The 55,877-nt window shown below is 69.1% G+C and carries 49 protein-coding genes; 22 read left to right on the top strand and 27 right to left on the bottom strand.

From position 1 onward, the window contains the following. The first annotated feature begins 96 nt into the window (after window positions 1-96). The 7 genes from MBTS_RS00665 to MBTS_RS00635 all read left to right on the top strand — a co-directional run bounded on the left by MBTS_RS00665 (window position 97) and on the right by MBTS_RS00635 (window position 6,985). Entirely contained in the window at window positions 97-531 is a 435-nt protein-coding gene (locus MBTS_RS00665; RefSeq protein ID WP_026175893.1) for a cupredoxin domain-containing protein, read from the top strand. A 14-nt stretch (window positions 532-545) separates the two neighbouring features. Further along, window positions 546-788 (top strand): hypothetical protein, encoded by a 243-nt coding sequence (locus MBTS_RS00660; protein ID WP_192214883.1) that lies wholly within the window; start codon window positions 546-548, stop codon window positions 786-788. Then, window positions 785-1,540 carry an ABC transporter ATP-binding protein gene (locus MBTS_RS00655; RefSeq protein WP_018043583.1) on the top strand — a complete coding sequence of 252 codons (756 nt, stop codon included), beginning with the start codon at window positions 785-787 and terminating at the stop codon, window positions 1,538-1,540. Before MBTS_RS00660 ends, MBTS_RS00655 begins: the two co-directional genes overlap by 4 nt. 202 nt (window positions 1,541-1,742) lie before the next feature. Next, window positions 1,743-2,627, top strand: a complete 885-nt coding sequence (locus MBTS_RS00650; protein ID WP_056149509.1) for an ABC transporter permease — start codon at window positions 1,743-1,745, stop codon at window positions 2,625-2,627. Next, complete coding sequence (locus MBTS_RS00645) at window positions 2,624-3,250, top strand: hypothetical protein (RefSeq protein WP_056149507.1); 627 nt, start codon at window positions 2,624-2,626, stop codon at window positions 3,248-3,250. The genes MBTS_RS00650 and MBTS_RS00645 overlap by 4 nt, the downstream gene beginning before the upstream one ends. A 548-nt stretch (window positions 3,251-3,798) precedes the next feature. Continuing rightward, window positions 3,799-6,249, top strand: a complete 2,451-nt coding sequence (locus MBTS_RS00640; protein WP_018043580.1) for a TonB-dependent receptor — start codon at window positions 3,799-3,801, stop codon at window positions 6,247-6,249. A gap of 313 nt (window positions 6,250-6,562) precedes the next feature. Further along, a complete protein-coding gene (locus MBTS_RS00635) occupies window positions 6,563-6,985 on the top strand; it encodes a hypothetical protein (RefSeq protein ID WP_238253894.1) in 423 nt (140 codons plus the stop codon). A 115-nt stretch (window positions 6,986-7,100) separates the two neighbouring features. Here the strand turns inward: MBTS_RS00635 and MBTS_RS00630 are convergent, their stop codons facing one another. The 3 genes from MBTS_RS00630 to MBTS_RS00620 form a co-directional block, all read right to left on the bottom strand. Then, window positions 7,101-8,645 (bottom strand): undecaprenyl-phosphate glucose phosphotransferase, encoded by a 1,545-nt coding sequence (locus tag MBTS_RS00630; RefSeq protein WP_056149755.1) that lies wholly within the window; start codon window positions 8,643-8,645, stop codon window positions 7,101-7,103. Window positions 8,646-8,755: 110 nt separating this feature from the next. Further along, entirely contained in the window at window positions 8,756-10,021 is a 1,266-nt protein-coding gene (locus MBTS_RS00625) for a glycosyltransferase family 4 protein (RefSeq protein ID WP_056149503.1), read from the bottom strand. A 431-nt stretch (window positions 10,022-10,452) separates the two neighbouring features. Next, window positions 10,453-11,025 (bottom strand): polysaccharide biosynthesis/export family protein, encoded by a 573-nt coding sequence (locus tag MBTS_RS00620; protein WP_018043576.1) that lies wholly within the window; start codon window positions 11,023-11,025, stop codon window positions 10,453-10,455. Between the two features lie 182 nt (window positions 11,026-11,207). Between MBTS_RS00620 and MBTS_RS00615 the strand changes: the two genes are divergently transcribed. After that, window positions 11,208-13,487 carry a GumC family protein gene (locus MBTS_RS00615; protein ID WP_056149501.1) on the top strand — a complete coding sequence of 760 codons (2,280 nt, stop codon included), beginning with the start codon at window positions 11,208-11,210 and terminating at the stop codon, window positions 13,485-13,487. A gap of 31 nt (window positions 13,488-13,518) precedes the next feature. Here MBTS_RS00615 and MBTS_RS00610 read toward each other — a convergent pair whose 3' ends face one another. Then, window positions 13,519-14,784, bottom strand: a complete 1,266-nt coding sequence (locus MBTS_RS00610; protein WP_056149499.1) for a GNAT family N-acetyltransferase — start codon at window positions 14,782-14,784, stop codon at window positions 13,519-13,521. Between the two features lie 187 nt (window positions 14,785-14,971). Between MBTS_RS00610 and MBTS_RS00605 the strand changes: the two genes are divergently transcribed. Next, a complete protein-coding gene (locus MBTS_RS00605) occupies window positions 14,972-16,036 on the top strand; it encodes a polysaccharide deacetylase family protein (protein ID WP_147830093.1) in 1,065 nt (354 codons plus the stop codon). Between the two features lie 31 nt (window positions 16,037-16,067). Here MBTS_RS00605 and MBTS_RS00600 read toward each other — a convergent pair whose 3' ends face one another. Both MBTS_RS00600 and MBTS_RS00595 read right to left on the bottom strand, forming a co-directional pair. After that, window positions 16,068-16,484, bottom strand: coding sequence for a hypothetical protein (locus tag MBTS_RS00600; RefSeq protein WP_018043572.1), 417 nt, complete (start codon window positions 16,482-16,484; stop codon window positions 16,068-16,070). Between the two features lie 117 nt (window positions 16,485-16,601). Then, the gene (locus MBTS_RS00595; protein WP_018043571.1) at window positions 16,602-16,820 is read right to left on the bottom strand and encodes a DUF2842 domain-containing protein; all 219 of its coding nucleotides are present in this window, start codon (window positions 16,818-16,820) and stop codon (window positions 16,602-16,604) included. A gap of 223 nt (window positions 16,821-17,043) precedes the next feature. Here MBTS_RS00595 and MBTS_RS00590 point away from each other — a divergent pair, with 223 nt between their 5' ends. The 3 genes from MBTS_RS00590 (at window position 17,044) to trhA (ending at window position 19,514) form a co-directional block, all read left to right on the top strand. Continuing rightward, window positions 17,044-18,171: a COX15/CtaA family protein gene (locus tag MBTS_RS00590; protein WP_147830091.1), complete on the top strand. Its 1,128-nt coding sequence runs from the start codon at window positions 17,044-17,046 to the stop codon at window positions 18,169-18,171. Between the two features lie 337 nt (window positions 18,172-18,508). Beyond that, window positions 18,509-18,697, top strand: coding sequence for a hypothetical protein (locus MBTS_RS00585; RefSeq protein WP_018043569.1), 189 nt, complete (start codon window positions 18,509-18,511; stop codon window positions 18,695-18,697). Window positions 18,698-18,833: 136 nt separating this feature from the next. Further along, window positions 18,834-19,514: a PAQR family membrane homeostasis protein TrhA gene (trhA, locus tag MBTS_RS00580; protein WP_018043568.1), complete on the top strand. Its 681-nt coding sequence runs from the start codon at window positions 18,834-18,836 to the stop codon at window positions 19,512-19,514. Between the two features lie 143 nt (window positions 19,515-19,657). Here the strand turns inward: trhA and MBTS_RS00575 are convergent, their stop codons facing one another. Further along, on the bottom strand, window positions 19,658-20,485 hold the full coding sequence (locus tag MBTS_RS00575; RefSeq protein ID WP_373321282.1) for a glycoside hydrolase family 25 protein: 828 nt from the start codon (window positions 20,483-20,485) through the stop codon (window positions 19,658-19,660). A 246-nt stretch (window positions 20,486-20,731) separates the two neighbouring features. Here MBTS_RS00575 and MBTS_RS00570 point away from each other — a divergent pair, with 246 nt between their 5' ends. The 3 genes from MBTS_RS00570 (at window position 20,732) to MBTS_RS00560 (ending at window position 22,574) form a co-directional block, all read left to right on the top strand. Then, on the top strand, window positions 20,732-21,175 hold the full coding sequence (locus MBTS_RS00570; RefSeq protein WP_187273335.1) for a DUF488 domain-containing protein: 444 nt from the start codon (window positions 20,732-20,734) through the stop codon (window positions 21,173-21,175). A 128-nt stretch (window positions 21,176-21,303) separates the two neighbouring features. Further along, window positions 21,304-22,035: a LuxR family transcriptional regulator gene (locus MBTS_RS00565; protein WP_056149487.1), complete on the top strand. Its 732-nt coding sequence runs from the start codon at window positions 21,304-21,306 to the stop codon at window positions 22,033-22,035. A gap of 62 nt (window positions 22,036-22,097) precedes the next feature. Then, window positions 22,098-22,574 carry a VOC family protein gene (locus MBTS_RS00560; protein WP_192214882.1) on the top strand — a complete coding sequence of 159 codons (477 nt, stop codon included), beginning with the start codon at window positions 22,098-22,100 and terminating at the stop codon, window positions 22,572-22,574. A 27-nt stretch (window positions 22,575-22,601) separates the two neighbouring features. On the opposite strand, the gene MBTS_RS00555 is transcribed toward MBTS_RS00560, so the two are convergent. Together MBTS_RS00555 and MBTS_RS00550 are read right to left on the bottom strand one after the other, a co-directional pair. Beyond that, on the bottom strand, window positions 22,602-23,543 hold the full coding sequence (locus MBTS_RS00555) for a DMT family transporter (protein ID WP_192214881.1): 942 nt from the start codon (window positions 23,541-23,543) through the stop codon (window positions 22,602-22,604). Window positions 23,544-23,661: 118 nt separating this feature from the next. Next, window positions 23,662-24,606: a DNA-3-methyladenine glycosylase family protein gene (locus MBTS_RS00550; protein WP_192214880.1), complete on the bottom strand. Its 945-nt coding sequence runs from the start codon at window positions 24,604-24,606 to the stop codon at window positions 23,662-23,664. Between the two features lie 224 nt (window positions 24,607-24,830). Between MBTS_RS00550 and MBTS_RS00545 the strand changes: the two genes are divergently transcribed. Both MBTS_RS00545 and MBTS_RS00540 read left to right on the top strand, forming a co-directional pair. After that, window positions 24,831-25,895 carry an efflux RND transporter periplasmic adaptor subunit gene (locus tag MBTS_RS00545; protein WP_147830087.1) on the top strand — a complete coding sequence of 355 codons (1,065 nt, stop codon included), beginning with the start codon at window positions 24,831-24,833 and terminating at the stop codon, window positions 25,893-25,895. 1 nt (window position 25,896) lies between these two features. Continuing rightward, the gene (locus MBTS_RS00540) at window positions 25,897-29,052 is read left to right on the top strand and encodes an efflux RND transporter permease subunit (protein ID WP_192214879.1); all 3,156 of its coding nucleotides are present in this window, start codon (window positions 25,897-25,899) and stop codon (window positions 29,050-29,052) included. Between the two features lie 369 nt (window positions 29,053-29,421). Here MBTS_RS00540 and MBTS_RS00535 read toward each other — a convergent pair whose 3' ends face one another. The 7 genes from MBTS_RS00535 to MBTS_RS00505 all read right to left on the bottom strand — a co-directional run bounded on the left by MBTS_RS00535 (window position 29,422) and on the right by MBTS_RS00505 (window position 37,686). After that, the gene (locus MBTS_RS00535; RefSeq protein ID WP_056149476.1) at window positions 29,422-30,117 is read right to left on the bottom strand and encodes a response regulator; all 696 of its coding nucleotides are present in this window, start codon (window positions 30,115-30,117) and stop codon (window positions 29,422-29,424) included. Then, window positions 30,114-32,834, bottom strand: a complete 2,721-nt coding sequence (locus MBTS_RS00530; protein ID WP_192214878.1) for a sensor histidine kinase — start codon at window positions 32,832-32,834, stop codon at window positions 30,114-30,116. Before MBTS_RS00530 ends, MBTS_RS00535 begins: the two co-directional genes overlap by 4 nt. Window positions 32,835-32,858: 24 nt before the next feature. Beyond that, entirely contained in the window at window positions 32,859-33,464 is a 606-nt protein-coding gene (locus tag MBTS_RS00525; RefSeq protein WP_056252280.1) for a K(+)-transporting ATPase subunit C, read from the bottom strand. A gap of 31 nt (window positions 33,465-33,495) precedes the next feature. Then, window positions 33,496-35,589, bottom strand: coding sequence for a potassium-transporting ATPase subunit KdpB (gene kdpB / locus MBTS_RS00520; protein ID WP_147830083.1), 2,094 nt, complete (start codon window positions 35,587-35,589; stop codon window positions 33,496-33,498). A gap of 61 nt (window positions 35,590-35,650) precedes the next feature. After that, window positions 35,651-35,866 (bottom strand): hypothetical protein, encoded by a 216-nt coding sequence (locus tag MBTS_RS00515; RefSeq protein ID WP_056160181.1) that lies wholly within the window; start codon window positions 35,864-35,866, stop codon window positions 35,651-35,653. 1 nt (window position 35,867) lies between these two features. After that, complete coding sequence (gene kdpA, locus MBTS_RS00510) at window positions 35,868-37,583, bottom strand: potassium-transporting ATPase subunit KdpA (protein WP_056149467.1); 1,716 nt, start codon at window positions 37,581-37,583, stop codon at window positions 35,868-35,870. A 13-nt stretch (window positions 37,584-37,596) separates the two neighbouring features. Next, the gene (locus MBTS_RS00505) at window positions 37,597-37,686 is read right to left on the bottom strand and encodes a K(+)-transporting ATPase subunit F (RefSeq protein ID WP_036267122.1); all 90 of its coding nucleotides are present in this window, start codon (window positions 37,684-37,686) and stop codon (window positions 37,597-37,599) included. A 772-nt stretch (window positions 37,687-38,458) separates the two neighbouring features. Here MBTS_RS00505 and MBTS_RS00500 point away from each other — a divergent pair. After that, on the top strand, window positions 38,459-39,250 hold the full coding sequence (locus MBTS_RS00500) for an SGNH/GDSL hydrolase family protein (protein ID WP_192214877.1): 792 nt from the start codon (window positions 38,459-38,461) through the stop codon (window positions 39,248-39,250). A 34-nt stretch (window positions 39,251-39,284) separates the two neighbouring features. Here the strand turns inward: MBTS_RS00500 and MBTS_RS00495 are convergent, their stop codons facing one another. From MBTS_RS00495 to MBTS_RS00450, 10 genes are all read right to left on the bottom strand, one after another. Then, window positions 39,285-40,088: an MBL fold metallo-hydrolase gene (locus MBTS_RS00495; protein WP_192214876.1), complete on the bottom strand. Its 804-nt coding sequence runs from the start codon at window positions 40,086-40,088 to the stop codon at window positions 39,285-39,287. A 43-nt stretch (window positions 40,089-40,131) separates the two neighbouring features. Next, window positions 40,132-40,929, bottom strand: a complete 798-nt coding sequence (locus tag MBTS_RS00490; RefSeq protein WP_018043557.1) for a TatD family hydrolase — start codon at window positions 40,927-40,929, stop codon at window positions 40,132-40,134. 41 nt (window positions 40,930-40,970) lie between these two features. After that, complete coding sequence (gene metG, locus MBTS_RS00485) at window positions 40,971-42,575, bottom strand: methionine--tRNA ligase (protein WP_210322585.1); 1,605 nt, start codon at window positions 42,573-42,575, stop codon at window positions 40,971-40,973. Window positions 42,576-42,628: 53 nt separating this feature from the next. Further along, a complete protein-coding gene (locus MBTS_RS00480) occupies window positions 42,629-43,693 on the bottom strand; it encodes a DNA polymerase III subunit delta' (RefSeq protein ID WP_192214875.1) in 1,065 nt (354 codons plus the stop codon). Then, window positions 43,683-44,387: a dTMP kinase gene (tmk, locus tag MBTS_RS00475; protein WP_056149455.1), complete on the bottom strand. Its 705-nt coding sequence runs from the start codon at window positions 44,385-44,387 to the stop codon at window positions 43,683-43,685. The genes MBTS_RS00480 and tmk overlap by 11 nt, the downstream gene beginning before the upstream one ends. Next, a complete protein-coding gene (locus MBTS_RS00470; RefSeq protein WP_187273334.1) occupies window positions 44,384-45,643 on the bottom strand; it encodes a D-alanyl-D-alanine carboxypeptidase family protein in 1,260 nt (419 codons plus the stop codon). The genes tmk and MBTS_RS00470 overlap by 4 nt, the downstream gene beginning before the upstream one ends. 174 nt (window positions 45,644-45,817) lie before the next feature. Beyond that, a complete protein-coding gene (locus MBTS_RS00465; protein WP_192214874.1) occupies window positions 45,818-47,257 on the bottom strand; it encodes a septal ring lytic transglycosylase RlpA family protein in 1,440 nt (479 codons plus the stop codon). A 395-nt stretch (window positions 47,258-47,652) separates the two neighbouring features. Then, window positions 47,653-47,958 (bottom strand): ribbon-helix-helix domain-containing protein, encoded by a 306-nt coding sequence (locus MBTS_RS00460; protein ID WP_056149449.1) that lies wholly within the window; start codon window positions 47,956-47,958, stop codon window positions 47,653-47,655. Then, entirely contained in the window at window positions 47,942-48,580 is a 639-nt protein-coding gene (locus MBTS_RS00455) for a ParA family protein (protein WP_056149447.1), read from the bottom strand. Before MBTS_RS00455 ends, MBTS_RS00460 begins: the two co-directional genes overlap by 17 nt. 264 nt (window positions 48,581-48,844) lie before the next feature. Beyond that, window positions 48,845-49,057, bottom strand: a complete 213-nt coding sequence (locus tag MBTS_RS00450; protein WP_147833245.1) for a hypothetical protein — start codon at window positions 49,055-49,057, stop codon at window positions 48,845-48,847. Between MBTS_RS00450 and MBTS_RS00445 the strand changes: the two genes are divergently transcribed. Then, window positions 49,056-49,634 (top strand): PAS domain-containing protein, encoded by a 579-nt coding sequence (locus MBTS_RS00445; protein WP_056149445.1) that lies wholly within the window; start codon window positions 49,056-49,058, stop codon window positions 49,632-49,634. The two genes, MBTS_RS00450 and MBTS_RS00445, sit on opposite strands and share 2 nt — an antisense overlap. A gap of 15 nt (window positions 49,635-49,649) precedes the next feature. Here MBTS_RS00445 and cobF read toward each other — a convergent pair whose 3' ends face one another. Beyond that, window positions 49,650-50,408, bottom strand: a complete 759-nt coding sequence (gene cobF, locus MBTS_RS00440; protein ID WP_056149443.1) for a precorrin-6A synthase (deacetylating) — start codon at window positions 50,406-50,408, stop codon at window positions 49,650-49,652. A gap of 42 nt (window positions 50,409-50,450) precedes the next feature. Between cobF and MBTS_RS00435 the strand changes: the two genes are divergently transcribed. The 3 genes from MBTS_RS00435 to MBTS_RS00425 all read left to right on the top strand — a co-directional run. Beyond that, window positions 50,451-50,912, top strand: coding sequence for a hypothetical protein (locus MBTS_RS00435; RefSeq protein ID WP_147833244.1), 462 nt, complete (start codon window positions 50,451-50,453; stop codon window positions 50,910-50,912). Between the two features lie 86 nt (window positions 50,913-50,998). After that, window positions 50,999-52,687 (top strand): efflux RND transporter periplasmic adaptor subunit, encoded by a 1,689-nt coding sequence (locus MBTS_RS00430; RefSeq protein WP_147833243.1) that lies wholly within the window; start codon window positions 50,999-51,001, stop codon window positions 52,685-52,687. Between the two features lie 12 nt (window positions 52,688-52,699). Further along, a partial coding sequence (locus MBTS_RS00425; RefSeq protein WP_244973473.1) for an efflux RND transporter permease subunit occupies window positions 52,700-55,877 on the top strand: 3,178 nt, incomplete at its 3' end.

Genomic DNA, 55,877 nt, shown 5'->3' with positions numbered 1-55,877 from the left:
CCCCCACCTCCAACTCCTCCCCACAAGGGGGAGGAGGGACGTGCGGATATGCCGAAGGACGGACCGCCTCAAGGCGGCCAACGGGAGGACGATCACATGACGAGGACGATGCGGACGATCACCCTCGCCCTGGCGGCCCTGCTCGCCACGGGGCCAGCCTCGGCCCTCGATCTCACCAAGAAGCGCTCCAACCTGCCGGATCTGGTCCTCGGCAACGAGGAGGGCAACGATTTCGTGGTCGAGAACCGGGAGATCGAGCTCGAATCCGGCAAGGCCTATCGCCTGCGCATCGTCGCCAAGGGTCGGCAGGAATATAAGTTCTACGCCACCGAGTTCTTCCGCAACATCTGGTTCAACCAGATCGTGATCCAGCATCTCGAGATCCACGGCAGCGGCCCGCCGGACCACCTCGAATTCGACGATCCGGGCGAGATCGCCATCGAGTTCGTCACGATCAAGCCCGGCGAATACCCCTGGTCGATCCATGGACTCGAATCCAAGGGCATGACCGGCAAATTCATCGTCAAGTAAGGCAGGGCCTCCGCATGCGTCTCCTCATCCCCACATTCGCCTTCCTCCTCATCGCCGGCCCGGTGCTCGCCGACGACAAGGCCGCCTGTGCCGAGGGCATCGCCACGATCAAGGACGCCCTCGCCAAGGGGCCGTCCGAGACCGCCGCGCCGAAGCTCAAGAAGGCCCTGCGCGTGGCCGAGCGCGAGCAGGGCGAGGGCGAGTTCGACGAATGCCTCGACGCGGTCGGTGACGCCAAGCGGGCGATGAAGCCGTGAGCGACGGGGCAGGGGAGAGTGCGGCCCTCGACGTGGCCGGCGTGAGCCATCGCTTCGGCGCGCGCGCGGCCCTGTCCGACGTCTCGATCCGGGTGGAGCGGGGCAGGTTCATGGCCCTGCTCGGCCCCAACGGCGCCGGCAAGACCACCTTGTTCTCGGTGATCACCCGGCTCTACGCCAGCCAGGACGGGCGGGTCTCGATCTTCGGTCACGGCCTCGACCGCGAGCCGTCCCGAGCGCTCGCCCGCCTCGGCGTCGTCTTCCAGGCCCGCACCCTCGACACCGACCTCACCGTCGAGCAGAATCTCCTCTACCATGCCAGCCTGCACGGCATCGCGCGCCGGGCCGCGAAGGCCCGCATCGCGGCGCTGCTCGCCCGCGTGGGCCTGAGCGACCGGCGCGACGACAAGGTGCGCACCCTCTCCGGCGGCCAGTCGCGGCGCATCGAAATCGCCCGCTCCCTGGTGCATGAGCCGAAACTCCTGCTCCTCGACGAGCCCACCGTGGGGCTCGATCTCGAATCCCGTGCCGATATCGTCGCCATCGTCCGCGCCCTGGTGCGGGAGGAGGGGCTGTCGGTCCTCTGGGCGACCCACATCTTCGAGGAGATCGACGGGGCCGACGACGCGGTCGTCCTTCACAAGGGCCGCATCGTCGCGCGTGGAACTGCGGACTCCATCGCGCAAGGCGACGAGACCCTGGAAGCCGCCTTCCGGCGCCTCGTCGCCGAACCGCCGAGGCAGGCCGCATGAGTGCAATGCCCAAAGGCCTCCGATCCCACTCACGACCTCATCCTGAGGTGCTGCGCAGCAGCCTCGAAGGAGGGTTCCAGGGATCATGGAGCGAACTGGAAGCCTCCTTCGAGGCCTTCGCTGCGCTCCGGCACCTCAGGATGAGGGTGGGGATGGGACGTGCCGATAGGCCTGTACCCCGGCTATCGATGGGTTCCTTCTCATGACAAAGACCATCGCCTCGACGGTTGCCGGCCCGACAGAAAAACCCGTGCCCCATCTCGGCCGCCTCGACGCGCTCGGCTACCTGATCTGCCTCGGCGGCATCGTCCGTCGCGAGTTGCTGCGGTTCTTCAACCAGAAGGAGCGGTTCTTCTCCGCGCTCGTGCGGCCACTGGTCTGGCTGTTCATCTTCGCGGCGGGCTTCCGCAACACGCTCGGGGTCTCGATCGAGCCGCCCTACCAGACCTATGTCCTCTACGAGGTCTACGTGGTGCCGGGGCTGGCCGTGATGATCCAGCTCTTCAACGGCATGCAATCCTCGCTCTCGATGGTCTACGACCGCGAGGTCGGCTCGATGAAGGTGCTGCTCACGAGCCCCTATCCGCGCTGGCTGCTGCTGCTGGCCAAGCTGATCGCCGGCGTCACCGTCTCGGTGGTCCAGGCCTATGCCTTCCTCGCCATCGCCTGGTTCTGGGAACTCGACATCCCGGCCATCGGCTACGTGGCGGCGCTCCCGGCCTTCATCGCCGCGGGGCTGATGCTCGGCGCCATCGGCCTGCTCCTGTCCTCGATGGTCAAGCAGCTCGAGAATTTCGCCAGCGTGATGAACTTCGTGATCTTCCCGATGTTCTTTGCTTCATCGGCCCTCTACCCGCTCTGGCGCATCCGCGAGTCGAGCGAGACGCTCTACCTGATCTGCATGGCCAACCCGTTCAGCCATGCCGTCCAGCTCGTGCGCTTCGCCCTCTACGGGCAGTTCGAACCGATCGCCTGCGCCGTCGTCGTGGGCACCACCATCGCCTTCTTCACCCTCGCCGTCATCGCCTACGATCCCGGTCGCGGCATCATGGCCCGGCGCGGCGGACCGGCCGGAGACAATTCATGATTCTTTCGCGGACATTCGTACTGGCCCTGGCGGCCGGCGGTCTCCTCTGTGGGCCGGCCCTCGCCCAGCCCAAAGCGGACCCGGACTGGCCCTGCGTCCAGCGCAAGGTCTCGACCCTGAGCCCCGGCACCGTCTGGACGGGGCCGGATCTGGAGGCCGCCGGCCCTTGGGGCGACGATTACGAGGCGGCCTCGCTCGCCCAGAAGATCGCGTCGCGCCGCACCGAACTCGGCGAGGTCGATCCACTCCTCGACGAGTTCGTCGCCAAGGCCGGCGACGACAAGGCCAAGCGCCTCACCCGCGTCTTCGCCGGCGTGTTCGAGGTGGTGAACAACGAGCGCAACCGGGTGATCGGGGGGATCACGCGCTACGCGCAGGGGCAGCGGCGGATGGCCGAGCGCATCCGCCAGGAGGCCGACCAGATCAGTTCGGTGAAGGACGGCCCCAGCGCCAACGACGCCCGCGAGATGCCCAAGGAAGCCTCGGAACTGGAGACGAAATTCGCCTGGGACCGGCGCATCTTCCAGGAACGCAGCCAGTCCCTGACCTATGTCTGCGAAGTGCCGACCCTGTTGGAGCAGCGTCTCGGCGAGGTCGCCCGCAAGATCCAGGCGCGCCTCTGACCCGACGTCACCATCGGGCTTTCGCCAAGCCAAGTGTCCTCAGGCCCGCCGGACCCTCCGGCGGGCCTTTTGTATCCTGTATCAGTGCCCCTGACCCATAGGTCAGGGTCACTGAGGTCCGGCGGACGAATGCCGCCGCGCAGTCGCGCGGGCATACCTCGATGAGTCGGGCTCATCGAGGTCTGGTATTGCTCGCCGTGGATACTCGCCTCGGCCGCGGAAGGATTGGACGCCGTCGATTCGCTCGACCTTCGTGACGGTCCGCCACGTACGAAGAGGCTCATCCCATCCCCAAGACACGGAAAACATTCCGGCAGCACTTGTTGCCTAATCGTCCCGCTTGTCGTTCCTATTGATCCTGAAGTCTTTGTATTCTCTGGCAAATCGTGTTGCCCGCAGATCACGCGCGGACGCCATCTCTGTGTGTCCTTATTAGAATCGTCGAATCCCCCCGCGACCGCATTGTCGAAGCCCGATACGCCCCGCAACATTCGGTAACGAGCCGGGACAAACCGGCCACGCCATTTTGAATCGAAGGGTCTCGGGACATGAAGAAGCGGACGCTGCGGAGCAGCCTCCTCGTTTCGGTAGCGCTGCTGCCGGGCGTCGCCTATGCGCAGACGACGGTCGTCGGCGGCCAGCAGGCCGTGACGCTGCAGGAACTGGACGTGGTCGCCACCACGCCGACGCCCACCCTGCGCAACGCCCAGGGCGTCCTGCTCGGCCAGGACCGTGACAAGCTTCCCCAGAACACCAGCGTCCTGACCTCGGCGGACGTGAACCGGGTCGGCACCCCGAGCGTGCTGCGCGCCCTCGACGAGCGGATCGGCTCGATCAGCATCAACAACGCGCAGGGCAACCCCTTCCAGCCGACCATCACCTATCGCGGCTTCGAAGCCTCGCCGCTGGGCGGAAGCCCCCAGGGTGTTGCCGTCTACGTCAACGGCAACCGCTTCAACACCTCCTTCGGCGACACGGTGCAGTGGGATCTCATCCCCGACATCGCCGTCGACCGCATCGAGCTCGAAGGCTCGAACCCGGCCTACGGCCTCAACGCCCTCGGCGGCGCGCTCAGCGTTCAGCTCAAGAACGGCTTCACCTATCAGGGCACCGAGCTGAACCTCTCGGGCGGTTCGTTCGGGCGCTTCGGCGGTTCGTTCCAGCACGGGCAGCGCTCGGACAATGTCGGCCTCTACGTCGCCGGCACGGCCCTCTCCGAGAACGGATGGCGCCAGCACTCGCCCTCGCGCCTGCGCCAGTTCTACGGCGATCTCGGCGTGCAGGCGGAGAAGGGTGAGTTCCACCTCAACTTCATGGGCGCGATCAACAGCCTGACCGGCAACGGAACCCTGCCCGTCGATCTGCTGGACTTCAAGCGCAACGAGGTCTTCACCTATCCCGACAAGACGCTGAATGCGTTCGGACGCATCGGGCTCTCCGGCACCTACGACATCACCCCCACCGTGACGATCCAGGGCAACGCCTATTACGGCCGGTTCGAGCAGAACACCGCCAATGGCGACGCCGCCGAGGTGGAGCGCTGCGAGGCGAACGAGCGGTTCCTCTGCTCGGAAGGCGCCAACGAAGAGCAGTTCTTCCTGCGCGACCGGCTGAACCGTCGCGTCCAGGCGAGCAGCGTCAGGACGGCCAACTTCGCCCGGCTTCCGGCCTTCGCGGAGCGGTTCGACGAGGGCGGCCCCTACGCCTTCCTCAACTCGACCCGGACCAACACCGAGAATTTCGGCGTCTCGGTCCAGACCAACGTGCGCGAGACGCTGTTCGGGCTGCCGAACCGCTTCGTCCTCGGCGGCTCCTACGATGGCGGCCGCACGGCCTTCACCGCCGACAACGCCGTGGGCGGCCTGACCTTCGACCGCGGCTTCTTCGGCCCCGGCATCGTCGTGCGTAGCGACGACAACTCGATCACGCCGGTGAGCGTGAAGTCGAGCAACGATTACGGCGGCATCTACCTGCAGAACAACACCGACCTGACCGATCGCCTGACCCTGACGCTGCAGGGCCGGTTCAACATGGCCAAGATCGTGCTGGAGGATCAGCTCGGCACGGCCTTGAACGGCAACCACTACTTCCAGCGTTTCAACCCGGGCGTCGGCGCGACCTACAAGCTCGTGCCCGATCTCCTCACCGTCTATGGCGGCTATGTCGAGGCGAACCGTGCGCCCACCCCGGCCGAACTCTCCTGCGCCGATCCGCTCGCCCCGTGCTCGCTCACCAACTTCTTCGTCGGCGATCCGCCGCTGAAGCAGGTCATCTCCCGCACGGTGGAAGCGGGTTTCCGCGGCAAGCTGCCCTCGCCGATCGAGCTCGGGGTGCTCAGCTGGAAGGCCGGCGTGTTCCGGGCCCGCAACGAGGATGACATCACCTTCGTGCCCTCCGACATCACCATCGGCCGCGCCTACTTCCAGAACGTCGGCTCCACCCGCCGCCAGGGCGTCGAGGCGAGCCTCGCCATCACCACCCCGGTCTGGAACGCCTTCATCGACTACGCCTTCGTCGACGCGACCTTCCAGTCGCCGCTGACCCTAGCCTCCGGCGGCAACCCGTTCGCCACGCCGAACCCGGCCCAGCCGGACAACTCGGAAGCCAACCAGATCTTCGTGCGACGCGGCGACAAGCTCCCCGGCGTCGCGCCGCATCAGGTCAAGGTCGGCGTGCAGTACAACGTCACGCCGGAATGGCGGGTCGGCGTCCTCGGCCGTGTCGCCACCGGCAAGTTCCTCGTGGGCGACGAATCGAACCTCAACAAGACCACCGGCAACTACGCGGTCATCGGGTTCAACACGAGCTACCGGGTGAACGAGAACATCGAGCTCTACGGCTACGTGGAGAACGCGCTGAACGCGAAATACGCGACCTTCGGCACCTTCTCGCCGGTCGGCGAGGTTCCGATCCTGGCCCTGCCCAATGCCAGCTCCAACCGGAGCCTGGCCCCCGGCGCGCCGATCGCGGCTTATGGCGGAATGCGCATCTTCTGGTAGCCGCCCCTCGATACCAGACCTCGCTGAGCCCGGCTCATCGAGGTCTGCCCGCGCTGACTGCGCGGCGGCATTCGTCCGCCGGACCTCCCTGACCCTGACTTATGGGTCACCGAGACGTGGTAGAGCCCCTACGATGGGCCACCGCTCCGGAGACGGGGCGGTGGCCTTTTCTGTCGGTCGCCATATTCGGTCGCCATGTGCGGCGGAGTGCCCCGTCAGGGGATGATCCGCCACAGGTTCGACGATGTCGCAGCAACATGCCGGGTGGGTCGAGCGTTGGCGTGCCATGTTCGACATCATCGGAAAGCATCGCATGACCAAGGCCCTTCGCGAGACCAGGACGTCCTCGGACAAGGCGCATTCGCCGACCACGGCCTCGCCGCTGATCCGCGTCCTCGTGCCCGCCCTCGTCTTCACCGCCATTGCCGGTCCGGCTTTCGCCTCTGCGTGTTCCGACCAGATCGCCACGATCGAGCGGCGCCTCAACAGTTCCGGCGCCGTGTCGGTCACCGGCACCGCTTCGGCCGACGGCAAGGTCGCGTCCAATCCGTCGATGGGCCTCGACGCCCCTCCCGGCGGCAAGCCCACCGATCCCTCGACCACCCCGAATGCCAAGAGTGTCGACCACGCCCGTCACCTGATCGAACAGGCGCGCAAGCAGGAAGCGGCCGGAGATGCCAAGGGCTGCGAGAACACGATGACCGAGGCCAAGAAGGCTGCCGGTTCCCTGCCGTAACGCAGCACACCTGTCGCGCCGGCCTCCGGCGCAAGAACGGCAAAGGCCGCCCTTCGCGATGCGAGGGGCGGCCTTTTTGCGTCGCCGGGTGCATGCATCCCGGGAGGATATCGGATCAGTAGGCGTTCTTGGTGGTGACGAGTGAGAGCGGAGTCGCCAGCATGATCTGCACGTCGAACAGGATCGACCAGTTCTCGATGTAGTAGAGGTCGTGTTCGACGCGGCGCTGGATCTTCTCGTCGGTATCGGTCTCGCCGCGCCAGCCATTGATCTGGGCCCAGCCGGTGATGCCGGGCTTGACCTTGTGGCGGGCGAAATATCCGTCGACCACCTGATCGTAGAGGGTCGTGCTGGTCTTGGCCTGGACCGCGTGGGGCCGCGGCCCGACCAGGGACAATTCCCCCTTCAGGACGTTGAACAGCTGTGGAAGCTCGTCCAGCGACGTCCTGCGGATGAACCGGCCGAGGGGCGTGACGCGCGGGTCGCCGCGGGTGACCTGCTTCGCGGCTGTGAAATCGGACTGGTCGGCATACATCGACCGGAACTTGTAGACCTCGATCGTCTCGTTGTTGAAGCCGAGGCGCTTCTGCCGGAACAGGATCGGACCGGGCGAGGTGAGGCGAACCGCGATGGCCAGGCCGAGCATGACCGGCGCCAGCACGATCAGCATGGCCATGCCGACGACGCGATCGAAGATGGCCTTGGTGACGATGTCCCAATCGGCCATCGGCTTGTCGAACACGTCGAGGACGGGGACTGAGCCGAGATAGGAATAGGCCCTCGGGCGCAGCTTGAGCTTCGTCGCCTTGGCGGAGAGGCGGATGTCGATGGGCAGCACCCAGAGCTTGGCCAACATTTGGAGCAGGCGATCCTCGGCCGCGATCGGCAGCGTGAAGACCACGAGGTCGAGGCGCGTGGAGCGCGCGTAATCGACGAGATCGCTCACCGTGCCGAGCTTCGGGTAGCCGGCGATCACCGAGGAGGACCGGTTGTCCCCGCGATCGTCGAACACGCCGACGATGCGGATGCCCGCATCGGATTCCGCTTCCAGTGCGCGGATGAGCTCTTCCGCCAATGGCCCGCCCCCGACGATGGCCGTGCGGCGGTCGAACTGTCCGCGCAGCATGCGGGCGGTGACGAAACGGAGCAGGACGAGGCGTTCGGCGAGGAGCAGGGCCAGCCCCAGGGCGTAGAACAGCGCGAGCCAGATGCGGGAATAATGGTCGGCGACCTTGGCGAAGACCATGACCGTGGCAACGACGAGGAACGTCAGCGACCAGGCGGCGGTGAGGCGCAGGGCGGGTTTGAAGAAGGTCCGAAAGGCGGCGATCCGGTAACTGCCGAAGATCTGGAACAACGCCACCGCGAGCCCGGCCACGGACAGGATCGCCGCAGGATAGCTCCATCCCAGTGCGACGACGCCGCGGAGTTGCACGAAGTGGGTGGCGAAGCCGAGGATGGCGATGAGCGCCATGTCCGCCAGCCGCACGCTGCCCGACAGCACGACGGGAGACAGGACCCCGCCATGGTCGCGGGGCGCCCCGATTTCGGCGGGAGGAATCGCGGATTCGGCGGAGCCGTCATGAGCCGTATCGACCGCATTCGGCTGGCTGGGATTCCCCGCCGCCTTCAGAAGGTCGCGAACGTCGAAGGCGCTCATCGTCTGCTTTCGTTCGAACTTTTCGTCGGTGAGATGGGGGGACGATGCCAAGCCGGCATCACGGAACATTTAACGAAGGCCCGGCCGCCGGAAGCATGGCAAAGAGCAAGTTAGCGCGACTTCGGCAGTTCCTTCATCGGCGGCAGCGCCGTTGCTAGGGTAAACGTTCCTCGAAGCCGCAGGGCGGCGGCGTAGCCGGATAGCACATCCGCCCCCATCCGTTTCATCGAGAACCGTGTCCGCACGGATTCGCTGAGTGCCTGGGCTCGCGCGAGACCCCGGGCGGGGTCTTCGTCGAGCAGGCGGAGGATGGCATCCTTGAGGGCGACGGGGTCCTTGGGTGCCACGAGATCGTCCGCCGCCGCCCCGAAGATCTCCGGGATGCCGCCCACATTGGTCGAGACGAGGGGCTGGCATGCCGCTGCGGCTTCCAGCACCACGTAGGGCAGGGACTCGGCGAGCGACGGAACCACCATGATCCGTCCCTTCGCCAATGCGGTACGGATCGGCTGGGGCGGCTCGAAGGCCACGGAAGCGGACAGGCCGAGCCGCCGCGCCCGCTCGGCCAAGAGGTCGGCGTCCGGGCCCGATCCCACCATGAGGAGGCGGCAGGGGCGCCCCTCGGCCCGTAGCGCAGCCAGGGCGTCGAGCAGGACCGCGATCCCCTTCGCCTCGCGCAACTCGCCCACATAGACCAGGTCGTAGGCGTCCGCCCGGTGCGGCACCGGCGCGAACTCCGCCTCGTCGATGCCGTTATGGACGATCCGTAGGGTGCGGGGCGTGCCCCCCACGAAGCGCCGGTGCCGCCCGGCCACGTATTCGCTCTCGAACAGGAACACGTCGGTGCGCGCCGCGAGCAGGCGCTCGACCCCCATGTAGAGCCGGTGGCGCAGGGAACCGGGCTTGTAATTGTAGCTGCCGCCATGCGGCGTGTAGGCCCGGATCGGCGAGGGCGAACCCGGGGGCAGGCGGGCGATGCGGGCATAGGCCCCCCCCTTGGCGCCGTGGCCGTGCAGGATCGTGGCGCGGACCTCCCGCGCCCGTGCGGCGACCGCGCGTACCGCGGCGAGGTCCGATCCGTGCGGGTTGCGCCGCATGGGGAGCCGGACGATGCCGAGTGCGAGATGGGGCAGGAGTTCGTCGAGCGCCCGCGCCGCGTTCTCCCCGCCCGTGGAGGCATCGCAGACGAGGCCGATCTCGTGGCCGGCGGCGGCCTGGATCCTGACGAGGTCGCAGACGTGGCGGAACAGCCCTCCCACCGGCGCGCGGAAGACGTGAAGGATGCGGTAGACGCTCCCGCCCTCGCCTGGGGAGGGGCGAATGGACGGGATGGAGGCGGACGCACTCACGACGGACAAGCTCCACGCGACGACCATTCGAACCGGGCGACGGTATGACCTTAGCGAAGACTGGTTTCCAGAGATGCTACCACCGTCGAGGACCGTACGCCGCAGGATCGGTTCAAGTGGTCGGGAGATCGAAAACCTCTCGTTCGGTCAGGCGGCCCCTGACGGAATCTCGACGATGCGGATTTCCGCGCAAGGGTGAATCCTGGCTTTCCGCCTTGCGGGGAAATCCGCCGGTGGCAGGCTGCTCCCCGAATGACCGGCCCCCGCCAGCGGCAAGGGAACGGACGCCCTGCTGGGCGGGGCCGGATGTTCGACACGGTGGTCGTCATCAGCAATGCCGCCAGTGCCGCGAGCCTGAGTTATCTCGACATCGTCCGACCGGGCGAGACACGACGAAGGCCCGGATCCTATGGATCCGGGCCTTCGTCGATCGACGACGCATCGAAGACGAGACGTCCTCAGAAGAAGCGTTCCTTGATGACGATCGTGTCGCCGGGCCTCACCAGGTAGGTCATCGGGACGATGCCCGAGACGAGGCCGTTCGGTCCCTCGCGGGTGAGGACGGCATAGTCGCGGGCCGCCCGCGGCCCGAAGCCCGCCGCGATCGCCACCGCCGTCTCCACGGCCATGCCGTTCACGTAAGGGTACTGCCCCGAGGTGGTGACCTCGCCGAGGATGTAGAACGGCCGATAGGCATCCACCTCCACCGTCACATGCGGCTCGCGCACGAAGCCCGCCGCCAGCTTGGCCTCGATGGTCCGGGCGGCCTGGGCCGTCGATTGCCCTCCCACCTTCACGAGCCCGATGAGCGGCATGGCGATGCCGCCCGTCCCGTCGATGGCGTAGATGTTGGAGAGATTGTCCTGGCCGAAAACGATGACGCGCAGCCGGTCGCCGGTGGCGAGCGTATAGCGTCCGCCGATCGATCCGGTGGCGGTGGCGTCGAGCTGCGCGGTCCGGAAGTCGGGACGCAGGCATCCGCCCAGTGCCAGAGTGGAGGAGAGAGCGAGGAGAAGGGAGCGCCGGTTCATCATCCAAGCCGCTAAGAGCAAGTTTCTGCCTCTATTGGTAGGTTCATATGGTTAACAAAAGCTGATGCGCCGCCCGGAATGCGCTGCGTTGCAGTCGATCTTAACCGACGATCAATCTTAACGAGTTCTACTCTTCCGTGAGGCGTCCGATACGCCGTCCTGCCTTGCGTAAAGATCGTCTCATGCCCCGCTCGCAGCAGACCGTTTCCTCGATCGAACCGATCCCACAGCGGGACGAGGGGCTCGGCCTGTCCCAGCTGTTCGGGGTGCTGGCGCGGTCCTGGCGCTGGATCGTCCTTCCCACCCTGGCGGCGGGGATCGGGGCCATCGTCTTCGTGCAGGTGGTTCCGCCCCGCTATACCGGCGAGGCCAAGATCCTGCTGGAGAGCCGCGACGCGAGCTTCGCGCGGACCGCCCAGGAACGCGGCGAACAGCCCCTGGCCATCGACGAACAGGCGGTGGCGAGCCAGGTCCAGGTGGTGATGTCCCGGGACATCGCCCGGGAGGCGATCCGCCGCCTGAAGCTCGTGGGCAATGCCGAATTCGATCCCGAGGTCGACGGCATCGGTCCGGTCCAGCGCGTCCTGATGATGATCGGGCTCGGCAGGAACCCGATGGAGCGGGCGCCCGAGGACCGGGTGCTGGAGACCTATTTCGACCGCCTCCTGGTCTACCCGGCCGGCAAGTCCCGCATCCTGACGGTCGAGTTCCGCTCGCGCGATCCGGACCTCGCGGCCAAGGCCGCCAACACCATCGCGGAACTCTACATCGCCTCCCTGGAATCGGCGAAGGTGGACACCGCCCGCTACGCCTCGACCTGGCTCGGCGGCAACATCGACACCCTGCGCACCCGCGTGTCCGAGGCCGAGGCGAAGGTCGAGGCCTTCCGCGCGCGCAACGGCCTGATCAGCGGGGGCGGCGGCGCCACAAGCCAACCTCTGGGCACCCAGCAGCTCAGCGAATTGTCGACCCAGCTGTCCCAGGCCCGCACGGTCAAGGCCGATCTCACGAGCCGGGCCAAGCTCATCCGCGAGATGATCAAGGACGGCCGCGCCTTCGAGATCCCGGATGTGGCCAACAACGAGGTCATCCGCCGCACGGTGGAGCAGCGCATCACCCTGCGCGGGCAGCTCGCCCTCGAATCGCGGACGCTGATGCCGGCCCATCCCCGCATCAAGGAACTGACCGCGCAGATCGGCGACCTCGACGCGCAGATCAAGTCCACCGCCGACCGGGTGGTGCGGACGATGGAGAACGACGCCCGTATCGCCGAGGCCCGGGTCGAGAGCCTGAACGCCGCCGTCGACGCGCAGCGCGAGGTCGTCTCGAAGGGCAATTCCAGCGAGGTCCAGCTCCGCGCCCTCGAACGCGAGGCCAAGGCCCAGCGCGACCAGCTCGAATCCTACCTCTCGCGCTATCGCGAGGCCTCGGCCCGCGATGCCGAGAGCGCGGCCCCCGCCGATGCCCGCGTGGTCTCCCGCGCCGTGGTGCCCCAGATCCCGTCCTTCCCGAAGAAGCTGCCCATCGTGGCCCTCGCCCTCGTGATGGCGATGCTGCTGTCCAGCGGCGGGGTGGCGGCGCGCCATCTCCTCCGCGATCCCGACGAGACCCGCCGCCGGACCGGGCCGGACGATCGGGCTCCCGAGCCCGCCCCCTTCGCCTTTCCGGAAGCGTCCACGGCCCTGTCGCGCACCGGCACCGCCGCCGCCCTCTACGAGGCGCCGTTGATCGCCCGCGTCGTCGTCCCCCTCGCCGCCGCCGCTCCCGCCTCCGTCCCGGAAGCCACGCCGCTTCCGGTGCGGGAGGATACGGAAGAAGCCGCCGGGGAAGCGGGCCGGACGGCCGTTCCCAGCTACGATCTCCAGGCCCTCACCCGTCGCCTGCGCGAGCGCATGGGCCGCAACGGCGGAAGCCTCCTCGTGGCGGAGACCGATACGGACGCCGACCGGCAGCTCGCCGGGATCCTGGCGGAGGCACTGGCCGCGAGCGGGCGCGTCCTCCTCGTGGACGTCAATGGCCCGGCCTCTCCCTCGGACGATGCCGGCCTCACCGACCTCGTGGCGGGCGAGGCGGCCTTCCTCGACGTGATCCGGTCGGTGCCGTCGGTGCGCAGGCTCCATGCCATCCCGCGCGGCTTCGTCGATTGCGACATCCTCACGGACGAGCCGGAGGCCCTCGCCATCGCCCTCGATGCCCTGGCCCAGAGCTACGATTGGGTCGTCTATCGCCTGGGCGAGGCCCAGTCCGAGGGGGCTCGCGACCTGCTGACGGCCATGGCGGGCCGGATGAACGCCATCGTCATCGCCTCCGACACGTCGCCCGAGGATCCCGAGCTCGTCGCGCTCTACGGCCTGGCCGACCGGGAGGGATCCGGCTCCGTCCTCGTCGCCGGAGAGCACCCCGCGAACGAGCACGCCGCTGCTGGAAAGCCGGGGGCCGGCGCAAGACTTTCGGCGGCCTGAGGACTTTCGGCGGCCGGCGCGAGCCGTCGCGTCAGGTTTGCGCCTCGCCGGCGCTCCGGCCATGGCGGGCCGAGCGTCGGATCGCCTTCTGAACCGCCTTCGCCCAGCGCGCCAGTCGCTCGCTCCGCTTGATCCGGCGCTTGAGGCGGGTAGCGGCCATGGCCGGAACCGCGAAGAGATGGCCGCGCAGGGTGACGGCGATGGTGACCTCGCCCAGCTGAATCGTCTCGTCGCAGATGTTGGCCTTGTAGCGGGCCTCCCCGACGCCGAGATCGAAGCTGCGGCGGCCGCGCTCGGTCTGATCGCGGATGAGGTGCTGCAGCAGGATGTCGCCGGGGCTCGACCGCCCGATGACGGGATCCTGATCGAAGGAGGTCATCATGCCGCTGTAGCGCGCATCGCTGACCGCACCGGCGAAGGTCGCGAAGACCCGCCCATCGTTGCACGCCACCAGGGCGGAGACCTCGATCGCGGCGCCCCGGACCTCGTCCGGATCGTCCTGCCGGCAGGCGCCCGTGGCGATGAAGCGGCGGATCCCCTCGTCGGCATAGGGATTGGCGATGCCCATGGCGGCGAAGCGCGAGGCCTTCTGCGTGAAGAAGGCGGCGAGGTAGGCTCTCACCTCCTCGGCATTCGCGGCCACCCGATACTCCACGGGGCCGAAGGCCTCGATCAGCTTCCTCTCCTTCGAGCGCATCTTCTTGCGCGCATCGGCACTGAAGACGCGCTTGGCGGTGGTCTCGGGGTCGGGGCCGAGGATCAGGCCGTAGGCGTCGCTCACGGCCGGCGCGGCGTGGAGGCTCAACGGATTGGCGGCGCCGTCCCAGAAGCGCGGCTGATGCCCGAGCAGATAGACGTCGATGCCGGCCTCGTGCCCGATCTGGCGCAGCAGGCCGACGAGATCCTCCGCGCGCATGGCCGCCGCCTCGCGGGAGGCGAACATCGGCATGTGGTAGTTCGCGTGCTTGCAGCCGATCACCCGCGCCACGCGGACGCCGCGCTCGCGTGCCACCTGCAGCGGCAGGATCACGCGGGGCCGTCCGCCGGGATCGCGCAGGACGATGACCCGCAGGGAGGCGTCCTGCTCCGCCGGCGTGCAGCCGAGCTTGGCCGAGACGAAGGCCGAGACCCAGTCGAAGCGCTGATAGGGGGTCGACAGTGCGGCCGGATCGCTCTCGACGCTCCGCCACAAGGCCTCGACGCTGGCCAGGTCGCGAAACACCTCCGGAACCAGTTGCCCGCGGACGCGCTCCTGAATCATGCCCGCTCCGGTGAGATCGTGAACAAGAACCGCCATCACCGCTCCCTGGCACGGCTCCGCGAGTGCGGCGCACGAGCATGCATCGTCCAGTACCTAGACCTCCGGCTCCTTAAGCGCCGGTGACGATGGAAAACGGCAAGGCATCATCTCGCGATGTGGGTAACGAAACCTTGCGGGTTGGTGGTCGAATCTCCGCCCGTTCCGCTCTTCTCCGGTGACGCCCATGCCCTCGCCCGAGTTCCGTCACCGCCTGTTCGATGCGGGCTTTCGCGCCATCGCCGCCTCGGGAGCCGACCGCTGGCTGAGGCGGGTCGCGCAGGGGCGCGGCCTGATCCTGACCTTCCACCATGTCGATCCGGCCCCCGTGAGGGCCTACGCCCCCAACGGCATTCTCTCGATCACGCCGGACTTCCTCGACGAAGTCTTGGTCACGTTGGCCGCGGAGGGGTTCGACGTGATCGGCCTCGATTCCGTGCCCGAGCGGCTCGTCCGGCCCGGCGGGGACAGGCCCTTCGCCGTCCTGACCTTCGACGATGGCTACCGGGACAACGCCCGCCACGCCGTTCCCATCCTGAGCCGGCATCGCGTTCCCTGGACGCTGTTCGTCGCGAGCGACTTCGCCGAGGGGCGGGGCCGCCTGTGGTGGATCGAACTCGAACGCGCGATCGGTCGCCTCGACCGGGTGAGGGTGGTTCGGGACGAGGCCCCGCCCCTCGATCTGCCCGCCGCCACGGCTGGGGAGAAGATGGCGGCCTTCGCCGTGATCTACCAATACCTGCGCGCCGGATCGGAGGAGCGCCTGCTCGCCACCATCTCCGACCTCTGCGGCGAGGCCGGCATCGGGATCGGGCGGGTGGCGGAGGAACTCTGCCTGTCCTGGGGGGAGTTGCGCGGCCTGGCGGCCGATCCCGCCTTGTCGATCGGAGCCCATACGATCGGCCATCCCATGCTGGCGAAACACGGGGAGGCGCGGGTCCGCCATGAGATCGGGGAGGGCAGGGCGCGGGTCGAACGGGAGATCGGCCGGGCGGTGCGGCACCTGTCCTATCCGGTCGGCGATCCGACCTCGGCCGGGGGGCGCGAATTCGACATCGCCCGCGAGGCCGGGTTCGACACGGCCGTGACGACCCGACCCGGCCATCTCTTCCCCGGTCATGCCGTCCATCTCCATGCCCTGCCGCGGGTCTCGGTGAATGGGCTGCATCAATCGAAGGCGGCGCTCTGCGCACTGCTGTCGGGGGTTCCGTTCCTCGCCTGGAATCGCGGGCGACGGCTCGATGTCGCGTGAGCCCGGTCGGGTCAGTCCCGCGCGCGGCCTGTCAATGTCGCCGGCGGCGGCGGTAGGACGAGCGGCCCTCGCTTCCACCCACGGTGAAGCTGGCGCTCTGGCGGCCGTGGCGGGTGTAGCGCCCGCGCCTGCCGCGCTGGCCCCTGCTTGCCTCCTGCGCGGGCTCGTCGGCCATGGGCAGGGATTCTGTGCTGACCGGCGGCACGGCGGCGAGCGCCGTCGCCACGGAGGAGGCCGATCCACCATCGCTGCCCCCGCCCCCGCCGCCGACATTCTTGGCGGCCGGTCCGAACATCGCGAGGCACTGGTTGTAGGCGAGGTCGTTCTTGAGACGCTCGCATTCCGCCATCGAGCGGGGCGCATTCTGCGCCGAGGCTGGCGTGCCGAGAGCCGGAAGAGCGGCGCAGCCGAAGCCTGCGAGCAGGAAGGACGCGAGGAATCGGTTCATGAGGATCGGATCATGGAGCGGCGGATCTCGGCCTGGGTCTGAGGGAACATCAAAGCGTGCCCAAGCCTGTGACGGCCGAGTGCGGCGAAATCCCGGCGTCGGGGGAAACCCCGGTTCTCAGCTGCCGCCGTCGACGTCCTTTCGCTCCATCCAGCGGATCAGCGGCATCAACGGGAAGATCCAGGCGATGCCGAGGAAGGCGTAGAGGATCGCCTGCACGGCCGGGGGCGTCTGGGAGATGCGGCTGTCGGCCAAGGCCATGGCGAGGGGCGCGTAGAGCGCCACGAAGGCGAGCATGCCGATCGTGCCGAGCAGCGTGCGGGTGCGGCGGCGCATGGGCGCTCTCCTGTATAGGGGCCTTTGGCGAGGGGCCTTCTCCCCAGCGTCAGGTCCGCCGGGGTTAGGCCGACCGCCCCGGCAAGGCAATTGCCGCTCGCGCCGCATCCAAACCCTCTGCGGCCCTGGGCGACGTTGCCCCGGTGGCCCCGCATGCGTAACGCAGGGCGCAAGGCACGGGAAACCCGCGCCGATCCCGACACCACGCGAGCTCCCCACCGCGATGCCTTCACGCGAAACCACCCCGACTGCGCCGGTCCGTTCCACGAACCCGGTGCGCATCTGGCTCTACACGCTGGCGATCCTCGTCGTGGCCATGGTCGCCGTCGGCGGTGCCACCCGCCTGACGGGATCGGGATTGTCGATCACCGAATGGCGGCCGGTGACGGGCGTGGTCCCCCCGGTCTCCGAACAGGCCTGGGCCGCCGAGTTCGACAAGTACAAGGACACGCCGCAATACCGCATCCTCAACCAGGGCATGGGGTTGTCGGACTTCAAGGTCATCTACGCCTGGGAATGGGGCCACCGCCTGCTCGGGCGCATCCTCGGGCTCGCTTTCTTCGTGCCGCTCCTGGTGTTCTGGTGGCGCGGTCTCGTCGACCGGCGCCTGGGATACGGGCTCCTCGCCCTGGGCGTCCTCGGCGGTCTTCAGGGCACCATCGGCTGGATCATGGTCGCTTCCGGCCTCCAGCCGGGGATGACGGCGGTGGCGCCCCTCAAGCTCGCCCTCCACCTGACCACGGCGAGCCTGATCCTGGCCGGCCTCGTCTGGCTGGCGGCTGGGTTGAGGTCCGGCCCATCCGAGCCGGCACCCGGTCGCCTGCGGATCATGGCGGCCCTGCTGCCGGTCCTCGTCCTGCTCCAGATCGGTCTCGGCGGCCTCGTCGCCGGATCGAAGGCCGGGCTCGTGCACAATACCTGGCCAGACATGGACGGCGTCCTCGTGCCGGGGGCGTCGGACCTGTTCGCGGTCAGCCCGTGGATCGAGAACTTCGTCGACAACGTCACCCTGGTGCAGTTCAACCACCGCCTCATGGCCTATCTCCTTCTGGCCGTGGCGCTGTTCCACGCCGTCGACGCGCGCAGGCGGCTTCCCGCCAGCGGCACGGCCCGTCGCGCAATGGGCATCGCCGGCCTGACCCTGGCGCAGGCGGGGTTGGGCATCGTGACCCTTCTGCTGGCGGTACCCCTCTGGGCGGGCCTCGCCCATCAGGTCTTCGCCATGGCGGTCCTGATGATGGCGACGGTGCATGCCCGGCTCAGCCGGGGAGCGACCCCACGGACCCTGCCGTCTCCCGTCGCTAGTTCCGCCGCCTTCGGTTTCGAGGGCATGACGGGCCGAGGCGCTTAGCCCCTCTCCGGGGACACATCGTAGCGGAGGCCGAGGGGGGCTCGGGGAGACGGCCTCTTGCCCGGACGCGAGGGGGTCTGTCCCGGCCCGCTTTCCGGATCTCGTCGGCGCGCCGGCTGCTGCATCGCACAGACCGCAACACCGCTATGCCGGATGGTAGGTCCGGATTGGCCGGATGCTTGCACCGTGTCGGTCCACTTCGGCGAGCGTCACCCCAGCCATATTTTGTTGCATCGCAGCGAAACCAAGCTTGGGTTTGTACCGTTAGCCGATGTGTCGATGGCGCCGCGAAAGCGGCGTCCGGCAGTGTCACGCCACAACCGAAAGGCCGTCCAGCATGCACGACCAACGCCTCGTGTCGGAAGAGCAGGTACTCGTTGAGCGCGACCAGACGGCACGCGAAGGCGCCGACACGGACGGGACGCGCCATGCGCGGACCCGGAAGGTCGTCGTCGGTCTCACGGGACTTCTCGGCGCCGCCTGGGCCGTCGTCCTCGCAAGCCGCTTCACGACCTTCTCCTTCTAGGAATCTTCTCACCGGGACAATATGCGGCGATCAGGTAGGCGGCGGTTCACGATGCTCGCCGCCTACGCAGTTCGATCAGGGAACGAGTCCGGGCCTTCGGCGCTTAAGCTTGGGTTAGGAAAGTTCGGAGTCAGCGATGTTCCTGGCTGAGGACGGTAGACCCATCGGACTGACCTGGAACTATACCCGCCGGGAGCTGATGGCGGATGCCGCCGTGCATATCGCCGGCATCGCGTTCGGTGTGGCGGGCTCCATCGCCATCGTCATCCTGGCGGCGATGGCCCCGCTGGATTGGACCGAGCGGGCGGCCGTCGCGGTCTATGCCGCCGCCCTGGTGTCGATGCTCGGTGTCTCGGCCACCTACAACATGTGGCCCGTGGGGCGCCGCAAGTGGATCCTGCGCCGGGCCGACCACGCCCTAATCTACCTCATGATCGCCGGCACCTACACGCCTCTGGTCGCCCTGGTCGGGCGCGGCTCGACGGCCTGGATGCTTCTGGCCTTCATCTGGGTGCTGGCGGCGATCGGCATCGCCCTGAAGCTGCTCCTGCCCGGCCGTTTCGACCGGGCCGCCATCGGGCTCTACCTGCTCCTAGGATGGAGCGGCGTCGCCACCTACGAATCGGTGATCGGCGCACTGAACCCCGAGGCCCTCTGGCTTCTGGCGATCGGCGGCGTGCTCTACTCGGCCGGGGTCATCTTCCACGTCTGGCGCAGCCTGCCGTACCAGAACGCGATCTGGCACGCCTTCGTCCTCGCCGCCACGGCCTGCCATTACGGCACCGTCCTCACCAGTGTGATGAGCGCCGCTCCCTAGAGCGCTCTCCGCCGAAGTGGATGCCGGTTCGGCGAAAAAGAGCGCGGCACAACAAAGGCCTAGAGATGTGCCCCGACCCAACGTGGTCGGGCGCAGCTCTAGCGGCGCTCGGTGACACGTCCCCCGACGTTTCGGTTCTTCCCCTACTTCCCGCTGCAGAGCCCCTGTCCGGCGAGTCGGCTATGGTCGCGGGGGTCGCAATCCGTCGACAGGAACGAGGCCCATTCCGCGGTGGAGCCGTAGAACGCGTTGCGGTCGACGTCGCCGCGCACGCCCGGAACCCGGCCCGTGGAGGTGAACTGCCACAGCATCCACTTGCGCTTGGCGTAGCGCTGCTCGGGCTCGGCCGCCGTGGAGCGGACCCAGTGCGGGTAGTCGGGCAGCTCGTCCTCGAGCACGTCCTTATGGAAGGTGATGTCGGTATAGATGATCGGACGCTTGCCGGTGTAGCGCTCCATCTCGTCGAGCATGTAGCGCATCATCGCCAGCGCCTGGGCTTTCGGCAGCTTCTTGGGGCAGAGCTGCGAATGGCCGTTCCACTCCACGTCGAGGACGGGGGGCAGGGCGGTCGGATCGTTGGGGACGTTCTTCTTGAACCACTCCATCTGGTCCTGGGCCGAGCGGCACCAGAACACGAAATGGTAGGCCCCACGGGGCACGCCCGCCTTGGCGGCGCCGTCCCAATTGGCGCGGAACCGCTCGTCCACGTGGTCGCCGCCCTCCGTCGCCTTGATGAAGGCGAACTGCGTGCCGGCACCGCGCACCGAGGCCCAATCGATCGGCCCCTGCCATTTCGAGATGTCGATGCCCTGGATCGGGTGCTGCTTGGCGCGCGCCACCCCCGGATGGGGCTTCACGTCGCCCTTGGTGGGGTAGAAGTCGCTGTGGTTTCCGGCGCAGGCCGCGAGAGTCGCGAGCAGGGCGGCGGTCAGAGAGCGTTTGGCCCAGCGCATGGCGACGCCGCGTGGCATCCCGGCCATGATTGTCGGGGCGATCCCGTTCTTAAGCGACATCGATGCCCGGCCCACCGTTCTCACGCGCTACACTCATCGCTAAGGGATGGCCCCTGCGCGGTTAACAGAGCTTTGACGGCAATGCGGCGGAATTCCGGAAGTCGTTGCCTGCGAGCCACATAGGGCGCATTCCGGCGCTTAGGCCGCAGGCCGGCGCCCGAGGCTAAGTCACGAGCCGGTCTGGTGTTTCGAGGGGAGGGGAGACTGCAGAAGGTTTTGTTCACCATCGGCTACGAAGGGCTCGATTCCGAGCGTTTCGTGGCGACCCTGAAGGATGCCGGCGTCGCGACCCTGGCCGACGTTCGCGCGGTGGCGAATTCGCGCAAGCGAGGTTTTTCGAAGAACGCCCTGAAGACGAGCCTGGAGGAGGCGGGTCTCGCCTACGCGCATGCGCGCGAACTCGGCACGCCCAAGGCCGGGCGGGAAGCCGCCCGGGCTCATGACGCGGCGCTGATGCGCCGGATCTACTGCGAGGAGGTCCTCGATACCGCCGATGGCGGCCTCGCCCTCGATGCCCTGTGCGAGCTCGCCGCACGGGCGCCCACCTGTCTCCTCTGTTTCGAGCGCGATCCGGAACGGTGCCATCGCCGCGTCCTGGCCGAGCGACTGGAGGCGGCCGGTTTCAGGACCGTCGACCTGTTCGGCTGATGCTCCCTCGGACACTCGTTTGTGCAAAATCGATCCTACCCGAGGGAAGGCGTTGACAATCTAGAGTTAGCGCGCTCACATGCCCTTCGATCATGTAAACGTGATCGGACTCGCCTGGCAGTACGCGTGTGACGCGCAAATCCCTCGATCAGACCCTCGGCTTCCTCCGCTCCCTCGATCGTACCGCGAGCGGCGAGGACGTCGCCCGGCTTCTGATGGCGGAACTGGCGGATCTCGGCGTCGCCCACATCATGGCGGCCACCGTGCCGGCCCGTGGCGCGCCCGTCCGACAGCAGCGCGGCCACGTCCTTCTCAACACTTTCCCGATGGAATGGGGCCGGCGCTACCTGACGCGCGGCTATGCCTTCCACGACCCCACGGTTCAGCGCCTCGGCCACTCCACCGCGCCCTTCGCCTGGAGCGACGCCACCGATGAGCATGCCGACGATCCCCTGGCGCGCAGGGTGATGGACGAGGCGAGGGATTTCGGCCTGCGCGACGGCCTGACCATTCCGTTGATGACCCTCGACGGCGAGACCGCCGGATTCAGTGTTTCGGGCGAGCGTCTCGCCATCGATCCGGCGGATCGCGGCATGCTCCAGCTCGCCGCCACCTACGCGTTCGGCCACCTGCTGCTGTTGAACGGCCAGAACCCGGCGGCCTCCGCGCGCCTCGCCCCGCGCGAGCGCGAGGCCCTGCAATGGGCGGCCGAAGGCAAGACCGACTGGGAGATCGGCGAGGTCATGGGGATCTCCGCCCATGGCGTCGATTTCCATCTGCGCTCCGCCCGCGCCAAGCTCGGCACCGCCAACCGGACCCAGGCCGTCGCCATCGCCCTGCGGCGGGGGCTCATCATCTGATGGGCTCGAGGCCGGACATTCGATAGTCTCGCGCGAGCTCAACCTCGCAAGAGGAGTCGACGATGCCCAAGGTCAGCACCTGCCTGTGGTTCGGTAAGGACATCGAGGCGGCGGTCGGCCTCTACGTCTCCCTCGTCCCCGATTCGCGGATCGACCATGTCCAGCGCTCGCCCGGACCCTGGCTGGGCGGGGAGGCGGGCGATGCGCTGCTGGTGACCTTCACCCTCGGCGGACACAGCTTTCAGGCCCTGAACGGAGGCACCACGGCCGATTACGGCACGGCGGCTTCGATCTCCGTGGCCTGCGCCGACCAGGACGAGGTCGACCGGTTATGGACGGCGCTCACGGCGGATGGCGGGGCCGAGATCATGTGCGGCTGGCTTCGGGACAGGTGGGGTGTGCCCTGGCAGATCGTGCCGACGATCCTCCCCCGGCTGCTGGCCGATCCCGATCCGGCCGTGGCGCGCCGCGTCTTCTCCGCCATGCAGGGCATGATCAAGTTCGACATCGCCGCGCTCGAGCGCGCGGCCGCCGGCTGAACCGGACGTCTCGCCTCGCTCGCCGCCTCACTTGCCGCCCGGGCGTTCGCGGCGTCCGAAGCGCTCGGCGATGACGATGCCGCCGAGCACGAGGGCCAAGGCCGCGGCTTGGTACCATTGGAAGGGCTCGCCGACGACGAGGATGGCGAGGCCCGAGCCGAAGATCGGCACGAGGTTCACGAACACTCCCGCCCGGTTCGGGCCGATCAGTTCGACGCCCCGCATGAACGAGAGCTGGGCGATGAGGGACGGGCCGAGGGCCACAAAGGCGACGATGGCCCACCCCTTCGGTGTCGGCCAGATCAGGGTTCCGGCGGCCTGTTCGAGGACGAGGGCGGGCAGGGAGGTCACGAGAGCGGCCAGCGCCATCGCCGAGAAGAAGGTCAGGCCGGACATCTTGGGCCGGTCGGCGAGGGCGACGGTGTAGCCGGCATAGAGCAGGCAGGCGCCGAGCATCAGCATGTCGCCGATGTTGAAGGACAGCGTCGACAGGATGTGCCAGTCGCCGTGGGTCGCCGCCACGCCCGCGCCGCCGAGGGTGATGACAACGCCGAGGATCTGCGCCCCGGTGACGGCGACGCGATGCACGACGTAGTTCAGCAGGATGACGAGGACCGGGATCGCCCCCTGGAACAGGGCGACGTTCACGCCGGTGGTGTAGATGCCGGCGGCGTAGAACAGGCTCGCATAGGCGGTGTAGCCGCAGGCCCCCATCAGCAGGACGTAGCGCCAGTGGCGCGCGATCAGGTGGCGCTCGGACACGATCCCGCGCCAGGCCGGCCAGGCCAGCGCGAGGCAGGCGAAGGCCCAGCGCAGGCAGGTGAGCACCTGGGGCGAGACCTCGCCCACGGCCCATTTGCCCGCGACCACGTTGCCGCCCCACAGCAGGGTCGTGAACAGGAGGAGCGGGTAGGCGGCGACCGCGCGGGTCTCGACGGCCGGGCCGGGGGAGGCGGACGGAGAGGTCATGATCCCTTCGGCGGCTTTGCTCGGAGATGGTTCTTCGCTGGCGGTACCGCCGCCCCCTTCTGTCCCGCCCATGACGGGCTGAGCAAGCCCGCCGGAAGCAGGGCTGACATCGCGGATCCTACCCTGAGACGGGCCGGGGAGGGCGGCGCTTGGCGGCGGGTTTGGGGACCGGCAGGGCGGCGGCGATCCGCGCGGCGTCGCTCGTCCAGAGATGCACGGCGGCATAGGCCCGCCAGGGCCGCCAGGCTTCGGCCCGGGCGAGCAATTGCGCCGGTGTCGGACGCCCCGCCCCGGTATCGAGGGACCGGAGCAGGGCGAGGTCGCTCGCCGGCAGCGCATCCGGTTCGCGCAACGCCCTGAGGGCAATGTACTGCGCCGTCCATTCGCCGATCCCGCTCATCGCCCTCAGGGCGGCCACCGCAGGGTCGAGCCCGCGTCCCCGTGCGAACAGGTCGGGCTTCGCATGGGCCTCCGCCGCGAGGGCGCCGATCGCCCTGCCGCGTGCGCCGGGCATGCCCAGCGTCGCGGCCACGTCCGCATCGAGCAGGCGATCCGGCGTCGGGAACAGGTGGGTCAGCCCCGTTCCGGCGTCGTCCGGCGCCATCGCTTCACCGAAGGCGGAAACCAGACGGCCGGCGAGACGGGTCGCCGCATTGACCGAGACCTGCTGTCCGAGAATGGCGCGTACCGCGATCTCGAACCCGTCCCAGGCGCCCGGAACCCGCAGGCCCGGCCGTTCGGCCACGAGGGGTGCGAGGTCGGGGTGGCGCGAGAGCGCCGCCGCGATGAGGGCCGGGTCGGCATCGCAATCGAACATCGGCCTCAGCCGCGCCAGGACGTCCGGCAGAGTCGCCGGATCGGGATGATCCACCGTCGCGACGAGGGCATCGTCCCCGCCCCGCATGACGGAGATCGTGCCGGGGCGACCGCCGAGGTAGACGGTCCGGGCATAGGCATCCGCCGTCACCACCTCGACACCCGGAATGGCCCGGCCGCCGAGATAGGCCAGGATCGCGGGCCAGTCGTAGGGCGGCCTGTAGGGCAGCGGGATGATGTGGGTCACGACGCTCTCCGGCCGCCTCCACCATCTCACGACCGCGGGAATCGCGAAACCGCGCGCAGGCCGGCGCAACGGTGCGGGGCAGGGCGAGAGGCAAGGCGGGAGGCGAGACGGGAGGCAAGGCGGGAAAATCCGGCATCGCCCGTATCGGGTTGCGGGGCGACGCTGTATCCGTTCACGAGGAACGACGCGGCGTATCGATCGCGAGGCCGGGGAGGGCGGTTCTGGTGTCGTGGCTGCGTGGTCTCCTCTTCGCGGGAATCGTGGGTGGAATCGCCGCCTTCGCGGTGAGCGAAGCCGGCACGGCCCTCATCGCCGAACTGCGCGAGCGGGTCGCCCCCGGTCCCCCTGCCCCGCGCCATCTTCCGGCCCAGCGCACCGCCATCGAGGACGGGCGCACCGTGGTGCGGCTCAAGCCGGCGGAGCGCGAGCGCCTCGGCATCGCCACGCAGGTGCGGCCCTCCGCCCCCCACCGCGAGGAACTCCAGGCCTATGGCAGCGTCCTCGACGTCGCCAGGGTCACCGACCTGACCAATTCCTACGCCAGCGCCAGGGCGCAGCTCCAGACCGCCCAGGCCCGGGTCGAGGTCTCGCGCAACGCCTTCCAGCGCGCCAAGAATCTCGGCCCCTACGCCACCACCGTTCAGGTCGAGACCACCGAGGGCACGTTCCAGACCGATCAGGCCGCTCTGGCGGCGGCGGAATCGCAGGTCCGCACCCTCGCCGCCACGGCGCAGCAGGAATGGGGGCCGGTGATCGGACGGGCCATCGTCGAGCGCTCGCCGGCCATCACCCGTCTGATCGAGCGCGTCGACTTCCTGGTCCAGGTGACCCTGCCGCCGGGCGAGAGCATCAAGGGCCAACCCGCCGCCGCCTTCGCCGAGGTGCCGCCGCAGAGCGCGCGGATCGCGCTGCGCTACGTCTCGCCGGCCACCCGGACCGACCAGCGCATCCAGGGCCTCAGCTACTTCTACACCGTGCCCGGTGACAGCGGCTTCCTGCCCGGCATGAGCATGCTCGCCTTCCTCGCCTCGGACCGGACCGTCACCGGCCTCAGCGTGCCCGAGGACGCGGTGGTGCATTGGCAAGGCGGAACCTGGATCTATCGCGCGGTGGCGCCCGACGCCTTCGCGCGCCACGCCCTCAAGGCCGACCCGCCCATGTCGGCCGATGCCTATGTGGTGGAGGACCTGCCCGGTGACACCGAGATCGTGCTCACGGGCGCGCAGGCGCTTCTGTCCGAGGAGATGAAGAGCCTGCTCTCCGTCTCCGGCGGCGTGGACGACGATTGACGTGAGCGACGTTCCGAACGCTTCCCCGAGCGGCCCCCAGGCGGCGCTCGTCGCCTTCGCGGTGCGATTTCGCGGCATCGTCCTGGCGCTCAGCCTCGCGCTCGCCGGCTACGGCGTCTACGTGCTCGGGGACGCGAAATACGACGTGTTCCCCGAATTCGCGCCGCCTTCCGTGGTGGTCCAGACCGAAGCGCCGGGCCTCAACCCCGAACAGGTGGAGGTGCTGGTCACCCAGCCGATCGAGGTGGCGGTGAACGGCTTGCCGGGGATCGAATCCCTGCGCTCGAGCTCGATCCAGGGCCTGTCGGTCATCACCGTCACCTTCGGCACCGGCAGCGACGTCTACCGCGTCCGCCAGCTCGTCACCGAGCGCCTGACGGCGCTCGCCGGCCGCCTGCCCCAGGGCGTGCTGCCGCCGGCGATGACGGCGCTGACCTCGGCCACCAGTACCGTGCTCCTCGTCGGCCTGATCTCGGATCGGCGCTCCGACCTCGACCTGCGCACCGTCGCCGACTGGACCGTGCGCCTCCGGCTCCTGGCGGTGCCGGGCGTCGCCCAGGTCTCGGTCTATGGCGGCGCCGTGCGCTCGCTCCAGGTCCAGATCCGCCCGGCCGACCTCATCCGCTACAATATCGGCATGAACGACGTGCTCGCCGCCGCCCGCAAGGCCACCGGCGTGCGCGGGGCGGGCTTCGTCGACACGATCAACCAGCGCGTCACCCTCCAGACCGAGGGGCAGTCGCTCACCCCGGAGGAACTGGCCCGCACGGTCCTCATCAACGAGGGCGGGGCGAGCGTGACCCTCGGCGACGTCGCCACCGTGGTCGCCGCCGGCGAGCCGCCGATCAGCGCCGCCCTGGTGGACGGCAAGCGCGGCGTGCTCCTCATGGTCGGCGCGCAATACGGCGCCAATACCCGCGAGGTCACCGCCCGCGTGGAGGCGGCTCTCGAAGACCTGCGCCCGGCCCTCGACCGGGAAGGCGTGGCTTTGCGGCCGGATCTGTTCCGGCCGGCGAACTTCATCACCATCGCCAATGCCAACGTGCTCCAGGCGCTCGGGCTCGGCGGCATCCTCGTCGTCGTCGTGCTGTTCGCCTTCCTGTACGATTGGCGCACCTGCGTGATCTCGTCGGTAGCGATCCCGCTCTCGCTCATCGCCGCCGTGGTGGCGCTCCAGGCCATGGGCGAGAGCCTCAACACCATGACGCTGGGCGGCCTCGCCATCGCCATCGGCGAGGTGGTGGACGATGCGGTGATCGGCGTCGAGAACGTGGTGCGCCGCCTGCGCGAGAACCGGCGCCTCGCTTCGCCCGTCCCGGAGGGGAGGGTGGTCATCGACGCCATTCTCGAAGTCCGCACCGCGGTCGCCTACGCCACCTTCGCCGTGCTGCTGGTGTTCCTGCCGGTGCTGGTCCTGTCCGGCATCGCCGGCAAGCTGTTCGCCCCCCTCGCCCTCGCCTACATCCTCGCCGTGGTGGCCTCGCTCGCCGTGGCGCTCACCGTCACCCCCGCCCTGTCGATGATGCTCCTCACCGGGCGACGCGAGACGGACATGCGCGACCCGCCGGTGATGCGCTGGTCGCGCGGCGGCTACACCCGCCTCCTCCAGCGGATCAACCGCGCCCCGCGCATCGTCATCGCCTCCGGCATCCTCGTGACCCTGGCGGGCGCCGCCGCGACGCCGTTCTTCGGCAGCACCTTCCTGCCCGACCTGAAGGAGGGCCACCTGATCCTGCACATGGCGGCGGCGCCCGGCACGTCGCTCGGGGAATCCATGCGCCTCGGCGGCCGCATCACCACCGAACTGCGCAAGATCCCCGGCATCCGCGCCGTGGCCTCGCAGATCGGCCGCGCCGAAGCCGGGCAGGACACCGCCGGCACCCATTACAGCGAGATCCATATCGACCTCGACCAGGGGCTGGACGGCGCGGGGCAGGGCAGGGCCGAGGCCGATATCCGCACCCTGATGGCGGGGTTTCCCGGTGCCGCCTTCTCGCTCAAGACCTTCCTCACCGAGCGCATCGAGGAGACGGTCTCAGGCTACACCGCGCCGGTCGTCATCAACGTCTTCGGCAACGACCTCGCCCGGATCGAGGCCGCCGCCCGCGACATCGCCCGTGAACTCGCCGAGGTGCGCGGCGCCACGGACATCCAGCAGGCCTCCCCGGCGGGGCTGCCGCAGATCAACGTCGGGCTCCGGCCCAACGACCTGCGCCATTGGGGGCTCTCGGCGGTCGAGGTGATGGAGGTGGTGCGCACCGCCTATCAGGGCGACGTGGTCGGCCAGACCTACGAGGGCAACGCGGTCTTCAACGTCCTCGTCATCCTCGATTCCGGGGCGAGGGGGCGCCTCACGGCTGTAGGCGACCTCCCCTTGCGCTCCTCGAACGGCCGCTTCATCCGCCTCGCCCAGGTGGCGGACATCTACGAGACCTCGGGGCGCTACCAGGTCCAGCACCAGGGCGCCCAGCGCGTCCAGGCCATCACCGCCAACGTCACGGGGCGCGACGTCGCCTCCTTCGTCGAAGCCGCCCGGCGCAAGATCGCCAAGGAGGTGGCGTTGCCGACGGGCGTCTATGTGAGCTTTGCCGGATCGGCCGAGGCCCAGGCACGGGCCAAGCGCGACCTGCTGCTGTTCTCCGGGCTCGCGGGCCTCGGCATCGTGCTGCTGCTGGCCATGGTCACCGGCAGCGCACGCAACCTCATGCTGGTCCTGGTCAACCTGCCCTTCGCCTTCGTCGGCGGGGTACTGGCGGTCTTCGCCACCGGGGCCGTGCTGTCGCTCGGCTCCATCGTCGGCTTCGTGACGCTGTTCGGCATCTCGCTGCGCAACACCATCATGATGATCTCGCATTACGAGCATCTCGTCGCCATCGACGGCCGGCCGTGGGACCGCGACACGGCGGTGGAAGGGGCCGCCGACCGCCTCGTGCCGATCCTGATGACCTCCCTCGTCACCGGCCTCGGCCTGCTGCCCCTGGCGCTGGGCGCCGGCGAGCCCGGCCGCGAGATCGAGGGGCCGATGGCCATCGTCATCCTCGGCGGCCTCGTGACCTCGACGGTCCTGAACCTCCTGATCCTGCCGACCCTGGCCCTGCGCTACGGCCGTTTCACCACCGGCGAGGGCAGGGCGCCGGATACGGCGCGGGCATCCTAGGAAGGCCCAGAGCCGGTCGTCGAAGGGGGCCGCCCAGGATGGCGATCCTGTCGCGCCGAGGCTTATTCGGCCCTGCACTGACTGCCTTCACAACGGTTCTGAAAAGCCTGGCCCCCCGAATTCTGACACTGTCATGGGCAAGATTGGCCCGGAAGCGACCGGGCCGACCCGTAGTCATGCCGATTCCAGGGCCAGAGCATTGGCGCGGCGGAGGACCATGCATCGCGGCGCGCCACGGTCGCAGGCTTGACCCGGTAAATCGGCTCGGGGACGGGAAGGGGAGGACGACCTTCCTCGCCTATGCCCTTGTCGCGGTCGCCGAAATCGCCGGGTGCTTCGCCTTCCGGGCATGATGCGATGGCGGGGAGTTCAAGCGTGAGCGTCGTCGTCCGGAGCCCGTAAACGGTAGCCCACGCCGGTCTCGGTGAGCAGGATGCTCGGACGCTCGGGGTCCGCCTCCAGCTTGAGGCGAAGCTGGCGCATGTAGACCCTCAGGTATTGCGGGTCCGACGAGGTCGAGACCGCGCTCATGAGCTGGGCGTGGGTCAGGGCCTTGCCGGCATGCTGGATCAGGACGCGCAGGAAGTCGTACTCGCGCGGGGTCAGCTTGACGTCCGCGCCGCGCACCCGGACGAGGCGGCGCACCAGGTCGACGCTGAGGCCGTCGACCTCGAACAGGGCGCGCTCGCCCTGGACCGCGAGCTGGTGGCGCAAGGCCGCGCGGATGCGCGCCAGGAGCTCGCCCATGCCGAAGGGCTTGGTGACGTAGTCGTCGGCACCGAGGTCGAGGGCCTCGACCTTGCCGGCCTCGTCGTCGCGGCTCGACAGGACGACGACCGGGAGATCGCGAAAATCCTTGCGGATGACGCGGAGCAGGTCGTGCCCGCGCATGTCCGGCAGGCCGAGGTCGAGGATGATCAAATTGACCGTCTCGCGGGACAGGACATCGAGGGCTGTCCGTCCGTTGGGCGCCTCGAAGGTCTGGTAGCCCTGGGTGGCCAGGCCCATGCGCAGGAGCTTGCGGATCGGCGGCTCGTCGTCGATGACGAGGATGTTCATGCTCATGCCGCCAGATCCGAGTGAACGTGTCCCGCCGGGGGGACGGGCAGGAGGATGGTGAAGACCGCGCCCGGGCGGTCGCGGCGGTTGGCCGCCGTCAGCGTACCACCCATGGCCTCGACGAACCCGCGGGCGATGGCGAGGCCGAGCCCCGTCCCGGCCCGGACGCTGTCGGACTTGCGGACCCGGTAGAACTTGTCGAACACCCGCTCCACATCGGCCTCGGGCAGCCCATCGCCCTCGTCGAGAATCTGCAGACGGACCTGATCACGGTCCGAGATGCCCCTGACGGTGACGATGGAGCCTTCGGGGGCGTATTTGGCGGCGTTGTCGAGGAGGTTGACCAGCACCTGCTCGAACAGGACCGGGTCGAGGCGCAGGGCCGGCAGCGTGGTCGGTAGGTCGAGGCGTACCTGGTGGCCGGCGAGGATGGAGCCCAAGCGGCGAAGGGCGGTATCGACGCTCTCGCCGACGTCCTGCGGGGTGAGGCTCGCAGCCACCGCCCCGGCCTCCAGGCGGGTCATGTCGAGAAGGTTGACGATGAAGCGGTTCAGCCTCTCGGACTCCTCGATGATGGTGGCAAGGAGGTCGACCTTTGCGTCGTGCGGCAGCGCCTCGTCGAGGTCGCGCAGCGTCGTGGCCGCCCCGAGAACCGAGGACAGCGGCGTGCGAAGGTCGTGCGAGATCGACGTGAGCAGGGCCTGGCGCAAGCGGTCGGTCTCGGCGGCGCGCTCGGCCCGGTCGAGATCCTCCACCAGACGCACGCGCTCGATGGCGAGTGCCGCCATGTCGGCCAGGGCGTCGAACAGGCGCCGGCTTTCGGGCGAGAGGATCGGCCCGGTACCGTCGGTGTCGAGGCCGATCACCCCGACGATGCCACGGCCCGTGCGCATCGGCAGGAACAGGCGCTTGGCCCCCGGCAGGGTGTCGGCCCCCCGCCCGGCCGGGCGCTCGTTGTCGAAGGCCCAAGTCGCGGCCCCGAGATCGGCCGCGTCGAGCGTGTCCTCCGGTGGGAAGCCGGCGCGGACCGAGACCGTCCCCTGCTCCGGCAGCAGGACGACCACCCGGACCTTCAGCATAGCGGCGACCTGGGCCGAGGTCGCCCACAGGACGTCGTCGAGGGTGCCGCAACCGGCGAGCTTGCGACTGAAGCCGTAGAGCCGCTCCGTGGCCCTGGCGCGGCCATGCGACACCATGGCCTCCCGGCGCGAGCGCGAAGCGAGGTTGGAGACCACCACCGCCACCACCGTGAACAGGAGGAAGGCCGCGATGTTGGTCGGATCCGCGATGGTGAGGGTGTAGACCGGGGGCAGGAAGAAGAAATTGTAGGAGAGCGACGCCGCCAGGACTGCGACGAGGGACGGCCCGAGGCCGGATCGCACCGCGACGGCCACGATGGCGGTCAGGAGGATGAGGTCGGCGTTCTCCACGCCGAGGTAAGGCTCGACGAGGAGGGCGAGCCCGAGAGCCGTTCCCGTGGCTAGGACGCCGACGATGTAAGCCAGGATCTCGAACGGCGGCTTGGCCGGTGCCGTGGCGACCGTCTTCGGCGAGACGGGTTCAGCCTTCGTGGCCTCGCCGGTGATGACGTGGATGCTGATGTTGCCCGAGCGGCGGACGATGTCGTGCACCACAGAGCCGTTGAGGAGCTCGAACACCGGGGACCGGTCGGCCTTGCCGAGGATGATGTGGTTGACGTTGGTGGAGCGGGCATAGGCGAGGATGTCGTCGGCTACGCGTCGGCCGCCCGGCAGGGTCACGGCATCGCCGCCGAGGCGGTCGGCGAGGCGCAGGGTGTCGGCGATGCGGTCGCGCGCGGCTTCGTCGAGGGAAAGGCTGCGGGGCCCTTCGACCGTGATGGCGGTCCAGGGCGCGTGCAGCCGGTCGGCGAGGCGCTTGGCATGGCGCACGAGGCCGGCGGAGCGCGGATCCTCGCTGATGCAGACGAGGACCCGCTCGCCCGCACTCCATGGGCCCGCGATGGCGTTGGCCCGCATGTGGTTGAGGAGTTCGTCGTCGACCCGGTCGGCGGTCCTTCGCAAGGCGAGTTCCCGGAGCGCCGTGAGGTTGCCGCGCGAAAAGTAGTGCTTTAGGGCGCGCTCGGCGTTGCCCTTCACGTAGACCTTGCCGTCCCGCAGGCGCTGGATCAGGTCGTCGGGGTTGAGGTCGACCACCTCGATGTCGTCGGCCCGGTCGAGGATACCGTCGGGCACGGTCTCGCGCACCCGGATGCGGGTGATCTGCGCGACGACGTCGTTGAGGCTCTCGACGTGCTGAATGTTGAGGGTGGTGTAGACGTCGATGCCGGCGTCGAGCAGTTCCTCCACGTCCTGGTAGCGCTTCGGATGGCGCGAGCCCGGCGCGTTGGTGTGGGCGAGTTCGTCCACGAGGGCGAGCGCCGGCTGGCGCGCCAGGATCGCATCGAGGTCCATCTCGTCGAGCGCCGCGCCGTGATACGCAACCGGACGGCGGGCCACGACTTCGAAGCCCTCCACCAGGGCCTCGGTCTCGGCTCGCCCATGGGTCTCGACCACGCCGACGATGACGTCCGTGCCGGCCTTGAGTCGGGCGCGGCCGACGGTGAGCATCTCGTAGGTCTTGCCGACCCCCGGGGCCGCACCGAGGAAGATCTTGAGGCGGCCGCGATGGCGCTCTTCCCTACGGGCGGCCTCCAGCAGCGCGTCGGGCGAGGGACGGTCCGGGTCGCGGTGGGGCGTCGACATCGGGTGGCCTGTCATCCGGCGAGGTTACTTCGAACCCAGGCCGTCCAGGGCGAGGTTGAGGGCGAGCACGTTCACCCGAGGTTCGCCGAGGATGCCCAGCAGGCGACCCTGGACCTGGGAGTCCACGAGGGAACGAACCTGATCCACGGAGAGGTTACGCGCCTTGGCCACGCGGGGCACCTGGAACAAAGCGGCATCGGGAGAGACGTCCGGGTCGAGGCCCGAGCCGCTGGCGGTGACGAGGTCGACCGGGACAGGCTGGCCGGGGTTCTCGGTCTGGCGCGTCGCGACATCCGCCTTCACCCGCTCGGCAAGGGCGGCGCTGGTCGGGCCGAGGTTCGAGCCCGAGGAGTTCGCCGCATTGTAGGGCGACGGGACGGTCTTCGTGGCATCGGCCGGGTCGGCGGCGCTCGTGGCGGAGGGGCGGCCCTGGAAGTAGCGGTCGCTGGTGAAGGACTGCCCGATGAGGCTGGAACCGACGACCTTGCCGTCGCGCTCGATCAGGCTGCCGGCGGCCTTGGCCGGGAAGACGACCCCCGCGATGCCGGTCATGGCGAGGGGATAGGCGAGCCCGGTGATCGCCGTCAGGGCGATCAGCAGGACGAGGGCAGGGCGAAGGTGGTTCAACATGGCGTGCTCCTATGTGGCGGTTCGAGGCGGCTCAGACGAGGTGCAGGGCGGTGATGGCCAGGTCGATGGCCTTGATGCCGACGAAGGGCACCAGGATGCCGCCGAGCCCGTAGATCAGGAGGTTCCGGCGCAGGAGAGCGCCGGCCCCGACCGCCCGGTAGGACACGCCCCGAAGCGCCAGCGGGATCAGGACGACGATGATGAGCGCGTTGAAGATGATGGCCGAGAGGATCGCACTCTCCGGTGATGCGAGGCCCATGACGTTCAGCGCCTGGAGTTGCGGGTAGAGCACCAGGAACATCGCCGGGATGATGGCGAAATACTTGGCCACGTCGTTGGCGATGGAGAAGGTGGTCAGTGCCCCACGGGTCATCAGCAACTGCTTGCCGATGCCGACGATCTCGATGAGCTTGGTCGGGTCGCTGTCGAGGTCGACCATGTTGCCGGCCTCGCGGGCCGCCACCGTGCCGGTGTTCATGGCGACACCGACATCGGCCTGGGCGAGCGCCGGGGCGTCGTTGGTGCCGTCGCCGCACATGGCGACGAGCTTGCCCTGCGCCTGCTCCTTGCGGATCAGCGCCAGCTTGTCCTCAGGGGTCGCCTGGGCGAGGAAGTCGTCGACGCCGGCCTCGGCGGCGATGGCGGCCGCGGTCATCGGGTTGTCGCCGGTGATCATCACCGTGCGGATGCCCATCTGCCGCAGTTCCGCGAAGCGCTCGCGAATGCCGCCCTTCACGATGTCCTTGAGGTAGACGACGCCGAGAAGCCGGCCGTCCCGCGTCACGGCGAGCGGGGTGCCGCCCGCCTTGGCCACGTCCTCGGCGATGGACTGGATCTCGCGCACCGTCTCGTCGGCGAGGCCCGGGCTGTAGGCCAGCGCCGCGCCGGAGCCACGGGTCGCCATCGGCTGTGAGCTCACCGAGGCGATGATAGAATCGACGGCGCCCTTGCGGATGGAGGATCCGTCGAGGTCGACGCCGCTCATCCGGGTCTGGGCGGTGAACGGCACGAAGGTGGCGTTGAGGCTTCCCATGTCGCGGGCGCGGATGCCGTACTTGTCCTTGGCCAGCACCACGATGGAGCGACCCTCCGGGGTCTCGTCGGCGAGCGACGCCAACTGGGCGGCGTCGGCGAGCTCCTGCTCGGAGACGCCACGAACCGGGCGGAACTCGGTGGCCTGTCGGTTGCCCAGCGTGATGGTACCGGTCTTGTCCAGCAGCAGCGTATCGACGTCGCCGGCCGCCTCCACCGCGCGTCCCGACATGGCGAGCACGTTGAAGCGCACCAGCCGGTCCATGCCGGCGATGCCGATGGCCGACAGGAGCGCGCCGATGGTCGTCGGGATCAAGGTGACGAACAGGGCGACCAGCACGATCAACGGAATGGCACCTCCGGCATAGGAGGCGAAGCTCGGGATCGAGGCGACCGCGAAGACGAAGATGATGGTGAGACCCGCGAGCAGGATGTTGAGAGCGATCTCGTTCGGGGTCTTCTGCCGCGAGGCGCCCTCGACCAGGGCGATCATCCGGTCGACGAAGGTCGATCCGGCCGCCGCTGTGATCCGCACCCGGATCTCGTCGGACAGCACCTGGGTGCCGCCGGTGACCGCCGACCGGTCGCCGCCGGATTCACGGATCACGGGGGCGGACTCACCCGTGATGGCCGCCTCGTTGACCGAAGCGACGCCGAGGATCACCTCTCCGTCGGACGGGATGATGTCGCCGGCCTCCACGAGGACCACGTCGCCGACCTTGAGGTCGTTGCCGGGCACGGTGTCGTAGTTCCGGCCCGTACCCTTCAGGCGCTTGGCCATGGTCTCGGTGCGGGTGCGCCGCAGGCTGTCGGCCTGGGCCTTGCCGCGCCCTTCCGCGATGGCCTCGGCGAAGTTGGCGAACAGCACGGTGAACCACAGCCAGAGGATGATCTGGCCGGAGAAGGCGAGGTTGGCGCCGCCCGTCAGGACGTCGCGGATGAACAGGACGGTGGTGAGGGCGGCCACGACCTCGACCACGAACATGACCGGGTTCTTGATCATCTTGCGTGGGTCGAGCTTGGTCAGGGCGCCGATGAGCGCCGGCCCGACGAGGGCGGCACTGAACAGGCTGGTGGAGTTTGGGCGGGCCATTGCGGTTGTCCGATGGAAGACATCTCGGGAGGCGGCGCGATCCTGCGCCGTCGAGTGGGGTTCAGGGCGCGAGCGCATCGCCGAGGAGGGCGGCCCCGGCCAACAAGCCGAGGGCACCGAGCAGGGTCAGACCGAGCATGGCGAGGATGACGTCCGAGAGCCGGACGTCCTTTCGGTCGCGCTCGACTTGGCTCCAGGGTTGGGATCGCGGTCGATGGCGGGGCAGGGCGCGCCGCATGGCGGCGCGGTTTCGGGAGGGCACCAGGGCCTGCTGCATCTCAGCCCCCCACCGCGAAGGTCTGACCGAGGCCGCCGGCGAGGTGCTCGACGATGGGCCCCAGCGCCAGGGCCGGGAAGAAGGTCAGGCCGCCGACGATCAGGATCACGCCGACCAGCAGCCCGACGAACAGGCCGCCATGGGTCGGGAAGGTCCCGGCCGAGGTCGGTACGGTCTTCTTGGCGGCTAGCGAGCCTGCGATGGCGAGCGCCGGGACGATGACGAAGAACCGCCCGAACAGCATGCCGAGGCCGAGCGTGGTATTGTAGAAGGCGGTGTTGGCCGTCAGGCCGCCGAAGGCCGAGCCGTTGTTGGCCGCCGCCGAGGTGAAGGCGTAGAGGATCTCCGAGAAGCCGTGTGGCCCGGCATTGGCCGGACCCGCGAGGCCGGCGGCGATCACGGTGGCCAGCGCCGTGAATCCGAGCATCATCAGGGGCAGGCACAGGATGGCGAGCACCGCCATCTTGACCTCTCGCCCCTCGATCTTCTTGCCGAGGTATTCCGGGGTGCGCCCGACCATGAGGCCGGCGACGAAAATCGTCACGATGACGAAGACCAGGATGCCGTAGAGCCCGGCGCCGACGCCGCCGACGATGATCTCGCCGAGCTGCATGTTGATCATCGGGATCATGCCGCCGAGCGCCGTGAAGCTGTCGTGCATGGCGTTGACGGCGCCGCAGGACGCCGCCGTTGTCACCGCCGCGAACAGGGCGGACGCGACGATGCCGAACCGGACCTCCTTGCCCTCCATGTTGCCGCCGGTGAGGCCGAGCCCGTTCAGGACGGGGCTGCCCGCGCTCTCGGCCCAGTAGACGACACTGACACCCGCGAGGAACAGCACGCCCATGGCGGACAGGATCGCCCAGCCCTGGCGCTCGTCGCCGACCATGCGGCCGAAGACGTTGGTCATCGCCGCGCCGATGGCGAAGATCGAGAGGATCTGGACGAAGTTCGAGAGGGCGGTCGGGTTCTCGAACGGATGCGCGGCATTGACGTTGAAGAAGCCGCCGCCATTGGTGCCGAGCATCTTGATCGCGACCTGGCTCGCCACCGGGCCGACCGCGATGGTCTGCTTGGCGCCTTCCAGGGTCGTCGCCTCGACGGCACCGCCGAGCGTCTGCGGAATGCCCTGCCAGACGTAGAAGAGCGTCAGCGCCATGCAGAGCGGTAGCAGCACGTAGAGGGTGCTGCGGGTCAGATCGACCCAGAACGAGCCCACCGTGCCGGCCGAGGCCCGCGAGAAGCCCCGCACCAGGGCGACGGCCAGCGCGATGCCGGTGGCCGCCGACAGGAAGTTCTGATGGGTCAGCCCCAACATCTGCGTGAGATACGACATCGTCGTCTCGCCGCCGTAGGACTGCCAGTTCGTGTTGGTGACGAAGCTCGTCGACGTGTTGAACGCGAGGTCCGGCGCGACTGCCGCCTGCCCGTCCGGATTGAGCGGCAGCACCGCCTGGAAGCGCAGCAGCGCGTACAGGGTGAGGAAGCCGAGCACGTGGAAGGCGAGCATGGAGAGGGCGTAGGCCAGCCAGTGCTGCTCCTGGGCGGCATCGATGCCGGCGACGCGGTAGAGCCCGCGCTCGACGGGAGCGAGGACGGGCGAGAGGACGGTTCGCTCACCCGTGAAGACGCGGGTCATGTACCCGCCGAGAGGGCGGGCGAGCGCGATGATGACCGCGCAGAACAGCGCGATCTGGATCCAGCCGTTGATGGTCATCGGAGATCTTCCTTCAGAACCGCTCGGGGCGGACGAGGGCGTAGGTGAGGTATCCGAGCAGCCCCAGGGTCACGAGGGCGCCAAGCGTCAGGTCGAGGGTCATGGCGGGCCTCAGAGGCGTTCGCAGAGGACGGCGTAGCCGGCGGCCAGGCCAAAGAAGGCGAGCCCGGTTGCGATGAAGACGATGTCGAGCATGGTCGGTCCGTTTCGGTTCGGGGGCCGACGCATGACCGGTCTCGCCCCGCTCCAATGTGGACGCGAACCGCATTAGGGTTCGAGACGGATGCGAGGACGATCTTATAAGGATCGCATTAGGATAGGCGGCGTTCAGTTCGTCGGCATCGCCAGGCGTAGGGCCAGATGGAACTCGGGGCACCACCGGGATAGGTCTTCGACCCTGATCCACGCGAGTTCCGCTGGGCACTGATCCATGATTCGTAGCCGTCGAATGGTTGACGGAGAATGTGAGGGCAGGGGGGCCTCGCCACCCACCCAAGCGGTCGGCCCCTGCGACGGGCCCCTGACCGGTGTCAGGATACCCGCGGCGTCGTGCCAAAGTACCCTGGCAACGACAGATCCAGGCCCGTTCCCTAGCCGTATCTGCCATTCGCATAAGATATATTATGGAACCTGAAACCCCGGAGGACGGGGTGAGGGGGGCTTGCAGGTCAGCTTGACACGAAGCTGGGATTCACCATTCCATGAACTGTCGCCGAGAGATGGCGGCTTTACCCCTTGCTCACCAGCTTCCTTAAGCGATCCGCCAGTTTCAGGGGCAATCGTCACAATCCTATCTCAAACCGCGTGTCTAACCCGTGGCGGAGTGGGATCGGTCTTCGCGACCGCCCGCCCCGATCGTTCTCGAAGCGGATCCGATGCTGACCCTGCTCAAACCCTGCGCCGCCCCGTTCCTCGGCCTGGCCCTCGCGGCTCTGGGCCTCGGTGCTCAGGCATGGGCGGAGCCGGTCGCGGCCAAGCCGGCGATCCCCGCCAGGGCGCTGGCCAAGCTCTCCCACGTGGCCGCCCTGGTGAAGGCGGGATCCGACATCCGCATCGTCGCTTTCGGCTCCTCGTCCACGGAAGGGTCGGGCGCTTCCTCCCCGGCCGCCGCCTACCCCGCCCAATTGCAGGAAGACCTGCAGGGCCGCCTCGATATCGCCGGCGCCAAGCACCCCATCGTCACGGTCCTCAACCGCGGCAAGGGCGGCGACGATGCCGAGGCCATGGCCCGCCGCCTCGACCGGGACGTGCTGGCCGAGCGGCCGGACCTCGTGATCTGGCAGACCGGCAGCAACGACCCGATGACCGGCGTCACGGTGGAGCGTTTCACCGAATTGACCCGTCAGGGCATCACGGCGATGCGCGCGGCCGGCTCCGACGTCATCCTCATGGACCAGCAATGGTGCCGCCGTCTGACGACGACCAACGGTGCCGAGCGCTACGGCGAGGCGTTGCACAGCCTCGCGGCCGAGCTCGACGTGCCGGTGATCCGCCGTCACGCCCTGATGCGGACCTGGGCCGCCAGCGGCCTCCTGAGCCCGGCGCAAATGATCGGCCCCGACGGGCTGCACATGACCGATGCGGGCTACGACCGCCTCGCCAAGGCCGCCACGGCGCAGATCCTGGTCAATGCCGGACTGATCCCGGCCGACCCCCTGCGCAACTGACGCGCGCCCTCCCCGGCGCTCCGCTCTGGCGAGCCTACAGGTCCACACTCACCGACAACCCGTCATAGGCCGGCACCACGCCCGGCGGCAGCTTGGCCGCGAGGGTGGCGTAGTCGAGATCGGTGTGGAGGTTGGTGAGGATCGCGCGGCGCGGGCGCACCTCTTCGATGAGCGCGAGCGCGTCCGAGACCGAGTAATGGGTCGGGTGAGGGGTGTCGCGCAGGGCATCGATGATGAGGAGATCGAGGCCGCGGAGCCGCGCCTTGGCCGCCTCCGGCATCAGGCTCACGTCGGGCGCATAGGCCGCCGGCCCGAAGCGGAAACCGTGGGCGGCTTCGGCGCCGTGCTCCATGCCGAAGGCCACCGCCTCGATCGTACCGCCCTCACCTCCGATCGAGACCGGCTCGCCCGCCACGAGATCGTTCATGTCGAGGATCGGCGGATAGGCGCTGCCGGGCGGCGTCTCGAAGCAATAGCCGAAGCGCATCGTCAGCAGGGCGCGCGTCTCGGCATCGGCATAGACCGGGATGCGCCGGTGCATGTGGATCACCAGCGGTCGCACGTCGTCGATGCCGTGGGTGTGGTCGGCATGGGCATGTGTGTACAGCACCGCGTCGAGGCGGCTGACCCCCGCCGACAGCAATTGCTCGCGCAGATCGGGTGAGGTGTCCACGAGGAGGCTGGTGTCGCCCGCCTCCCCTCGCCGCTCCACGAGGATCGAGCAGCGCCGCCGCCGGTTCCTGGCATCGGCCGGGTCGCAGGCGCCCCAGCCATAGCCCACGCGGGGAACGCCGCCGGACGAGCCGCAGCCGAGGATCGTCAGCGTCAGAGAACCCATCCGCACCTCCCGGTCCGTTGGTATCGGAGCGCGCGGGCCGCTGTCATGCCGCCCGGCCGCCGGATGGGGTCGCCTTGTCGAACAGACGGTGGAAATTGGCCGTCGTCAGGCTCGCGAAGGCCTCGAACTCCATGTCTAGGGTCTTGGCCAGGGAGCGGGCGGTGTCGGCGGTATAGGCCGGCTCGTTGCTGCGCCCGCGATGCGGCTCCGGCGCCAGGAACGGCGCGTCGGTCTCCACCAGGATGCGGTCGCGGGGCACCGCGAGGGCGATGTCGCGCAGCTCGTGCGAGCGCCGGAAGGTGACGATGCCCGAGAAGGAGACGAACAGGCCGAGTTCGACCCCGACTTCCGCCAGGCGTCGACCCGAGGAGAAGCAGTGCAGCACCGCCTTGAAGGCCCCGCGCTTCATCTCGTCGACGAGCACCGATTCCATGTGCTCGTCGGCATCGCGGGCATGGATGACGAGGGGGAGGCCGGTCTCGCGGGAGGCCGCGATATGCCGGCGGAACACCCGCTCCTGCACCGCCTCCGGCGCGGCGTCCTCGTAATGGTAGTCGAGCCCCGCCTCGCCGATGCCGACACAGCGCGGATGGTGGGTGAGGGCGACGATCTCTTCCGTGGGTACGTCGGGCTCGTCCCCTGCCCCGTTGGGATGGGTGCCTACGGTGTGCCAGATCTGCGGATGAGCCTCGGACAGGGCCTCGTAGACCCGCGCCTTGGCGATTCGCGTCGAGATCGTGAGCATCCCCGTCACGCCCGCCGCCTCGGCGCGGGCGATCACGCCGGGAAGATCCTCGGCGAAGTTCGGGAAGTCGAGATGGCAGTGGCTGTCGACCAGCATGGACAAAACTCGGGATTCTCGGTGACGCTGCGGACCCCGCCTCAGACGGCGGGAGCCTCCGGCTCGACGAAGCGCGGGAACAGCCCGCTCGGCGCGGGGAGCGCCGTGCCCGGCGCCAGCCGACCCCCCTCCCCGATATCGGCGAGCTGCCGCCTGCCCGCGGGCACGGCCAGGAGGTCGAGGAGCTTGGCGCCCGAATCCGGCATGAAGGGCTGCACCAGGATGCCGATGGCGCGCAGGGTCTCGGCCACCACGTAGAGGGAGGCGGCCATGCGGGCCGGGTCGGTCTTGCGCAGGACCCAGGGCTTCTGCGCGTCGAAATAGCGGTCGGACGCCGTCACCACGGCCCAGATGTCGGCGAGCGCCGTGTGTAGGGCGAGCTTGTCCATCGCCACACGCACGGAGCCCGGCAGGGCGTCCGCCAGCGCCAGGAGCGCCCGGTCGTCCTCCGTGAAGTCGCCGTGCTCGGGGACGAGGCCACCGCAATTCTTCGCGATCATCGAAAGAGAGCGCTGGGCGAGGTTGCCGAGCCCGTTCGACAGGTCCGCCGTGTAGCGGGTGATGATGGCCTCGTGGCTGTAATTGCCGTCGCCGCCGAACGGCACCTCGCGCAGCACGAACTGGCGCAGCGCATCGACCCCGTAGGTCGCGATGAGGTCCATCGGATCCACCACGTTGCCGAGGGACTTCGACATCTTCTCGCCCTTGGAGAGCAGGAAGCCGTGGCCGAAGACGCGCTTCGGCAGCGGCAGGCCCGCCGACATCAGGAAGGCCGGCCAGTAGACCGCGTGGAAGCGCACGATGTCCTTGCCAATGACGTGCAGGTCCATCGGCCAGAATTTTTTGCGGGAGTCGGCCTCGTCGGGGAAGCCCGTCACCGTGAGATAGTTGGTGAGTGCATCGACCCAGACGTACATCACGTGATCCGGGTGCCCCGGCACCGGCACGCCCCAGTCGAAGTTGGTTCGGCTGACTGAAAGGTCCTTGAGGCCGGAACGGACGAAGCTCGCCACCTCGTTGCGCCGTGTCTCGGGGCCGATGAAATCGGGCTGGGCCTCGTAGAGGGCGAGCAGGCGATCCTGATAGGCGGAGAGGCGGAACAGGAAATTCTCCTCCTCCATCCAGGTCACGGCGGTGCCGGTCTCCCGCGCGCGGCGCGTCCCGTCGGGGGCGGTCTCGGTCTCGTCCTCGTTGTAATAGGCCTCGTCGCGCACCGAGTACCAGCCGGCATATTTCGACAGGTAGATGTCGCCCTTGGCCTCCATGCGCCGCCAGAGTTCCTGGGCGGCGGCATAATGGTCCGGCTCCGTGGTGCGGATGAAGCGGTCGTGGCTGCAGTTCAGCGCCTCGGCCATGGCCTTGAAGCGCGCGGCCATGTCGTCGACCAGGGCCTTCGGGCTGATCCCGGCCTTGGAGGCGGTCTGCTGGATCTTGAGCCCGTGCTCGTCGGTGCCGGTGGCGAACAGCACGTCGTAGCCGTCGAGGCGCTTGAACCGCGCGATCGCGTCGGTGGCGATCACCTCGTAGGCGTGGCCGATATGCGGCGCGCCGTTGGGATAGGAGATCGCCGTGCTGATGCCGAAGGTCTTAGCGTCGAAACCGGACGTCTCGGCAATGGATGGGCTGGGCCCTGACTCGTTGGCCATCGCGTCGAAATACCCTCGGATACGCGGTTCATCGGATCACAGGACGAGCCTGCTCATGTCCCGGCGCGCACGGCCCCCGCGAGGTCGCCGAACAGCGAGAGGATCAGCGGCCGGCGGTCGAGATTGTAGGTCGCGGCCTCCCGGGCGGCGCGGGCGATCTTGTCACACACCTCCACCAGGGCCGCAAGGCGAGCGGGGGGCTCGTGGCGGCGGCGGTCGAGTTCCGACGAGACGAAGCGGAACACCGTGTCGAGGCTCGCTGCGAAATGCTCGTCCGCGTCCCGGCCGGAGAGCTTCTCGGCCAGTGCCAGGATGCGGCGCCAATCGGGATGGTCGAGGCGCGACAGCAGGGTCTCCATTTCGCCGACGAGGTTGGATGTCGCCGGATCGAGCATGGCGAAGCCCTGCGCCACCGAGCCCTCGGACAGGGCGGCGGCGCGGGCCAGGGCTTCCGGGTCCGGCCGCACGAAGGGGGGAGGGAAGCTCTCCAGCACCCGAGCCACCTCACCCTCCCCCAGGGGGCGCAGGTTGAGCGCCCGGCAGCGCGAGCGGATCGTCGGCAGCAGCCGGCCCGGCGCGTGGCTGACGATCAGGAACAGGCAGCGGGGCGGCGGCTCCTCCACCATCTTGAGCAGGGCATTGGCGCTGTTGGCGTTGAGATCCTCGGCGCTGTCGACGATGCAGATGCGGTAGCCGTCATTGCCTGCCGTCGAGCCGAACAGGTCGAGGGCATGGCGCGCGGCATCGACCGAGATCTTGGTCGCGAGCGTCTTGGCATTGTGCGGCCGGGTCCGGCGCAGGGCCACGAGGTTGGGGTGCGACAGCGCCGCCACCTGCCGCGCCGCCGGATGCGAGGGATCGACCGCGAGGGTGTCCGGGGCGTGGCCGGGGCGCGGGTTGGCGATGAGCCAGCGCGCCACGCGATAGGCCAGGGTCGCCTTGCCGATGCCGCGCGGGCCGCCGATGAGCCAGGCATGGTGCAGGCGGCCGGAGGCGATCCCCTCGATGAAGGCGGCCTCCGCCTCCGCATGGCCGACGAGACCGGCCTGCTCGCGCGGGCGGGGGATGTCGGCGAGATCGCCGGGCTCGACGTCCTCGGGCGCGCGTTCAGGCCGCATCGTCGGCAGCCTCCGGGCGGGAGAGAAGGCTGGGCAGGCGGGCGGCGAGGGCGGCCGCGATCGCCTCTTCCACCGCATCGGGGGGGAGGCCGGCATCGATGACGACGCAGCGCTCCGGCTCCATTGCCGCGATGGCGAGGAACGCCTGCCGCAGGCGGGTGTGGAAGCCCAGCGCCTCCGCCTCGAACCGGTCGGCCGCCTCCCCTGCCCCGGCACGGGCCTTCGCCCTGGCGAGACCGATGGCGGGGTCGAGGTCGAGGATCAGGGTGAGGTCGGGCGTCATATCTCCGACGACGACCCGCTCCAGGGCCGAGAGCAGGGCGGGGTCGAGGCCGCCCGCCGCTCCCTGATAGGCACGGGTCGAATCCGAGAAGCGGTCGCACAGCACGGTCTCGCCGCGGGCGAGGGCCGGGCGGATCAGCGTGTCGAGATGGTCGATGCGGGCGGCGGAGAACAGCAGCGCCTCGGCGAAGGGTCCGTGCCGCTTCACCGTTCCGGCCAGCAGTGCCTCACGGATCGCCTCGGCCTTGACCGAGCCGCCGGGCTCGCGTGTCGTCACCACCGGGGCGGAAGACGCACCACGCAGGCGCGCCGCGAGACGGGCGATCTGGGTCGATTTCCCGGCCCCCTCCCCGCCTTCGAAGGTGATGAACGCCCCGCCCTGCCCGAGCCGCTTGCGGCTTCGGTCGATCACGACTTGGCGCCGGCCTTATCGGTCGCGCCGGCCTTGTCACCCGCGCCGACCTTGTCGAAGGCGCGCCGGAACAGCCCGGTCCCGACCTCCCAGGCCCCGTCGAGGGCGCGCTGCGGAATCGTGCCGGCCGGCACGTCCTCCCCGGCATAGACCGGTAGGTCGAGGGCCTGGGTGTCGCCACGGGTGATGCGCAGGCGGCCCACCTCCCTGCCTTGCTCCACCGGCGCGATCAGCGGACCCTGATAGACGACGCGGGCGCTGATGCGGTCGCCATTGCCCCGGGGCAGGAGCACCCGCACCGGCTTCTTGGCCACCAGCGGGACGCTGCCCTGCGCCCCGCCGAAGACGGAGGCGTCGGCCACGGTCTCGCCGCTGGCGAAGATCTGCCTCGGCTCGAAGGCGCGAAAACCCCATTCCACCAGCTTGCGCGATTCGCCGGCGCGGTCGCGCGCCGTCTTGAGGCCGCTCACCACCATGATCAGGCGCTGGCCGTTCTGCACTGCGGAGCCGGTGAGGCCGTAGCCCGATTCCTCGAGAAATCCGGTCTTGAGCCCGTCGGCGCCGATATCGAGGGTCAGGAGCGGGTTGCGGTTCTGCTGCTTGATCTTGTTCCAGGTGAACTCGCGCTCGGCGAAGATCTTGTAGAGATCGGGGTAGGTGTCGATCAGGTGGATCGCCAGCTTGGCGAGGTCGCGTGCGGTGACTTTCTGGTCCGGCGCGGAATAGCCGGTGGCGTTGCGGAAGGTGGAGCGCGTCAGGCCGATTTCCTTAGCCCGCGCGGTCATCATCCGACCGAAATTCTCCTCCGAGCCGGCGATGCCCTCGCCGATGGCGATGGCCGCGTCGTTGCCCGATTGCACGATCAGGCCGCGCAGCAGGTCGGACAGCTTGATGCGGCTGTTGAGCTGGGCGAACATCGAGGAGCCGCCTCCTCCGGCACCGCCCCGGCGCCAGGCGTCCTCGGTGATCTGGAATTCGCTGTCCATGCTGAGCCGGCCCTGCCGGATCTCGTTGAACACGATCTCCGTGGTCATCAGCTTGGCCATGCTGGCCGGCGAGAACGGCTCGTCCGCCGCCTTTTCGAACAGCACGGAGCCCGAATCCGCGTCGATCAGGATGGCGTGGGGGGCGGATGTCTGGAAGCTCTGGGCCAGGGCGGGAAGGGCGGCGAACCAGCCGATCGCCGACAGGCTCAAGCCGGCCAGCCCGGCCCGGAAGCCGGCGGCCAGATTCGTCCGGTTCGTCGTCGCACGCATCGTTCGCCTCATGCCCGTCGGCTCCGAGGCTTGGCTGATAAGCCCGGTCCGTTCTCGCCCTTGCGAGATGGTATAGCGGATCGCCCGCGAAATCGAACGCAACTTTGCCGATAAGGTCGCGACACGGTGGACCAGACGATGCCGCCGCCTGCGCCAATCCCGACCGTTTTCCGGTCAGTTCACCTCGGCGATGCGCGAGCGGCGTGCCTGGGCCGGCTTTGCCGTGGCGGTGGCGACCGCCGGGGCGGGCGACTTGCCGCGCCCGGCCTGGGCGCTGGCGGGCTGGGAGCCGGCGGGGGGCACGGACAGCTTGGCGACGCTGGCCTTGGCCGTTCCCAGAGGACCCGAGGGAGGCGAAACCGGACGCAGGTTCGCCACCGCGGCATGGCCCGTCGCGGAGCGTGCCGGGGTCGCGGCGCCCGCCGTCTTCACGACCGTGCCGCGTGCGGGGGCCGGAGCGGCGGCCATCCGCTGCGGTGCCGCCGGGACCGGCGACAGGGCGAGTTTCGTCTTCGGAGCGGAGGTCTCCACTTTGGCCTGAAGCGACTTCGCGTCCTTGGGCGTCCCGGCGCCGTGCTTCGATGCCGGGGCATGGGCAGGGCCGGCGCTCGAGGCGAGGCGCACCGGTGCCGGGGGCGGCGGTACGGCCCCCTTCGCCTTCGGCCCCGCATGGGCCATCTGCATGGCGGGAACCTGGAGAGCGGGAGCCGTGCGATCCGGCATGGTCGGCCGGAACCCGTGTGACCGGGACGCGGTGGGCTGCAGGGCCGCCGGCACGGCGACGCTGGAGCCGCCCGCCACCAGGACCGGCGCGGGTCGGACGGGACGCGGCGCGGAAGCGGCGTCGTCCTCGTCGGCCGCAGGCTTGAAGGCCAGGGCGGGACGCTGCGCGCGCGTCAGACGCTCCGGTTCGGCATCGGGTCCGAGATCGGCCATCATCACCGGCGAGCCGCCGCCGACGCGGGCGGGCGCGCCATCGGTGCGCAGGGTCGCCATCAGCTTGCGGTCGTCGCTGCCGGCGGTGGAGGCCTTGCCGACATACTCCACCCGCACCTTGGCGGTGCCGCTGCGATGGAATTCCAGGGCCTGGGCCACCTCCTCCGACACGTCCATGAGGCGGTTGGCGTGATAGGGGCCGCGATCGTTGACGCGCACGATCATCGAGTGGCGGTTGGCGAGGTTGGTCACCCGGACGTAGCTCGGCAGCGGCAGGGTCGGGTGGGCGGCCGCGATGGAATGGCGGTCGAACACCTCGCCATTGGCGGTCATCCGGCCGTGGAAGGCGCTGCCGTACCAGGATGCCAAGCCCTCGCGGACATAGCCCTTGGCATCGTCGCGGGGCACGTAGGTGCGGCCGGCCACCACGTAGGGCTTGCCCGAGAAGCGGCGGCCGCCTCCCTTGGGGATCGTGTCGCCCTCGTTATAGAGGCGCGGGCTGGCCTTCACGCCGTATTTCGGATCGTAGGACGATCCGGAAGAGCCGGCCGGGCCAGCGAGTTTCTGGGTGTTCTGCGCGCAATTCGCGGTGGTCAGTGCCACCACGGACACGGCGAGGAGGCGCAGCAGCGGTACGCCCGCCGTTGGAGCCAATCCGGCCTTCGTCGAACGCGCCATACCGAACCGCCCAGCACTCTTACGCTCTCGAAACGCCATACAGGGCCGAGGAACGGAAGAGCGATCCGGTCCGGCCGTCGAAGGCCGCCCGGAAAGAGCGGGCTTCGATTGCACAGACAATTGTCGGTTTGACGTAAAGGAAACCTGAACGCTGCGGATGGGGCTCCGATTCGCTACCCATGGCTCATCCGTCGAACGAGGGCCCGGCCCTATCGGCTTGTGTCATCGAAGGAAATTGTGGTTTCAAGGATGTGGATATCATGCTCCGGATCCGTCCTCCCGACCCATCGCGAAGAGATGTCGCGGGCTGATGCGGGACGTGAGATTTTAGGTGCAAGGCTCTGACCAAAAAAGATTTTCTCCTGTCGATCGTCGATATCGACAGGAGAGGGCCGTCAGCGGTGGTTGGTCTCGTTCAGCCGCTCGATCGGCATGGTCCCCCGCTGTTTGAACAGGAGGTCGAGGGCTTCGAGCATGAGCGCGTGCATCTTGGTGCGCTCGGTATGGGCGAGGTCGCGGAGCTGGTCGTAGACCGGTGGCTCCAGATAGACCGACATCTGTCGGGCACGCTCCTTCAAGGTGCTCGGGGCCTTGCGGACGGGAACGTGGCCCGTATCGAGCTGGACGATGTCGGCGCTCCTGGCCGGGGGAACGCTTCCCGCGACGATGGAGGCGAGGCTCGGCCTAGGCGGCTTTGGCATGCTTGGCGACCTGCATCCGCTTCTCGATCCACGTCCAGAGCCTGCGCACTTCGCCGGCGGCCTGGCCCTTGGGGTTGAATTCGGTGACGCCCTGACCGACGCCGATCGCGTCCTGGTGATCGGTGCGCGCGACGATGTTGACGTCCGGCAGGATGCCCAGCACGGCCAGGCCGTCGGCCGCGTCGCGGATCCGGTAGGAGCGCGGCGGGGTCTGGTTCAGCACGAAGGCGAACTTCTTCTCCAGACGGTAGACCGCGGCCAGGGTCGGCTTGAACGCGCGCAGGTCCGCCGGGGTGGGGCGGCAGGGGATGATGCAAAGATCGGCCGCGCGGATCGCCGAGAGCGTGCCGGTGGAATCGACGCCCGGCGTATCGATGAAGACGTAATCGTAGGAGGAGTCGCGCAGCTGGGCCATGACGGCCTCGATCTGTGACGCATCGATCTGCGCGACTTCCGGCCCATCCACCGTGCGGTGGTCGAGCCAGTCGCTGATCGTCGCCTGACGATCCATTTCGAGGATGCAGACCGACAGGCCGCGCTCCTGTGCCGCGACGGCCAGTGAGATGCACAGCGTGCTTTTCCCACTCCCCCCCTTCTGGGTGACGAAGGTGATGGCTTTCATACGGGAGCCCTTCTCGCGTCCTGAGATGTCGCCTCCTGCCGTGCCGGGACGATCCCTCGGCCCAAAAGCCGATCGAATCCCCTGCCTCGGATGGTCACCGGTCGGGCTCGCAGCCGTCGTCCCGTGACACCAGGATGCCCTGATCCCGGTTTTGGCCCGTCATGGTTAACCAGTGGTTAAGGGCGGGGCCGGGGATCGGCGCGTGCCGTGAACCGGGGATCGAGATCGCGACGAACGATGCCGCCTGCGTTCGACCCCAGGGCCTCAGATCAATCTCAGGTTGCCAAAAATTCCCGCAGGGCGTGTCTTGCCCTTCCAATAGGAGGATTCGACGGTTAGGTTGCCGCCGACATCGCGGGTCGACGGGAAATTATCAACTTCAGGTAAATTCGATGCGAGGGCGATCCCTGCCTCGTGTCGATCCGCGGTCACACGTTTCGTCCCCAGCGATCCGCCCCGGCGGCCCAGGAGATCCATGCCTGCGCGCACGAGCCTTCTCTCCGGTGACACGGACGGAATCCTGGCGGCACTCGACGCGTCGGGCGTCGTGGGCGTCTGGTCCCACGACGTCTGGGCCGGCCGGATCGTCGTATCGGACTCCCTCGCGGACGTACTCGGTCTCGTTCGGGAAGCGGCGGGCGTGAGTCTCGACGCATTCCTGGCGACGATTCTCGCCGAGGACCGGCTTCGCGTGGAGAACGCCCTGCATGCCGCCGTCGAGGCGGGCGGCCCGTTCGAGATCGCGTTCCGGACGGTTCGAGGCGAACGCCGGCTCGGATTGCGCGGACGGATCGACCGGGGCGAGGCCACCGGGCGGGCGAGAGGCCTCGGCATCGCCATCGATCGCAGCGAAGACGGGGCAAGTCTTCACCAGCCCGCCCTGCACGCAGAGGCTGCGGCCAACCGCATGGCGGAACACGCCATCGCCCTGCACGACCTCGCGGCCGACCTCCACCAGCCGAGACTGGTCGCGGTTCTCGACTGCCTGATGCGGGAGATCGCCTTCACCCTGGCCGGCCACCTCGACGGAGCACGGCGTCCGCGCGAACATTGAGGGCGAGGATCCGGCTCAATCCGCGGGCCTGCGCAGGAGGTAGGTGTCCATGATCCAGCCGTGGCGCGCCCTCTCCTCGGTCCGGAGGCGCCGGATCTCGCCGGCGACGTCGCCGAGGCGGCCCGACAGGGTGATCTCGTCGTCGCTCCCGAGATAGGCGCCCCAATAGATCGTCAGGTCCGGGTCGAGATGGGCGAAGGTCGGGTCGCCGTCGAGCATCACCACGGTGGTGTCGGCCTCGGCGGACAATCCTCCGGCGATCTGGCGCCCGGTTGTGATCTGCACCGGCGCGCCAATGCGGTTGAGGGCGATGCGGTGGCTCGCCGCCAGGGCCTGAACGCTGGTGATGCCGGGAATCACGCGATGGTCGAAGGCGAGGCGCCCCCGCGCCACGATCCGGTCGATGATCCGCAGGGTGCTGTCGTAGAGCGAGGGATCGCCCCAGACCAGGAAGGCGCCGGTGCCGTCCTCGGGAAGCTCGCGTGCGATCATCGCCTCGTAAAGAGCCGCGCGGGCGCCGTGCCAATCCTCCACGGCGACGCCGTAATCGGCCGGATTCCGGTCCCGCTCCGGGTCCTGCGCCTCGACGATGCGGTAGGGGCGGTCCTCGATGTAGCGCTCGCAGATCTCCCGGCGCAGGGCGACGAGGTCGGCCTTCTCTCCTCCCTTGTCGAGGACGAAGACCACGTCCACCGTGTTCAAGGCCCGGATCGCCTGGATCGTGACGTGCTCCGGATTGCCGGTGCCGATGCCGATCACGAGGATCTGTCTCACGCGTCTAGCCTTCCGAGTTGCGATCGGCCCTGTCGCGGGCGCATGCCCTATGCTACGCTCTGCGTCGACATGAAACCCATCCGGCGCAATCTGGACCGGAGCCTCGCGCTCTGGCTGATAACGGTGATCCTCGCGATCGCCGGCTTCGGCATGTCGTCGCCCGCGAGTGCCCATACGGGCCATGGACACGATGGCAGCGCTCCTGTCGCATGGGTCCAGGCCCCGGCTTCCTTCGACTCCCTGGCCGTCCGGGCGGATACCGCCACCCCCGGCATGCAGGAGATCGTCTCCGTCCTGCGGGCGGAACCCCATCTCGGCTGTGCCGGACCCTGCTGCACCGGTCCTTGCGGAGCCGCATGCTGCTGCGCCATCGGCCTGGCACCGGCCGACGGGGATATGACGTCCGCAGGCGGCTTGACCGGTCCCGTTCCGGTGGGCGCCATCTCCGCCCGTACGGACGTCGCTCCGGATTCTCCGTCCGAACCACCGAGACCCTTCGCCTGACGTAACGACGGCGTTCCGCGCCCGGCCGCCTGACGGCGCCGCGTGGAAAGCAGTCCCTGCTTCATCGGCGTCGAGGTTCTTCCATCATGTCCATCGTTTTTCCGGCAGCCCTGCGACTCGTCGCGGCGTGCGCCATCGCCTGGGCGGCCCTGTCCGGCGCGGTCCTGTCCCATGAGGGCCATTCCCACGGAGACGAGGCCCCTGCCCTGCCCGTCGCGGCGGCCGCACCCCGGGCCGAGGCGAAGTCGGAGCGCTACGAACTCGTCGCCACCGTGCAGGGCCACGATCTCGTCTTCTATCTCGACGCGTTCGAGACCAACACGCCGGTCACCGACGCCACCCTCGCCCTCTCGACGCCGGACGGGCGCCGGAAGGCCGAGCTCCAGGCCGACGGCACCTACCGGCTCCCGGCGCCCTGGCTGGAGGAAACCGAGCACCACGACCTCCTCGTCGCGGTGACGGCGGAGGGCAGCACCGACATCCTTTCCCTCGATCTCGACCTGCCGGCCGCCAAAGCCGCGGCGCCGACCTCCGAGCCGGCGGCCACCGCTTCCCTGGTCGAGCGCCTGACGCACCAGCCGCCCTCCGTCACTGCCGCCGGAGGCTTCCTCCTCGGCCTCGGCGCCGTCGTCCTGATCCGCCGTCGGCGCACGATTCCCATCGTCGTCGTCCTGGCGGTCACGGCGACGATCGTGCTGGGCAGCGCCGCCCTCGCCCATGAAGGCCACGATGCCGCGCCGGCCGAGGGGGGGATGATGGCGAGCCCGCCCTCCGGCGGCGCCGACCGGGCCAAACGCCTGGGCGACGGTTCGATCTTCGTGCCCAAATCCCTGCAGCGGCTCCTCGTCCTGCGCACCGCCGTGACGGCGACGCAGAGCGTGGCCCGCACCGTGGCCCTGCCCGGCCGGGTCATCGCCGACCCCAATGCCAGCGGCGTGGTGCAATCCTCCGTGGGCGGCCGCCTGGCCCCTCCGGCGAACGGCTTCCCGCGCCTCGGAACCCGCGTGACGCGCGGCGAGGTTCTCGCCACCGTCACCCCACCGGTCCAGGCGGTGGACGTCTCCGACATGCGCCAGCGCCAGGGCGAACTCGACCAGCAGATCGCGATCCTCGACCGGCGCGTGGTCCGGTTCGAACGTCTGGCGGGGACCGGCGCCGTGGCGCAGACCCAGCTCGACGATGCCCGCTCCGAGCGCGACGGGCTCAAGGACCGCCGCGCCGCCCTCGACACGGTCCGCGGCTCGCCCGAGGCCCTGGTCGCACCGGTGGACGGGGTCATCGCCGAGGCGAGCGCCACGGCGGGCGCCATGGCCGCCCCCGGCACCGTCGTCTTCCGCATCGTCGATCCGGGCAAACTCTGGGTCGAGGCGCTGAGCTTCGAGGCCCTGTCGCCGGAAGGCTCGGCGACGGCCCGCCTCGGGGACGGGCGCAGCCTTGCCCTGACCTATCGCGGGGCCGGCCTCGCCGACCGCAATCAGGCGGTGCCGGTGCAATTCGCGGTGGCGGGCGAGTCCACCGGCCTGCGGCTCGGCCAGTTCGTCACCGTCCACGCCCCCTTGACGGGGGAGCGGACCGGCCTCGCCGTGCCGCGCTCCGGCATCCTGCGGGCGGAGGGCGGCAGCGTGGTCTACGAGCATGTCGGCGCCGAGCGCTTCGTGGCGCGCAGCGTCCGCACCGATCCCCTCGACGCCGACCGCACGCTCATCGCCGACGGTCTGGAGCCGGGACGGCGCGTCGTCGTCCAGGGTGCCGAACTCCTCGACCAGATCCGCTGAGGAACCGCGAAGATGTTCGGCCTCATCGTCGCGCAATCCCTGCGCAACCGCCTCCTCGTCGTCGCGCTCGCTTTCGCCCTGGTCCTGACCGGCGCGCTCTCCCTCGCGCGTCTGCCCGTCGACGTGCTCCCCGACCTCAACCGGCCCACGGTCACGATCCTGACCGAAGCCGAGGGCTTCGCCCCCACGGAGGTGGAGCAGCGGGTGACCTACCCGATCGAGACCCGCATGAACGGCCTGCCCGGCGTCAGCCGGGTGCGCTCGGTCTCCGGCATCGGCCTGTCCATCGTCACGGTGGAGTTCGAGTGGGACACCGACCTGTTCCGGGACCGGCAGTTCGTCAACGAGAGGCTGGCGCTCGCGCGCTCGGAACTGCCGCCCAACGTGGTCCCGCAGATGGGGCCGGTCTCCTCGATCATGGGCGGCATCCTTCTCGTCGCCGTCACCTCGAAGACCGCGACCCCGATGCAGGTGCGCGAGACCGCCGACTTCACCTTGCGCCCGCGCCTGCTCTCGATCCCGGGCGTGGCACAGGTGATCCCCATCGGCGGCGAGGTGCGCCAGTTCCGGGTCGCCCCCAATCCCGCCGCCATGCGGGCGCTCGGCGTCACGGACGAATCCCTCGCCCGCGCCCTCCAGAATTACGGCGGCAATGCCGGCGGCGGCTATTCCGAGGCCGGCGGCCGCGAGGTCCTGATCCGCGCGCTCGGCCGCACCACCGATCTCGACGACCTTCGCAATCTCGTCGTCACGACGCCGGGCGGTCCGGTCTACCTGCGGCAGGTCGCCGAGATCGCCTTCGGGGCGCGGCCCAAGCGCGGCGACGGCGGCTTCATGGGTAATCCCGCGGTGGTGGTCTCCATCGAGAAGCAGCCCGGCATCGACACCGTGCGCCTGACCCGCGAGGTCGAGGCGGCGCTCAAGGAGATCGGCCCCTCCCTGCCGCACGGGATCGAGGCCGGCAACGTCCTGTTCCGACAGGCGGACTTCATCGAGACGTCGCTTCGCAACGTGATCACGGTGTTGATCGAGGCCGTGGCCGTGGTGGCCGTGGTGCTGTTCGCCTTCCTGATGAACGTACGGACCACGCTGATCTCGCTCGCCGCCATTCCCGTCTCGATCCTCGCCACCGCCACGGTGTTTTCGCTGCTCGGACTCTCCATCAACACGATGACGCTCGGCGGCCTCGCCATCGCCATCGGAGAGCTGGTGGACGACGCCGTCGTCGATGTGGAGAACATCCTGCGGCGCCTGCGCGACAACCGGGCGGAGGGTTCGCCCCGCACGTCCTTCGCGGTGATCGTGGACGCCTCGAACGAGGTGCGCTCCGGCATCGTCTATGCCACGATCATCATCTGCCTCGTCTTCGTGCCGCTCTTTGCCCTGTCGGGCATCGAGGGCCGGCTCTTCGCGCCGCTCGGCCAGGCCTACATCATCGCCATCCTGTCGAGCCTCGTGGTCTCGCTGACCCTGACGCCCGCCCTCTCCTCCTGGCTGCTTCCCGGCCTCAAGAGCCTCGACCATCCCGAGAGCCGGCTGATCCGCGGCCTCAAGCGCGCCAACGGGCACCTCGTGGAGACGGCCTTCGCCCATCAGCGCCTCGCCATCGTCTGCGCGATCGTCGCGGTGGTCGCCGCCGGCTATGGCGCGGGACGCTTGCCCCGCGCCTTCCTGCCGACCTTCAACGAGGGCTCGTTCACGGTCACCACCACCTTCACCCCCGGCATCTCGCTCGCCGAATCCGCCCGCGTCGGCGCCATCGCCGAGCGCCTGCTCCTAGACATCCCCGAGGTGGACAAGGTCGGGCGCCGCACGGGCCGCGCCGAACTCGACGAGCATGCCGAGGGCGTCCATTCCACCGATCTGGAGATCCGCCTGAAGCCCGGCGGGCGCGAACGCCCGGCCATCGTCGCCGACATCAGGGGGCGGCTGTCAGTCCTTCCGGTCACGGTGAATGTCGGCCAGCCGATCTCGCACCGGCTCGACCACATGCTCTCCGGTGTCCGGGCCGAGATCGCCCTGAAGCTGTTCGGCGAGGATCTCGACGCGCTGCGCCGCACCGCCGAATCCCTGCGCGAGACCTTGTCCGGCATTCCGGGCGTCGCCGACCTCCAGGTGGAGCGGCAGGTGCGCGTGCCCCAGATCGAGATACGGGTCGATCCGGCCAAGGCGGCGCTCTACGGTGTCTCCCCCGCGACGGTGGTGGAGACGGTGGGGAACCTCGCCAACGGCCGCGTGGTCTCGACCCTGGTGGACGGCCTTCGCCGCTTCGACGTGATCCTGCGCCTGCCCGAGAGCGGCCGGTCCATGGCCGCCCTGCGCGACCTCCTCATCGAGACGCCCTCGGGCTGGGTGCCCGCCCATGCCCTGGCCGACATCGCCGAGCGGGACGGGCCCAACCAGATCCTGCGCGAGAACGGCCGCCGCCGTATCGTGGTCCAGGCCAACACCGTGCCGGGCTCGGACGGCTCGAAGGTCGCCGCCGACATCGCGCAGGCCCTGGCACGCACGACGCTGCCGGAGGGGATCAGCGCGCGCCTCGAAGGCGCGTTCGAGGCGCAAGGGGAGGCGACCCGCAGGATCGGCCTCCTCGGACTCGTCTCCTTCGCCCTTGTCTTCGCGCTGTTGGCGAGCCGCTACCGCTCCGGCGTGCTGGCCCTCATCGTCATGGGCAACGTGCCGCTCGCCCTCATCGGCAGCGTCGTCGCCCTCACCATCGCCGGTCTGCCGCTCTCGGTGGCCTCGATGATCGGCTTCGTGACGCTCACCGGCATCGTCGCCCGCAACGGCATCCTGAAGATCAGCCACGTGTTGAATCTCGGGTTGAACGAGGGGCTGCCCTTCGGCCCGGCCCTGGTGCTGCGGGCGAGCAACGAGCGCCTCGTGCCGGTGTTGATGACGGCGCTCGCCGCAGGCATCGCCCTGGTGCCGCTGCTGGTCGACGGCACCGCGCCGGGCAAGGAGATCCTGCATCCCGTGGCCGTGACGATCTTCGGTGGCCTCATCAGCGCGACGCTGCTGGACGCCGTGCTGACGCCGATCCTGATGCTGCGCTTCGGCGGCTCCGCCTTCGCCCGCCTGCGCGAGGCGCCCGGCGATGAAGCCCCCTCCCCGGTGGCGGGGACGGGGAACGACGCCTTCGTCTTCGCCGAACTCGACCGGCTCGGATATTTGGGCTCGGTGGGTTGCG

Source organism: Methylobacterium bullatum (genome assembly GCF_014845095.1).
GTDB lineage: Bacteria > Pseudomonadota > Alphaproteobacteria > Rhizobiales > Beijerinckiaceae > Methylobacterium > Methylobacterium bullatum.
This window is presented reverse-complemented; position numbering and strand designations above follow the sequence as displayed.

Coding starts and splice junctions, on each gene's coding strand:
- MBTS_RS00665 (WP_026175893.1), top strand. CDS start 97: ATGACGAGGACGATGCGGACGATCACCCTCGCCCTGGCGGCCCTGCTC.
- MBTS_RS00660 (WP_192214883.1), top strand. CDS start 546: ATGCGTCTCCTCATCCCCACATTCGCCTTCCTCCTCATCGCCGGCCCG.
- MBTS_RS00650 (WP_056149509.1), top strand. CDS start 1,743: ATGACAAAGACCATCGCCTCGACGGTTGCCGGCCCGACAGAAAAACCC.
- MBTS_RS00645 (WP_056149507.1), top strand. CDS start 2,624: ATGATTCTTTCGCGGACATTCGTACTGGCCCTGGCGGCCGGCGGTCTC.
- MBTS_RS00640 (WP_018043580.1), top strand. CDS start 3,799: ATGAAGAAGCGGACGCTGCGGAGCAGCCTCCTCGTTTCGGTAGCGCTG.
- MBTS_RS00635 (WP_238253894.1), top strand. CDS start 6,563: ATGACCAAGGCCCTTCGCGAGACCAGGACGTCCTCGGACAAGGCGCAT.
- MBTS_RS00630 (WP_056149755.1), bottom strand. CDS start 8,645: ATGAGCGCCTTCGACGTTCGCGACCTTCTGAAGGCGGCGGGGAATCCC.
- MBTS_RS00625 (WP_056149503.1), bottom strand. CDS start 10,021: ATGGTCGTCGCGTGGAGCTTGTCCGTCGTGAGTGCGTCCGCCTCCATC.
- MBTS_RS00620 (WP_018043576.1), bottom strand. CDS start 11,025: ATGAACCGGCGCTCCCTTCTCCTCGCTCTCTCCTCCACTCTGGCACTG.
- MBTS_RS00615 (WP_056149501.1), top strand. CDS start 11,208: ATGCCCCGCTCGCAGCAGACCGTTTCCTCGATCGAACCGATCCCACAG.
- MBTS_RS00610 (WP_056149499.1), bottom strand. CDS start 14,784: ATGGCGGTTCTTGTTCACGATCTCACCGGAGCGGGCATGATTCAGGAG.
- MBTS_RS00605 (WP_147830093.1), top strand. CDS start 14,972: ATGCCCTCGCCCGAGTTCCGTCACCGCCTGTTCGATGCGGGCTTTCGC.
- MBTS_RS00600 (WP_018043572.1), bottom strand. CDS start 16,484: ATGAACCGATTCCTCGCGTCCTTCCTGCTCGCAGGCTTCGGCTGCGCC.
- MBTS_RS00595 (WP_018043571.1), bottom strand. CDS start 16,820: ATGCGCCGCCGCACCCGCACGCTGCTCGGCACGATCGGCATGCTCGCC.
- MBTS_RS00590 (WP_147830091.1), top strand. CDS start 17,044: ATGCCTTCACGCGAAACCACCCCGACTGCGCCGGTCCGTTCCACGAAC.
- MBTS_RS00585 (WP_018043569.1), top strand. CDS start 18,509: ATGCACGACCAACGCCTCGTGTCGGAAGAGCAGGTACTCGTTGAGCGC.
- trhA (WP_018043568.1), top strand. CDS start 18,834: ATGTTCCTGGCTGAGGACGGTAGACCCATCGGACTGACCTGGAACTAT.
- MBTS_RS00575 (WP_373321282.1), bottom strand. CDS start 20,485: ATGCCACGCGGCGTCGCCATGCGCTGGGCCAAACGCTCTCTGACCGCC.
- MBTS_RS00560 (WP_192214882.1), top strand. CDS start 22,098: ATGCCCAAGGTCAGCACCTGCCTGTGGTTCGGTAAGGACATCGAGGCG.
- MBTS_RS00555 (WP_192214881.1), bottom strand. CDS start 23,543: ATGACCTCTCCGTCCGCCTCCCCCGGCCCGGCCGTCGAGACCCGCGCG.
- MBTS_RS00535 (WP_056149476.1), bottom strand. CDS start 30,117: ATGAGCATGAACATCCTCGTCATCGACGACGAGCCGCCGATCCGCAAG.
- MBTS_RS00530 (WP_192214878.1), bottom strand. CDS start 32,834: ATGTCGACGCCCCACCGCGACCCGGACCGTCCCTCGCCCGACGCGCTG.
- MBTS_RS00525 (WP_056252280.1), bottom strand. CDS start 33,464: ATGTTGAACCACCTTCGCCCTGCCCTCGTCCTGCTGATCGCCCTGACG.
- kdpB (WP_147830083.1), bottom strand. CDS start 35,589: ATGGCCCGCCCAAACTCCACCAGCCTGTTCAGTGCCGCCCTCGTCGGG.
- MBTS_RS00515 (WP_056160181.1), bottom strand. CDS start 35,866: ATGCAGCAGGCCCTGGTGCCCTCCCGAAACCGCGCCGCCATGCGGCGC.
- kdpA (WP_056149467.1), bottom strand. CDS start 37,583: ATGACCATCAACGGCTGGATCCAGATCGCGCTGTTCTGCGCGGTCATC.
- MBTS_RS00505 (WP_036267122.1), bottom strand. CDS start 37,686: ATGACCCTCGACCTGACGCTTGGCGCCCTCGTGACCCTGGGGCTGCTC.
- MBTS_RS00500 (WP_192214877.1), top strand. CDS start 38,459: ATGCTGACCCTGCTCAAACCCTGCGCCGCCCCGTTCCTCGGCCTGGCC.
- MBTS_RS00495 (WP_192214876.1), bottom strand. CDS start 40,088: ATGGGTTCTCTGACGCTGACGATCCTCGGCTGCGGCTCGTCCGGCGGC.
- MBTS_RS00490 (WP_018043557.1), bottom strand. CDS start 40,929: ATGCTGGTCGACAGCCACTGCCATCTCGACTTCCCGAACTTCGCCGAG.
- metG (WP_210322585.1), bottom strand. CDS start 42,575: ATGGCCAACGAGTCAGGGCCCAGCCCATCCATTGCCGAGACGTCCGGT.
- MBTS_RS00480 (WP_192214875.1), bottom strand. CDS start 43,693: ATGCGGCCTGAACGCGCGCCCGAGGACGTCGAGCCCGGCGATCTCGCC.
- MBTS_RS00470 (WP_187273334.1), bottom strand. CDS start 45,643: ATGCGTGCGACGACGAACCGGACGAATCTGGCCGCCGGCTTCCGGGCC.
- MBTS_RS00465 (WP_192214874.1), bottom strand. CDS start 47,257: ATGGCGCGTTCGACGAAGGCCGGATTGGCTCCAACGGCGGGCGTACCG.
- MBTS_RS00460 (WP_056149449.1), bottom strand. CDS start 47,958: ATGCCAAAGCCGCCTAGGCCGAGCCTCGCCTCCATCGTCGCGGGAAGC.
- MBTS_RS00455 (WP_056149447.1), bottom strand. CDS start 48,580: ATGAAAGCCATCACCTTCGTCACCCAGAAGGGGGGGAGTGGGAAAAGC.
- MBTS_RS00445 (WP_056149445.1), top strand. CDS start 49,056: ATGCCTGCGCGCACGAGCCTTCTCTCCGGTGACACGGACGGAATCCTG.
- MBTS_RS00450 (WP_147833245.1), bottom strand. CDS start 49,057: ATGGATCTCCTGGGCCGCCGGGGCGGATCGCTGGGGACGAAACGTGTG.
- MBTS_RS00435 (WP_147833244.1), top strand. CDS start 50,451: ATGCCCTATGCTACGCTCTGCGTCGACATGAAACCCATCCGGCGCAAT.
- MBTS_RS00430 (WP_147833243.1), top strand. CDS start 50,999: ATGTCCATCGTTTTTCCGGCAGCCCTGCGACTCGTCGCGGCGTGCGCC.